General features: G+C 65.8%; 47 protein-coding genes (2 of these 47 cut by a window edge). 24 read left to right on the forward strand and 23 right to left on the reverse strand.

Annotated features, from left to right (window positions below; translation table 11 throughout):
* Positions 1-561, forward strand: partial view of a lipid A hydroxylase LpxO gene (gene lpxO / locus ACCD11_RS09975; RefSeq protein ID WP_007836098.1) — the 3' portion only. The gene continues 336 nt to the left of window position 1, outside the view; 561 of the gene's 897 nt are visible here — the last part of the coding sequence; its start codon lies beyond the left edge, outside the window; its stop codon occupies positions 559-561.
* A gap of 108 nt (positions 562-669) precedes the next feature.
* Positions 670-891, forward strand: coding sequence for an oxidoreductase-like domain-containing protein (locus ACCD11_RS09980; RefSeq protein ID WP_007836097.1), 222 nt, complete (start codon positions 670-672; stop codon positions 889-891).
* Positions 892-993: 102 nt separating this feature from the next.
* On the opposite strand, the gene ACCD11_RS09985 is transcribed toward ACCD11_RS09980, so the two are convergent.
* The 5 genes from ACCD11_RS09985 to ACCD11_RS10005 all read right to left on the reverse strand — a co-directional run bounded on the left by ACCD11_RS09985 (position 994) and on the right by ACCD11_RS10005 (position 10199).
* Complete coding sequence (locus tag ACCD11_RS09985) at positions 994-1374, reverse strand: cupin domain-containing protein (RefSeq protein ID WP_007836096.1); 381 nt, start codon at positions 1372-1374, stop codon at positions 994-996.
* A 127-nt stretch (positions 1375-1501) separates the two neighbouring features.
* Complete coding sequence (locus ACCD11_RS09990) at positions 1502-2869, reverse strand: HlyD family type I secretion periplasmic adaptor subunit (RefSeq protein ID WP_413313732.1); 1368 nt, start codon at positions 2867-2869, stop codon at positions 1502-1504.
* 44 nt (positions 2870-2913) lie between these two features.
* Positions 2914-4638, reverse strand: a complete 1725-nt coding sequence (locus ACCD11_RS09995; protein ID WP_413313733.1) for a type I secretion system permease/ATPase — start codon at positions 4636-4638, stop codon at positions 2914-2916.
* Positions 4635-6428: a type I secretion system permease/ATPase gene (locus ACCD11_RS10000; RefSeq protein WP_413313770.1), complete on the reverse strand. Its 1794-nt coding sequence runs from the start codon at positions 6426-6428 to the stop codon at positions 4635-4637. Before ACCD11_RS10000 ends, ACCD11_RS09995 begins: the two co-directional genes overlap by 4 nt.
* Positions 6429-6518: 90 nt before the next feature.
* Entirely contained in the window at positions 6519-10199 is a 3681-nt protein-coding gene (locus ACCD11_RS10005; protein ID WP_413313734.1) for a DUF5801 repeats-in-toxin domain-containing protein, read from the reverse strand.
* Between the two features lie 592 nt (positions 10200-10791).
* Here ACCD11_RS10005 and ACCD11_RS10010 point away from each other — a divergent pair.
* Positions 10792-11328 carry a response regulator transcription factor gene (locus ACCD11_RS10010; RefSeq protein ID WP_157632248.1) on the forward strand — a complete coding sequence of 179 codons (537 nt, stop codon included), beginning with the start codon at positions 10792-10794 and terminating at the stop codon, positions 11326-11328.
* A gap of 11 nt (positions 11329-11339) precedes the next feature.
* On the opposite strand, the gene ACCD11_RS10015 is transcribed toward ACCD11_RS10010, so the two are convergent.
* The 4 genes from ACCD11_RS10015 to ACCD11_RS10030 all read right to left on the reverse strand — a co-directional run bounded on the left by ACCD11_RS10015 (position 11340) and on the right by ACCD11_RS10030 (position 16478).
* The gene (locus tag ACCD11_RS10015) at positions 11340-12110 is read right to left on the reverse strand and encodes an ABC transporter permease (RefSeq protein WP_007836088.1); all 771 of its coding nucleotides are present in this window, start codon (positions 12108-12110) and stop codon (positions 11340-11342) included.
* Positions 12111-12119: 9 nt separating this feature from the next.
* Complete coding sequence (locus tag ACCD11_RS10020; RefSeq protein WP_413313735.1) at positions 12120-12962, reverse strand: ABC transporter ATP-binding protein; 843 nt, start codon at positions 12960-12962, stop codon at positions 12120-12122.
* Entirely contained in the window at positions 12962-13996 is a 1035-nt protein-coding gene (locus ACCD11_RS10025; RefSeq protein WP_007838478.1) for an ABC transporter substrate-binding protein, read from the reverse strand. The genes ACCD11_RS10020 and ACCD11_RS10025 overlap by 1 nt, the downstream gene beginning before the upstream one ends.
* A 181-nt stretch (positions 13997-14177) precedes the next feature.
* Positions 14178-16478: an NADP-dependent malic enzyme gene (locus tag ACCD11_RS10030; protein WP_413313736.1), complete on the reverse strand. Its 2301-nt coding sequence runs from the start codon at positions 16476-16478 to the stop codon at positions 14178-14180.
* A 228-nt stretch (positions 16479-16706) separates the two neighbouring features.
* On the opposite strand from ACCD11_RS10030, the gene ACCD11_RS10035 reads away from it, so the two are divergent.
* A complete protein-coding gene (locus tag ACCD11_RS10035; protein ID WP_413313737.1) occupies positions 16707-18041 on the forward strand; it encodes an NAD(P)/FAD-dependent oxidoreductase in 1335 nt (444 codons plus the stop codon).
* Between the two features lie 109 nt (positions 18042-18150).
* Here ACCD11_RS10035 and ACCD11_RS10040 read toward each other — a convergent pair whose 3' ends face one another.
* From ACCD11_RS10040 to gcl, 3 genes are read right to left on the reverse strand one after another with little or no spacing between them, the layout of a single operon-like run.
* Complete coding sequence (locus ACCD11_RS10040; protein ID WP_007839011.1) at positions 18151-19059, reverse strand: 2-hydroxy-3-oxopropionate reductase; 909 nt, start codon at positions 19057-19059, stop codon at positions 18151-18153.
* Positions 19060-19082: 23 nt separating this feature from the next.
* A complete protein-coding gene (hyi, locus tag ACCD11_RS10045; protein WP_007839013.1) occupies positions 19083-19868 on the reverse strand; it encodes a hydroxypyruvate isomerase in 786 nt (261 codons plus the stop codon).
* Positions 19869-19888: 20 nt separating this feature from the next.
* Complete coding sequence (gcl, locus tag ACCD11_RS10050; RefSeq protein ID WP_413313738.1) at positions 19889-21679, reverse strand: glyoxylate carboligase; 1791 nt, start codon at positions 21677-21679, stop codon at positions 19889-19891.
* Between the two features lie 113 nt (positions 21680-21792).
* On the opposite strand from gcl, the gene ACCD11_RS10055 reads away from it, so the two are divergent.
* Positions 21793-22698, forward strand: coding sequence for a LysR family transcriptional regulator (locus tag ACCD11_RS10055; RefSeq protein WP_413313739.1), 906 nt, complete (start codon positions 21793-21795; stop codon positions 22696-22698).
* Between the two features lie 21 nt (positions 22699-22719).
* Here ACCD11_RS10055 and ACCD11_RS10060 read toward each other — a convergent pair whose 3' ends face one another.
* The 3 genes from ACCD11_RS10060 to ACCD11_RS10070 all read right to left on the reverse strand — a co-directional run bounded on the left by ACCD11_RS10060 (position 22720) and on the right by ACCD11_RS10070 (position 25937).
* Complete coding sequence (locus tag ACCD11_RS10060; protein ID WP_413313740.1) at positions 22720-24216, reverse strand: carotenoid oxygenase family protein; 1497 nt, start codon at positions 24214-24216, stop codon at positions 22720-22722.
* Positions 24217-24229: 13 nt separating this feature from the next.
* Entirely contained in the window at positions 24230-24667 is a 438-nt protein-coding gene (locus ACCD11_RS10065) for a DUF2141 domain-containing protein (protein ID WP_413313741.1), read from the reverse strand.
* A 166-nt stretch (positions 24668-24833) separates the two neighbouring features.
* Entirely contained in the window at positions 24834-25937 is a 1104-nt protein-coding gene (locus tag ACCD11_RS10070) for an AI-2E family transporter (RefSeq protein ID WP_007839020.1), read from the reverse strand.
* A 348-nt stretch (positions 25938-26285) separates the two neighbouring features.
* Between ACCD11_RS10070 and ACCD11_RS10075 the strand changes: the two genes are divergently transcribed.
* Together ACCD11_RS10075 and ACCD11_RS10080 are read left to right on the forward strand one after the other, a co-directional pair.
* Positions 26286-31295: an RHS repeat-associated core domain-containing protein gene (locus tag ACCD11_RS10075; RefSeq protein WP_413313742.1), complete on the forward strand. Its 5010-nt coding sequence runs from the start codon at positions 26286-26288 to the stop codon at positions 31293-31295.
* 53 nt (positions 31296-31348) lie between these two features.
* On the forward strand, positions 31349-31681 hold the full coding sequence (locus tag ACCD11_RS10080) for a hypothetical protein (RefSeq protein ID WP_413313743.1): 333 nt from the start codon (positions 31349-31351) through the stop codon (positions 31679-31681).
* Positions 31682-32043: 362 nt separating this feature from the next.
* Here the strand turns inward: ACCD11_RS10080 and ACCD11_RS10085 are convergent, their stop codons facing one another.
* Positions 32044-32751 (reverse strand): GntR family transcriptional regulator, encoded by a 708-nt coding sequence (locus tag ACCD11_RS10085; RefSeq protein WP_007839027.1) that lies wholly within the window; start codon positions 32749-32751, stop codon positions 32044-32046.
* Between the two features lie 22 nt (positions 32752-32773).
* Complete coding sequence (locus ACCD11_RS10090) at positions 32774-34114, reverse strand: C4-dicarboxylate transporter DctA (RefSeq protein ID WP_007839028.1); 1341 nt, start codon at positions 34112-34114, stop codon at positions 32774-32776.
* Positions 34115-34358: 244 nt separating this feature from the next.
* Here ACCD11_RS10090 and ACCD11_RS10095 point away from each other — a divergent pair, with 244 nt between their 5' ends.
* On the forward strand, positions 34359-35402 hold the full coding sequence (locus tag ACCD11_RS10095; protein ID WP_413313744.1) for a DMT family transporter: 1044 nt from the start codon (positions 34359-34361) through the stop codon (positions 35400-35402).
* Between the two features lie 259 nt (positions 35403-35661).
* On the opposite strand, the gene ACCD11_RS10100 is transcribed toward ACCD11_RS10095, so the two are convergent.
* The 3 genes from ACCD11_RS10100 to ACCD11_RS10110 are packed head-to-tail and all read right to left on the reverse strand — an operon-like array spanning position 35662 to position 38021.
* A complete protein-coding gene (locus ACCD11_RS10100) occupies positions 35662-36876 on the reverse strand; it encodes an L-dopachrome tautomerase-related protein (RefSeq protein WP_413313745.1) in 1215 nt (404 codons plus the stop codon).
* 42 nt (positions 36877-36918) lie between these two features.
* Complete coding sequence (locus ACCD11_RS10105) at positions 36919-37212, reverse strand: putative quinol monooxygenase (RefSeq protein WP_413313746.1); 294 nt, start codon at positions 37210-37212, stop codon at positions 36919-36921.
* 14 nt (positions 37213-37226) lie between these two features.
* Complete coding sequence (locus tag ACCD11_RS10110) at positions 37227-38021, reverse strand: SDR family NAD(P)-dependent oxidoreductase (RefSeq protein WP_413313747.1); 795 nt, start codon at positions 38019-38021, stop codon at positions 37227-37229.
* A 180-nt stretch (positions 38022-38201) separates the two neighbouring features.
* On the opposite strand from ACCD11_RS10110, the gene ACCD11_RS10115 reads away from it, so the two are divergent.
* From ACCD11_RS10115 to ACCD11_RS10155, 9 genes are all read left to right on the forward strand, one after another.
* Positions 38202-39107, forward strand: a complete 906-nt coding sequence (locus ACCD11_RS10115; protein ID WP_007839034.1) for a LysR family transcriptional regulator — start codon at positions 38202-38204, stop codon at positions 39105-39107.
* Positions 39108-39409: 302 nt separating this feature from the next.
* A complete protein-coding gene (locus ACCD11_RS10120; RefSeq protein WP_413313771.1) occupies positions 39410-39856 on the forward strand; it encodes a type IV pilin protein in 447 nt (148 codons plus the stop codon).
* A complete protein-coding gene (locus ACCD11_RS10125) occupies positions 39847-40326 on the forward strand; it encodes a GspH/FimT family pseudopilin (protein ID WP_413313749.1) in 480 nt (159 codons plus the stop codon). The genes ACCD11_RS10120 and ACCD11_RS10125 overlap by 10 nt, the downstream gene beginning before the upstream one ends.
* Positions 40327-40953, forward strand: a complete 627-nt coding sequence (gene pilV / locus ACCD11_RS10130) for a type IV pilus modification protein PilV (RefSeq protein WP_413313750.1) — start codon at positions 40327-40329, stop codon at positions 40951-40953.
* Positions 40950-42020 carry a PilW family protein gene (locus ACCD11_RS10135; protein ID WP_413313751.1) on the forward strand — a complete coding sequence of 357 codons (1071 nt, stop codon included), beginning with the start codon at positions 40950-40952 and terminating at the stop codon, positions 42018-42020. Before pilV ends, ACCD11_RS10135 begins: the two co-directional genes overlap by 4 nt.
* Complete coding sequence (locus ACCD11_RS10140; protein WP_413313752.1) at positions 42017-42568, forward strand: pilus assembly protein; 552 nt, start codon at positions 42017-42019, stop codon at positions 42566-42568. Before ACCD11_RS10135 ends, ACCD11_RS10140 begins: the two co-directional genes overlap by 4 nt.
* A 17-nt stretch (positions 42569-42585) precedes the next feature.
* A complete protein-coding gene (locus ACCD11_RS10145; protein WP_413313753.1) occupies positions 42586-45900 on the forward strand; it encodes a pilus assembly protein in 3315 nt (1104 codons plus the stop codon).
* 388 nt (positions 45901-46288) lie between these two features.
* Positions 46289-46567, forward strand: a complete 279-nt coding sequence (locus tag ACCD11_RS10150; protein ID WP_007839035.1) for a phage integrase family protein — start codon at positions 46289-46291, stop codon at positions 46565-46567.
* A gap of 69 nt (positions 46568-46636) precedes the next feature.
* On the forward strand, positions 46637-47287 hold the full coding sequence (locus ACCD11_RS10155) for a hypothetical protein (protein WP_007839036.1): 651 nt from the start codon (positions 46637-46639) through the stop codon (positions 47285-47287).
* Positions 47288-47314: 27 nt separating this feature from the next.
* Here the strand turns inward: ACCD11_RS10155 and ACCD11_RS10160 are convergent, their stop codons facing one another.
* Entirely contained in the window at positions 47315-48274 is a 960-nt protein-coding gene (locus tag ACCD11_RS10160) for a Bug family tripartite tricarboxylate transporter substrate binding protein (RefSeq protein WP_413313754.1), read from the reverse strand.
* Between the two features lie 74 nt (positions 48275-48348).
* Positions 48349-49608 (reverse strand): CaiB/BaiF CoA transferase family protein, encoded by a 1260-nt coding sequence (locus ACCD11_RS10165; RefSeq protein WP_413313755.1) that lies wholly within the window; start codon positions 49606-49608, stop codon positions 48349-48351.
* A gap of 108 nt (positions 49609-49716) precedes the next feature.
* On the opposite strand from ACCD11_RS10165, the gene ACCD11_RS10170 reads away from it, so the two are divergent.
* Complete coding sequence (locus ACCD11_RS10170) at positions 49717-50598, forward strand: SMP-30/gluconolactonase/LRE family protein (RefSeq protein ID WP_413313756.1); 882 nt, start codon at positions 49717-49719, stop codon at positions 50596-50598.
* 8 nt (positions 50599-50606) lie between these two features.
* On the opposite strand, the gene ACCD11_RS10175 is transcribed toward ACCD11_RS10170, so the two are convergent.
* Positions 50607-51518: a LysR family transcriptional regulator gene (locus ACCD11_RS10175; RefSeq protein WP_413313757.1), complete on the reverse strand. Its 912-nt coding sequence runs from the start codon at positions 51516-51518 to the stop codon at positions 50607-50609.
* A 99-nt stretch (positions 51519-51617) separates the two neighbouring features.
* Here ACCD11_RS10175 and ACCD11_RS10180 point away from each other — a divergent pair, with 99 nt between their 5' ends.
* The 6 genes in view from ACCD11_RS10180 to ACCD11_RS10205 are tightly spaced (at most 56 nt apart) and all read left to right on the forward strand, a layout consistent with a single transcriptional unit that may run on beyond the window.
* Positions 51618-52709: an LLM class flavin-dependent oxidoreductase gene (locus tag ACCD11_RS10180; protein ID WP_413313759.1), complete on the forward strand. Its 1092-nt coding sequence runs from the start codon at positions 51618-51620 to the stop codon at positions 52707-52709.
* 38 nt (positions 52710-52747) lie between these two features.
* Positions 52748-53704: a flavin reductase gene (locus ACCD11_RS10185; RefSeq protein ID WP_413313760.1), complete on the forward strand. Its 957-nt coding sequence runs from the start codon at positions 52748-52750 to the stop codon at positions 53702-53704.
* Between the two features lie 56 nt (positions 53705-53760).
* The gene (locus ACCD11_RS10190) at positions 53761-54963 is read left to right on the forward strand and encodes an acyl-CoA dehydrogenase family protein (RefSeq protein ID WP_413313761.1); all 1203 of its coding nucleotides are present in this window, start codon (positions 53761-53763) and stop codon (positions 54961-54963) included.
* Between the two features lie 9 nt (positions 54964-54972).
* The gene (locus ACCD11_RS10195; RefSeq protein WP_413313762.1) at positions 54973-56103 is read left to right on the forward strand and encodes an acyl-CoA dehydrogenase family protein; all 1131 of its coding nucleotides are present in this window, start codon (positions 54973-54975) and stop codon (positions 56101-56103) included.
* Positions 56100-56861 carry an enoyl-CoA hydratase/isomerase family protein gene (locus ACCD11_RS10200; protein ID WP_007839063.1) on the forward strand — a complete coding sequence of 254 codons (762 nt, stop codon included), beginning with the start codon at positions 56100-56102 and terminating at the stop codon, positions 56859-56861. The genes ACCD11_RS10195 and ACCD11_RS10200 overlap by 4 nt, the downstream gene beginning before the upstream one ends.
* A gap of 3 nt (positions 56862-56864) precedes the next feature.
* Positions 56865-57671, forward strand: partial view of an acetate--CoA ligase family protein gene (locus tag ACCD11_RS10205; protein WP_413313763.1) — the 5' portion only. The gene runs 1326 nt beyond the window's last position; 807 of the gene's 2133 nt are visible here — the first part of the coding sequence; the start codon lies at positions 56865-56867; its stop codon lies off the right edge, out of view.

Below are 57671 nucleotides of genomic sequence, written 5' to 3' on the forward strand. Positions count from 1 at the left end.
TGGTACGACGAGGCGCATCCCTCGGCCGCCGTGCTGTGCCCGCGCACCACCGAACTGCTGAAGGGCATCGGCACCATCAAGGCCGCCATGTTCGCCGAACTGCCCCCGGGCAGCCGCCTGGTGCGCCACCGCGATCCCTTCGCCGGTTCGCTGCGCTACCACCTGGGCCTGTGGACGCCGGGCGTCGAAGGCTGCTACATCGACGTGGACGGCCAGCGCTACCATTGGCGCGACGGCGAGGCCGTGGTGTTCGACGAGACCTTCATTCACTACGCCGAGAACACCACCGACCACGACCGCGTGATCCTGTTCTGCGACATCGAGCGCCCGCTGAAGTACCGCTGGGCCAGCGCCGTGAACCGCTGGTTCGCAAAGAACCTGCTGGCCGCCGCGAGTTCGCCCAACGACGTGGGCGATAAGACCGGCGGCATCAACCGCGCGTTCAAATACATCTACCAGATCCGCGTGATCGGCAAGCGCCTGAAGGCGTGGGACAAGCGGGCGTACTACCTCGTGAAGTGGGCCATCTTCGGCGGCCTGGCGCTCTGGATCTTCTGGTAGGGCCACCAGGGCCGGCCTCTCGCGGCCTTTGCTGAACGCCAAAGGCGGTGAAGGATTGGCCTTCCCCTCGGCTCGAATCGAACCCCGACGCATGAAGATCTGCCGCCCGTGAACGCCATCGACCGGCTGCCCGAACCCACGAACCTCGCAGGCGCGCAAGCGCTCATCGCGCGCGTGCAGGCATTGCTCGATGCTGCGGGGCTTGCGATGCGTGCGCCGCCGTCCGAGCCCACCACCTGCTGCGGTCGCGGCTGCAACGGCTGTGTATGGGAGGGCTGGCTTGCCGCCGTGGCCTACTGGCGCGACGAGGCCTCGCTGATGCTCGGTTGAAGGCTCGGACGTGGCGCCCCTGGCCGCGGCAAGGGGCGCTCGCGATCGCATCCCCGTTCGATCATCCCCAAAATTTCTGCCCCTGAGGCCTCCCGCCCTGGGTCAGCTCTTGGGCTTTGCGTATTCCTCTGCGCTCATCACCTCGAGGCCGACGAACGAGTCGTTGCCTTCGACCCACGCGTCGTGACCCGGCGGGATGGTGTACGACATGCCTTCCTTGATGACAGCCTGCGAGCCGTCATTCATTTGCACGGTGATTCGACCGGAAACCGCATACCCGACGTGAGCCACCTGGCAACTGTCCGTGCCCACGACCGGCTTGATGCACTTCGACCAGCGCCACCCGGGCTCGAACTTGAAGCGTCCGAGCGTGTACCCCTCGAGACGGACCACTTCGACCCGGGTCTTTTCAGGCTCCCGAACCTCGTCCGGTTCGTCATGGGATTTCGTCTGAAGCTTGTTGACATTCATTGGACTTGCCATCGCTACTCTCCTTGCACGAAGTGAGCAACTGGTTCGCGGCAGCCTCGTGCCAAGCCGCACGTGAACGATTGAATAGTAGTCCTGGGCCACGCGTGCGGTGACCTGGAAGCAGTGTTTTCTTTACCGATCATTCTTCCTTCATGGAGGCTGCGATGCGCTTGGTGAGCGGATGCAGGAGGTAGACGAGCAGTGAGCGTTCCCCCGTCTTGAAGACCACCTCGACCGGCATGCCCGGCTGCAGCGAGCGTTTGCCCAGCTTCCTCAGGCCCTCCTGCGTCACTGCCACCCGCGCGAGGAAATAGCTCGTGTTGGTCTGGGCGTCCGTCAAGAGATCGGCGGATACCGAAACCAGCTTGCCCTGCACCACGAGCTGCGGAGAATGGGCAAACGTCGAGAAACGCACGTCCACCGGCATGCCGGCGTGGACGCGGTCGATCAGATGGGGTGGCACTCTCGTTTCAAGCAGCAAGGGCTCGTTGGCAGGCACCACATCCATCAGCTTTTGCCCCGGCGCGATCACGCCACCCACGGTCTGCGCCACCAGCGCCACCACCTGGCCCGAAGCGGGCGAACGGATCTCGGTGCGGCCCAGTTCGTCCCGCAAGGCAAGAAACTTCTCGAAGTCTCCAAGCACCTCGCGGCTGACTTCCGCCTGCTGCGTCTCCACTTCCTTGTGATATTCCTGCTGCCTGGCAATGGCGCGCTGGCGAAGCTCCGCGACCGACCGCCGGGCCCGGCCCATGTTGCCGATGAGTTCGGCAATGAAGGTGCTCGATTCCGCTGCCTGGCGTTCCATCTCCAGCTGGCGAGTGCGCGGGACATAGCCTTCGGCAACCATCTTGCGTGTCTGGGTCAGTTCCTCGTCGAGAAGCGAAAGCTGGGTTCGGCGGCTGCTCAACATGCTTGCGTAGGCTTGGGACAAAGCTTGCTGGCCCTGGATGTTCTCTTCGATCGATTGCAGGTCGGCGCGCAAGGCGGCGCGGCGCGACCTGAGCAGTTGCTCCTGGTTGAACATCTGTTGCCGGATCAGCGGGTCCGCCGCAGCCGCCTGCAAGTCCGGATGGAATTCGATGGCGTCCTGTCCCCCCTGCTCGGCCAGCAGGCGGCCTTGTATGGCGCGAAACCCCAGGTAGCGCTGCCGCACCGTTTCGAAGCTCGCCTTGGCCGCGGCGTCATCGAGCTTGAACAGCAACTGGCCTTCCTGGACTTGATCGCCTTCGCCGACCCGCACCTCCTTGAGGATGCCTCCGACCTGGTGCTGGACCGCCTTGCGCTTCGTGTCGATGGCGACCTGCCCCTGGCTCGGCACGCCCTCGTCCAGCGGAGCAAATGCGGCCCACAGCAGAAACCCGCCGAATCCTGCGACCAAGGCCCATGCGCCGATTCGCCCTGCGCGTCCCAACTCGTTTCCGAGTCCATTGGCATCCTGCGATCGATCGTCCTCGATCGGCGAGGGGATGGAACTCACGTCTCTGAGAAGGTTCGGTTTGGCCATTTGGGACTCCCTGCGAGATGAATCGAGGACAGGACGGCGCCGGATCAGGCCGACTGCACCAAGGCCGCCGGGCGCACGTCGGTCCGAGGGCGACGAAAAGACGCGAGCACGGCATCGCGCGGTCCGTCTGCCGTCAGTTCGCCATCGCCCAGAACTAGGAGACGGTCGGCCACGGCCACCGCGCCCTGGCGGTGGGTCACCAGGAACACCGTTGTCCCCTTGGCCTTCAGCTCGCGTATGGCTCGCAGCAGCGCTGCTTCCCCAGCATCGTCCAGGTTGGCATTCGGCTCGTCCAGAACGATGAGCGATGGGTCGCCATAGAGCGCCCGGGCCAGCCCGATGCGCTGCCTCTGTCCCCCGGAAAGTAGGCGCCCTGCGTCCCCGATGGGGGTGTCGTAGCCCTTGGGAAAGCGCAGGATCGTCTCGTGCAGGCCGGCGCTGGATGCCGCCTCGATGACCTTGCGCGAGTCGACCTCGCCGAGCCGCGCAATGTTCTCGGCAATGGAGCCCCCGAACAATTCGACGTCCTGCGGCAAATAGCCAAGATGCGGGCCCAGTTCGAGACGATTCCAGCCCCGGATCGGCACGCCGTCGAGCAACACCGCGCCACGGGATGCCGTCCAGATTCCGACCATCACCTTCACCAGCGTGGACTTGCCCGAGCCGGAAGGTCCCAGCACCGCGACCACGGTTCCCGCGGGGACCGCAAACGAAATGTTCTTCAGGATGGGGGTCGTGCGCCCTGCGGCCTCCGCAAAGACGCCTTGCAGGCTGATCTCGCCGGTGGGCGCGGCTCGGGAAGGGACAGGCGCCTGCTCGGGGAAGTCGGCCAGCAGTTTCTCAAGACGTTCGAGTGCGGCACGGCAGGAGACAAACCCACGCCACGCGCCGAGCAGCTGGTCGATGGGCGCGAGGGCGCGGCCCATCAGCACGTTCGCCGCAATCATCGCGCCTGCCGACAACTGTCCATCGATCACCAGCAGCGCCCCCGCCCCCAGCGCGAGCGACTGTTGGCTGTAGCGTATGAATTTGCTCCAGCCGGTGACGCGATTGACAAAGCCGTGCGCGGAAGCGCTCTTGTCCATGCAGGCCGCGTGCTGGCGATTCCAACGCTCTTGCAGGTTGGCGACCATGCCCATCGATTCGAGCACCTCGATGTTTCGAAGCTTGCTCTGCAGGTCGCTCATCGTCTCGCTCGCGGCTTTCAGGGCCGCTTCCGATGGCGCGACGGTCTTCCTCTGGCCGAACCAGGCCAGTGCGGCCTGGACCAGGGCGAAACAAAGCGCCAGGACACCGAGCCAGGGATGAAGAAAGAAGATCACCGCGATGTAGATCGGCGTCCAAGGTGCATCGAAGAGCGCAAAGATGCCCAGGCCGGTCAGGAACTGGCGGATCTGGTTCAGGTCTGCGAACGGTCTGGACGCGGTGGATGTCGACTGGCCGAGATAGGCCTGGAAGCTCCCGTTGAACACCCGGGTGCTCAGTTGCCGGTCGAAGCGCAGGCTGGCCCGCACCAGCAGGCGCGAGCGCAGCCATTCCGACAAGGCCAGCGCACAGAAAAGGAACATGGTGATCAAGGAAACCGCGAGCAGGGTGAGTTCGCTTTGACTGGCCAGCACGCGGTCGAACAGCTGCAGCATGTAGATGGTCGGCGCGAGCATGAGCAGATTGGTCAGGAAGCTCAGCATTCCGACCAGCAGGAACTCCCTGCGGAAACCCCAGAGGGCGCGCCCCAGTTCGCTGCGGTTGAAGAGCGGAGGTTTCTTCATGGCAGTGGATTCGTCTGAAGCGCGGCGCTCGCAGCGGTTGCGGCATCGCGCGGCTTCGGTACGGGACTGTTGGCCGCCTTGCGCATCCGGTCCACCGCCTGCTCACCGGCTTGCCGCAGCGCAGCCAGGACCTCGTCGCGTGCGCCGAATGCCTGCATCGCGCCGTCGCACAGCACCAGCATCTTGTCCGCCACGGCCAGCACGCTGGAGCGGTGCGTCATGACGACGAATGTCGTGCCGCGCGCCTTGAGCTTCGAAATGACAGCCGCCAATGCGGCGTCGCCAGCGTCGTCGAGGCTCGAATTCGGTTCATCGAGCACCACCAGCGCGGGCTCGCCGTAGATCGCGCGCGCCAATGCGACCCGCTGCCGCTGCCCGCCCGACAGCATGGTCCCTTCGGGGCCGATCGGGCTGTCGTAGCCCAGCGGAAGGCCCGCGATGCAGGCGTGCAGATCGACGGCCAAAGCTGCCGCCTCGACCTTCGCAGGCCGCACCTCCCCGAAGCGCGCGATGTTCTCGGCCACCGTGCCCTCGAGCAATTCCACGTCCTGGGGCAGATAGCCGATGTGCGGGCCGAGTTCGCTCTTGTCCCACGCGAAAACGTCCGCGCCGTCCAGCCGCACCTTGCCGCTCGTCGCGGGCCAGAGGCCGACGATCAGGCGTGCCAGGGTCGTCTTCCCCGCGGCAGAAGGCCCCACGACGGCGAGCACCTCGCCGGGCACCAGGCCGAAGGCCACGTTCTTCAGAATGGCCGGACCGTTGCCCGGAGCGCCGGCAACGAGGCTTTCGACTTGAAGCGCGCCTTTGGGCGGCGGCAAGGACATCGTGTCCGGTCTTTGGGCAATGACGCCCAACAGGCTGTCCAGACGCTGCCATGCATCGCAGGCATTCACCACCGCGCGCCATTGCGTCACGAGCTGCACCAGCGGCGCCAGGGCCCGGCCGCCCAGGATCGAGCCGACGACCATCATTCCGGCGCCGCCGTTGAGCTGGTTCTTCAGCAGCAGCCAGGCACCCAGGCCGAGCAACAGGGAACCCATGGCGACCTGCAGGAACTTGCTGACGGCCTGATAGGCCCCGGCACGGTCCGAAGCGATGGCCTCGCGCTGCAGGAAATCGCGTCGCTTGTCCATCCAGCGGCGATGGACGTCCGGCAGCATGCCCATCGACTCGATGACCTGCGAGTTTCTCAACGCGGCGTCCGCATACTGCTGCGCTTCGATCGCACTGCGATTGGCCGACACCAGCGGCGGCCGCGTGCTCCGGTCGTTGATCCACCCGACGAACACCTGCAGCAGCGAGCCCACGACGGCCGACAGGCCCAGCACCGGGCTGATGGTGAACATCAGCCCCACGAAGACCAGCGAGACCGGCGCTTCCATCAACGCCAGCAACGGCGGTGAATACAGGAACTCCCGCAAGGTCCGAAGGTCGTTGAGAGGCTGCACGGTCCCGCCCGGCAGCCGCTTGAGACCCGCTTCGAAGATGGCGCAGAACACGCGGTCCCGCATCTTCCGATCCAGTTTCTGTCCGGCCCGATACATCACCTCCGCGCGTGCCCAGTCGAGTATTTCCATCAGGCAGTAAGCGGCCAGGACCAGCAATGTCAGCATGGCCAGCGTGAGCGGGCTGCGGCTGTTCACCACTCGCCCATACACCTCCAGCATGTACCCGCTCGGCGCCAGCAGCAAAAGGCCGGAGCAAACACTGAACCAGGCCGCCCGCACGAAGTAGGCGCGGAGCGTTGTCACCGCCTGCCGCAACTCGCCAGACTTTTCCTGAGGCTTCATACCACCTCGCAGGTTCGACATCAGTACGCCCGAGCACAGGCGGGGTGAGAAGGGGGCCGCGTTTCTGCTGCCCCCTTGCGCCAGGATTCGTTATGCGATCGCTTCCGTTTGCTGGGTCGTGCCTATCAGGTTGGCCACGCCGTCGATCTCCAGGTGGACGTCGAAGTTGAAGCCCGCGAAGTCGGCATCGCCGTCGATCACCTGACCCACAAAGTTCAGGTCCACGTCCGAATTGATCGTCGTCGATGTGATCACATCGATCTTGATGATCTTGAACACGTCGTTGTCCGCCGTATCGGCATAGTTCGAGCCGGTCGCTGTCAGATTCACCGTGTTGTGGCTGCTCAGGCTGATGCCCGTGCCGGTGATGTCTTCGGTGCTGCTCAGGACCTGCACGCCCGTGATCTGGTAGTTGGCGCTGTCGTAGTCGTCCTCGCCGATGCTGACGACCTTCAAACCTCCTCCGGCCGATTGATAGTCCGCCGCAGAGTTGGCGATCAGGAGCCTGGTCGTGGAAGTGTTTGTCGACGCGTTGAACAACTTCAGCAGAACAGCCACATCCTCGCCGTCCGTGATCTGGTCGATCGTGATGTTGATCGCGTCGGCGTAGGCCGTGTCCGTACCGACGATGGCCGCTCCTGGGCGCTGCGGTGGACTCGTCAGATTGGGGTTGCTCACCGGATTCGACCTGTAGAAGTCGAAGTTCAGCAGCTCGCCCGATTGGACGGTATCGGAGTTCACGCCGAGGGTGTTGGTTGCGACGTTGACGAAACCGGCACTCTCGCTGGTGAAGGTTTCGCCCGCCAGAAAGGCGTGGTTGTTGCCTGCCAGCAGGTCGCCGGAGTCGCTCGGAGGCGTGGACGCCCTGGCCGAAAGCACGCCGAAGAAGTCGTTGCTGTATTGCTGGACCACGATCTCCGGCGAGTTGTTGCCTTCCGTGTCGTAATTGAAGGATGCCAGCGGCGCACTCGTGGAGAACGTCGTTTGTCCTCCGAAGACCTGGTCCAGGTCGAAGGAGAAGGTGCCGTCCGTCTTGTTGAAGACGACCGTGCCCGTTGCCGCCTGCGTCGTCGTCGACGTCGGCCCGGGGTAGTAGTTGAAGCCGAAGTTGTAGGTGACCGTCGTGGCGTCTTCGGCGAAGTGCGAGACGGTTGCATCGGTGATGGGCCGCCCGCCGCCGGTCGTTCCGGTCAGGCTGTTCAGCACGATGCCGTCGGTCGACGCGTTGTCCACGTCGTCGGCGCCAACGGAGATGTTGTAGGTCCCCGTAATGGGCTGGGCGTCGTTCGTTCCGTTGAGGTCGGAGATGGAGGTCACCGTCGGGCCGTCGTCGTCGAACTTGATGTTGGCGCCGATATTGAGCACCTTGGAATCGGTCGCGGTATCGCCATCCCCGTCGGTGAGCGTCACGGCATTGGTCAGGGTGATCAACGTGTCGACCAGCGTGGCCTGCTGGGCCGCGTAGTTCGACGAGGCACCCGGCAGCGCGTGGTCGATTTCGGCGAACTGCTGCAGTGTCACCGAACCGGTCCCGCTCACCGTGAGGTCGAAGATGGTGTTGGCCGCCGTGATGCCGGCCGCGGTGGCGGAGGTCGATCCGACGACCGTCGTGCCAACCAGGTACAGCTTGATGCTTGCGCCGTCGCTCGTGAGTCCTGAAGCTCCCCCTTGCGTTGCCACGCCGAGCGCATAGGTCGATGTGGTGCTGCCCGCCCCATCGGCGCCATAGCTGCTCGACGTCACGCCGAAGGCACTCGCGAAGTCCTGGGTGGCGGAGTCGGTGGCCGCTGCGATGGTCTGGGCGTCCTGGGTATTGAGCAGCGCCGTGTCGGTTGGCGTTGCCAGCACGATCGTCGGGCCGTCATCGTCGAACTTGATGTTCGCGCCGATGTTGAGCACCTTGGAATCGGTAGCGGTGTCGCCATCGCGATCGGTGAGCGTCACGGAATCGGTCAGTGTGACCAGATCGTCGGCCAGCGTGGCCTGCTGGGCCGCGTAGTTCGACGAAGCACCCGGCAGCGCGTGATCGATTTCGGTGAACTGCTGCAGCGTGACCGAACCGGTTGCGCCCACGGCCAGGTCGAAGACGGTATTGGCCGCTGCGACGCCGGCCTCGGTGGCGGAAGTCGAACCGACGACCTTGCCGCCCAGCAGGTACAGGTAGATGGTCGCGCCATCGCTCTTGAGTCCTGAGTCGCCACCTTGCGTTTTCACGCCGAGCGCGAAGACCGAGTTGGTGGAGCCCGCCCCATCGGTGCCATAGCTGCTCGAAGTCGTTCCGAATGCAGTCGCGAAGTTCGTGGTGGCGGAGTCGGTGGCGGCGCCGATGGTGTCGGCGTCCTGCGTGTTGAGCAGCGCGGTGTCGGTGGGCGTCGCCAGCACGATGGACGGGCCGTCGTCCTCGAAGTTCATCATGGAGCCGACCTCTGCCGTTGCGCTGGAAACCTGCAGCAGCCGGAAACCCCCGATGTCGAAGTCGGCGTGGGTGTTGCCCGAGGCATTGAGGGCGGCCCCGTTTTCGATGAGTACGCGGTTGTGGTCCGCCGAGGTCGTGTATTCGATCGAGTAGCCGGCCTTGACGCCGGTGATCGTCGCAACGCCGTTGGTGATGCTGATGACGATGGCCGAACTCAGTGCGCCCTCGGCGCCGTTCGAGAAGGTTTCCAGAGGCGCCCCGGTGACGGAATCGAGCACGCGCACGCTCGTGATCGAAACCACCTGGTCGCCCGCATAGCCGTCGATGAAGCTGTTGCCGGACTCGACCGCCGTGCTGTATGCGGTGACCTTGACCTGGGCACTCTTTCCGCTTTGCAACTGCACCACGTCGAAATCGGCGGTCCTGGCTCCGAACATGCCGGTGAAGTCGATGTTCGACTCCAGATCGGCCTCGTTCTGGTCCAGGTTCGGAATGGTGACGTCCGCCCTGGCGCCGGTCACGAACGTGAAGCGGATGCCTTCCTGCTCGGTGATCATCTGGCTGTTGGTGCCGAACGTGGTCGGCCCGCCGGCCTGGCTGGTGTTGATCGTGTCGCCGGTCGTGATGTTGATGTCGTCGGCGGTGCTGTTGGGGTTTGCGCCGGATTGATTTGCCGGGTCCTTTCCCGTCGCGATGATCGACACGTCGGAAATCCGGCCGTTGACGATCGTCGGGTTGTCCTTCGTAAACATCAGGAACAGGTTCTGGCCGGATGGCGCGCCTGCGAGGTTGAAGTCCGCATCCTGGCTGACGCTGACGAAGACCTTGTTCAGCAGGTTGACCGCATCGTCTGGATTGGTCGCATCGGGGTTCGCTATTGCTTCATACTGGACCATCCACATCTTGGCGCCGGTCACCGGGGTTCCCGTCTCCTCCAGGTAGGCGGCGAACACGACGACATTGAGGGCCGTCTTCCCGTAGACGACGTTGTTGTTGGTCGGATCGGTGTACAGGAAGATGTCTTCGCCATCGGCGGTGTTGAGACCGCTGTCGAAGCCATTGAGCGGAGCGCCGTTCGCGTCCGTGAAGGAGATATCGGTGACCGCGCCGGTTACGCTGAACGTGAATGCGTTGGTGCCGGCATTGGTCCCGTCATAGCCGCTCAAAGCGGCGTTGATGGCGGTGCCGACACTCTGGGCCGCCAAGCGGCTGCTGAAGGCCGTCGGCAGCGAGCTTGCGGAGATGTCATTGTCGTTACTGTCGCCGGCAATGGCGGGAGTAGCGGCAAGGTTCTGCAAATTGGCGGATTCGTCCAGAGTGACGGTCGAGCCGGCCGTCAGATTTAACGCAGGCATAAACACTCCTCGGTTTGGAAAAAAATGCCGACAGCATTGATGCCCCGATTTACGCGCGTTCGCTGGCAATCAGTCAGGTCCATGTATCAGCAGGGAGGAATGCTGAACCGCCAGGCGGCGCGCTGTCCATAGGATAAAAGTTGTCACCCAAGGGATGACGCGCTGTGCCGGGCGTGTGCCCCTCATGCCCATAACCTTTTGATACCTTGCGAGGGCCGCGGACCTATCTGCACGATGACGTGGTCTTTATCATTACCTTCCGGATACCTCCAAAACAAGCGCCTCGGAGGAAGCCATGGAAGAAGTCCCAATGTCGCCTGCTGGGCGGGAGCCTGCGTGGAACGCAGATCCGCGGCCGTTCACGCAAGACTTCCGTCCGCTGTCGCCGTTTGCGCTACCCGCGCTGTGGACATCGAGCTGCTTTCAGCCAGCTTGCCTGGAGATTCCATCTCCAGCCCCTTGCCCTGCGGTCGAAGTCCGTGTGCCGGTTCTCGTCGCAACCTGCCCGGGCCGCGCGTCGACGTTGTCCGGGCTGGGCCTGTTGGCCTCGAGGCACTCGGCCGAGCGGATGTACCGGATCGAGCACGCGGAAATGAACGGCATCTCCGAGCTGGAAGCGCGCTGCCTGCTGCAGGCACCCCGTCTGCTGCTGGTGGACATCGCGCTGATTGCGCCGGAAAGAGTCAACAAATTGGACGACCTGCGCCGCCGCTTTCCAGCCACCGACTGGCTCCTCGGCTGGGAGGCGCCCTCAATGCCCGGGCTGGATGCAGCGATCCGAAGTCAGGCGCGCGGCTGCGTCGAGTGGGCCGCGAGCGCAGAGCAGTTCGCGCAATCGCTGGATGCCGTGCTGGCAGGCACCTTGGGCTTCCCGGGTCCGGTGTTGCAGGCGCTTTATCTGTCTGTGCTGCGATTGAAGGCAGCCGGCGGGCGGCCGGCGTCCTGTGCGATATCGCCTGCAATGAGACTGACCGCGCGAGAGAACGAGGTGCTGTCGCTGATGTACCGTGACATGACCAACAAGCAGATCGCTGAGCGGCTCGGCATCAGCGTCAACACAGTCAAGAAGCACCTTGCCCATGTGTTCGCGAAGCAGGGGCAGCACAGCCGGCGCTGGCATCTCGCCTGATCAGGCGCGGCCTACTGGTTCTGCGATCCGCGATGCGCCCAGCCTGTCGTGTGCTTCTCGATCACGCTGAACAGTTCGTACATCAGCATCGCCATCGCGCCCACCACCATCAGGCCCGCGAAGGCCAGGCCCATCTGCATGGCCGAGCCGGCGGAGATCAGCAAGTAGCCGATGCCTTCGTTGGCGGCCGTCATCTCGCTGACGGTGGTGCCGACGAAGGCCAGCGTGATGGCGACCTTCAGAGAGCCGAAGAAGTACGGCATGGAACGCGGCAGGCCGATCTTCATGAGCACGTCCCAGCGCCTGGCGCCCAGCACGCGCAGCACGTCTTCCAGCTCGGGCTCGAGCGTGGCGAGGCCGGTCGCGATGTTCACCATGATCGGGAAGAAGCTGATCAAAAAGGCCGTGAGGATCGCCGGCCCCGCGCCGATGCCGAACCACACCACGAGGATGGGCACGAAGGCTGCCTTGGGCAGCGCGTTGAACGCCGTCATCAGCGGGTAGATGGCCGCGTACGCAATGCGCGAGCTGCCGATCACGAAGCCCAGCAGCACGCCCACCACGATCGCCAGGCCGAAGCCCGCCATCGTGACCCAGAAGGTGCGCCAGGCGTGGCCTGCGATGATTTCCTTGAATTCCCAGAACTGGTTCCAGATGCGCAGCGGGCTCGGAAAGATGAAGTCCGAAACCTCGAAGCCCGCGCAGATCACCTGCCACAGCAGGATCACCGCCACGAGCAGCAGCCATGGCGACCAGCGTTCGATTTGCTTGGTGTTCTTCACGCGCGTTCCTCAGTGCGCCGCCGCCGTGGCGCCGGCGGCATTGCCGCGGATCGCGCCGATGTGCCCGCGCAGCTCCAACACGATGTCGGTGAACTCCTTGGTGTAGGTGAGTTCGAGTTCGCGCGGACGCGGCAGCTCGATGTCGCGCTTCACCACGAAGCGCCCCGGGCTCTTGCTCATCACGTACACCGTGTCGGCCAGGAACACCGATTCGCGCAGGTCGTGCGTCACCAGGATCACGTTGAACTGCTGCTCGGTCCACAGGTCGCGCAGGATGCACCACAGCTCTTCGCGCGTGAAGGCGTCGAGCGCGCCGAAGGGCTCGTCGAGCAGCAGCATCTTGGGCTCGTGGATGAGCGCACGGCAAATGCTCGCGCGCTGCTGCATGCCGCCCGAGAGCTGCCATGGGAACTTGTCCTCATAGCCCGCGAGGCCCACCTTCTGCAGCAGCTTGCGTGCGCGCTCGACGTACTCCTTGCGCTTGGCCTTGAAGTTCGAGCGGTAGGGCTCGACGATCTCCAGCGGCAGCAGCACGTTGTCGACCGTGGTGCGCCACGGCAGCAGCGAAGGCGCCTGGAAGGCCATGCCCGAGATCTTCAGCGGCCCGGTCACGTTCTGCCCGTCGATGCGGATCTTGCCCATCGACGGCATCTTCAGCCCGGTGGTGAGCTTCATGAAGGTCGACTTGCCGCAACCCGAGGGGCCGACGATGGCGATGAATTCGCCGCGCCTGACCTTCAGGTCGATGGCCTCGACCGCGAAGTGGTTGGCGCGAAGAAGCTCCTCGTTGTAGGCGAGCCAGACGTCCTGGAAGTCGACGAAGGGGGCGGCCGCTTGCGATGCGTGCACCATCACTTCTTCGACAGGATGTTCAGTTCGGCCGACGGCGGCAGCAGCGAGGCGGTCCACACCGCGTCGGGGCTCACGCGCGTCTTGGTGCCGAACGCGTCCGACACCTGCGAGGCCATCAGCGACATGCGGCCTGCGTTGACCGTGCCGAAGCCTTCGGCGCGCGCGTCGGCGCTGTTGATGACGGTATCGATGGCCAGCTGCAGGCGGCGCGTTTCGAGCTTGCTGTCGATGATGCCGTCGCGCGCCTTCACCGATTCGATGGCCACTGCCGGGTTGGCGATGACTTCCTTCGCCCCCTTGGCAAAGGCCGAGAGGAATTTCTTCACCGCCGCCGGGTTCTCCTTGATGAGCTTGGGCGAGGCGATGATCACGTTGCCGTAGAGCTTCACGCCGTAGTCGGGGTAGGGCAGCACGACGATGTCGGCCGCCTTGGCGCCGCGCGCCTCGAGGTTGAGCAGCGAGGTGAAGGTGAAGCCGGTGATGGCGTCGATGTCGCCGCGCATCAGCATGGTCTCGCGCAGCGTCGGGTCCATGGCGGTCCAATTGACGGCACCGATGTTGTTGGCCTTCGCGAAGATCGGGAAGGCGCGCCGGCCGGCATCGAACACCGGCGCGCCGAGCTTCTTGCCGGCGAGGTCGGTGGGCTTGGTGATGCCGCTCTTCTTGAGCGCCATGACCGAGGCCGGCGTGTTGTTGTAGACCATCATCACCGCGACCGGCTTGTTCGGGCTGTCGGGGTTGTTGGCGTGGAACTCCATCAGCGCCGCGAGGTCGGCAAAGCCCATGTCGTAGGCGCCCGAGGCCACGCGCGTGACGGTGCCGCCCGAGCCGTTGCCCGCGTCGATGCTCACGTCGAGCCCGGCCGCCTTGAAGTAGCCCTTGGCGGCGGGATGCAGGAACAGCGCGGCCGGTCCCTCGAAGCGCCAGTCGAGCTGGAACTTGATCGGCGTCGGGCTCTGGGCAAGGGCCGGTGAGAGGCCGAAGCAGAGGGCCGAGGCGGCGAGGAAGGACTGGAGCAGTTGGCGCTTGTTCATGCGTTATCCGTGATGTGAATGCTTCGGCATTCAAGCAAAAACGGTGCCCGCACGCGATTGGTGCGAACCCTCCCGGTGGGTCGATACGGTGCGCCATCTGCACCCCCCAAATGCAAAAACGCGGCATTGCCGCGTTTTTGGCACCGAAGGCGGGCAGTTCGCCCGCCGGATGGCCCGGTGATTACTTGTCGACGGTCACTTTCGCCACCGCCAGCGCTGTCATGTTGATGATGCGGCGCACCGTCGACGACGGCGTGAGCACGTGCGCCGAGCTCGCGGCGCCCAGCAGCACCGGGCCGACCGTGATGCCGTTGGCACCGGTCATCTTCAGCACGTTGTAGAGGATGTGCGCCGAATCGAGGTTCGGGCACACCAGCAGGTTGGCTTCGCCGCTCAGCGTGGTCTCGGGCAGGGCGGTGCGGCGGACATCTTCCGACAGCGCCGCGTCGCCGTGCATCTCGCCGTCGCATTCGATGTCGGGTGCCATCTGCGCGAACAGGTCGCGCGCCAGCCGCATCTTGCGGGCCGAGGCGCGGCTCGAGGTGCCGTAGTTCGAGTGCGACAGGAAGGCGACCTTCGGCGGCAGGCCGAAGCGGCGCACTTCCTCGGCGGCCATCACCGCGATGCTCGCCAGCATCTCGGCGCTCGGGTCTTCGTTCACGTTGGTGTCGGTGATGAAGATCGTGCCCTTGTCGAGCGTCAGCGCGTTCAGCGTGGCGAAGCCGGGCGCGTCGCGCTTCAGGCCGATCAGGTTGCGGATGTGCTCCAGGTGCACGTCGAAGCGGCCGACCAGGCCGCAGATCATCGCGTCGGCGTCGCCCAGGTGCAGCATCAGCGCGGCGATGGTGGTGTTCGAGCGGCGCACCATGGTCTTGGCGGCCTCCGGCGTCACGCCGCGGCGGCCCATGATCTTGTGGAAGCTCTCCCAGTAGGTGCGAAAGCGCGGATCGTCCTCGGGGTTGACGATCTCGAAGTCGGTGCCCGCGCGGATGTGCAGGCCGGCCTTCTTGATGCGCGCCTCGATCACGGCGGGGCGGCCCACCAGGATCGGCTTGGCCACGCCTTCGTCCACCGCCCACTGCGCGGCGCGCAGCACGCGCTCGTCTTCGCCTTCCGCGTAGGCCACGCGCTTGGCGGTGGCAATCTTGGCGGCGCTGAACACCGGGCGCATGAACATGCCGGTCTGGTAGACGAAGCGCGTCAGGTGCTGGCGGTAGGCGTCCATGTCCTCGATCGGACGCGTCGCGACACCCGAGGCGGCAGCGGCCTTGGCCACGGCCGGCGCGATGCGCAGGATCAGGCGCGAGTCGAAGGGCTTCGGAATGATGTAGTCGGGGCCGAAGGCCAGCTCCTGGCCGGCGTAGGCGGTGGCCACCTCTTCGCTGATGTCGGCCTTGGTCAGCTCGGCGATCTCGCGCACGCAGGCCAGCTTCATCTCTTCCGTGATCTTGCTGGCGCCGCAGTCGAGCGCGCCGCGGAAGATATACGGGAAGCACAGCACGTTGTTGACCTGGTTCGGGTAGTCCGAACGGCCCGTGGCGATGATGCAGTCCGGCCGCACGGCCTTGGCCAGCTCGGGGCGGATCTCGGGCTCGGGGTTGGCCAGCGCCAGGATGATGGGCTGCGTGCCCATGGTCTTGACCATCTCGGCGCTCATGACGCCCGGGGCCGAGCAGCCCAGGAACACATCGGCGTCCCTGACCACGTCGGCCAGGGTGCGGGCGCCGGTGTCTTTCTGGGCGTAGCGTGCCTTGGATTCGTCGAAACCGCCCGCGCGGCCCATGTAGATCAGGCCCTTGGAGTCGCAGGCATGGATGTTGGCCGGCTTGGCGCCCAGGCCGACCATCACGTCGAGGCAGGCGATGGCTGCGGCGCCCGCGCCCGAGACGGCGATCTTCACGTCCTCGATCTTCTTGCCGACCAGCTCCAGCCCGTTGAGGAGGGCTGCGGCCGAGATGATGGCCGTGCCGTGCTGGTCGTCGTGGAACACCGGGATGTTCATGCGCTCGCGCAGCTTCCTCTCGATGTAGAAGCACTCGGGCGCCTTGATGTCCTCGAGGTTGATGCCGCCCAGCGTGGGCTCCAGCGCCGCGATGATCTCGACCAGCTTGTCGGGATCGCGCTCGGCCAGCTCGATGTCGAACACGTCGATGCCGGCGAATTTCTTGAACAGGCAGCCCTTGCCTTCCATCACCGGCTTGGCGGCCAGCGGGCCGATGTCGCCCAGCCCGAGCACCGCGGTACCGTTGGTGATCACGCCCACCAGGTTGCCGCGCGCGGTGTATTCGGAGGCCGTGGCGGGGTCTGCGGCGATGTCGAGACACGGGTAGGCCACGCCCGGCGAATAGGCCAGCGACAGGTCGCGCTGGTTCAGCAGGGGCTTGGTGGGGGTGATCGAGATCTTGCCCTTGACGGGTGAGCGGTGGTATTCGCGCGCTGCCTCGCGAAGTGCTTCTTCTGCGGGGGAAAGGGGTGCAGCCATGAAAGTCTCCTTGTTTCTGACGGGCAATGAGGCTACCGCAAAAGCGCAGCCTCTTTGTACAGGGGGAATGCCGAAAACGCCTGAATCCATATCTTCGGCGTGATGGAGTTGGCCGGCGGTTGGCTAAACTGCGCGATCGTTACCTGCGGGGGCTCACGGCTTGCGATTGGCCGGTGCTGGCCGGGGTAGCGCCAACAGCGATAAAACCACAACGAGGGGCAACAACGCATGACATCAGGACCTTTCACCGGCAACGACCCCGATGTCGTGGTCATTGGCGGGGGCCCTTCGGGCTCCACGGTGGCCGCCTTGCTCGCGGACAAGGGCCACGACGTGGTGCTGATCGAGAAGGCGCAGCATCCGCGCTTTCACATCGGCGAGTCGCTGCTGCCGATGAACATGCCGCTGTTCGACCGGCTGGGCGTGCGCACCGAGGTCGAGGCCATCGGCATCCGCAAGCACGGCGCCGAGTTCGTTTCGCCCTGGCACGACCACAGCAGCCACTTCAACTTCGGCGAGGCGATGGACAAGAGCTTTCCGTACGCGGTGCACGTGCGCCGCTCGGAGTTCGACGAGCTGCTGTTCCGCCATGCCGCCGCGCGCGGCGCGCGCACCTTCGAGGGCCGGCGCGTCACCGGCGTGGACATGGACGCCGACACCGGCGGCGAGAAGCGCCCGCTGGTCAAGGTCAAGGCCGACGACGGCACCGAAACCACCTGGCGCCCGCGTTTCGTGATCGACGCCAGCGGGCGCGACACCCTGCTGTCGAACCAGTTCGATGTGAAGCAGCGCAACCGCAAGCACGCCAGCGCGGCCCTGTACGGCCACTTCGCCAACGCCGAGCGCCGGCCGGGCCGCTTCGAGGGCAACATCACGCTGTTCTGGTTCGATCACGGCTGGTTCTGGTACATCCCGCTGAAGGACGGTACCGTGAGCGTTGGCGCTGTGGCTTCGCCGGCCTACTTCAAGCGCCGCAAGGGCTCGCTCGAAGAGTTCCTGATGGAAACCATCGCGCTCGCGCCCAAGCTGGCCGCGCGCCTGAAGAACGCCACGCTGATGGAAGGCGCCACCTCCACCGGCAACTACGCCTACGACTCCAAGTTCTGCCGCGGCGACCGCTTCATGATGGTGGGCGACGCCTACGCCTTCGTCGACCCGATGTTCTCCTCGGGCGTGTACCTGGCGATGAACAGCGGCTTCGAGGCCGCCACCGCGGCCGACCACTGGCTCAAGGGCGAGGCGAAGGAAGCCGAGAAGGCCTTCCGCCACTACGAGAAGGTGATGAAGCGCGGACCCAGGATGTTCTCGTGGTTCATCTACCGCATCACCTCGCCGGCCATCCGCCGCCTGTTCATGAACCCGCGCAACGTCTGGCGCATGCAGGAGGCGATGCTGTCCATCCTGGCCGGCGACCTGTTCCGAGACACGCCCATCGGGCCGCGCTTCTGGGGCTTCAAGGTGACCTACTACGCGTCGTGCCTCGGCATCCTGCCGCAGGCCGTGAAGACCTGGGCATGGCGCCGGCGCAACCTGAAGGAGTCGCTGGAAGCCGCAAAGACCTGATTCTTTCCAGGAACACCGCGGAACCGGCTTTGCCGGGCCGCAGGTGTTGCCCCCGGCGAGGGGGTTGGCGAAGCGACACGAAGTGCGCGAAGCCTGGGGGAGAGCCTGGTCAGTCCGGGGTCACCGTGTGCTGCGCCAGCGCCTCCAGCGCGCGCACCAGCGCCGAGTGGTCGAGCTGGCCGTAGCCCAGTGCAGCGCAGGCGTTCATGAGCTGCGCCGCGCCGGCCGTCTGCGGCAGCGCCACGCCCAGCGAGCGCGCGCTCTGCATCGCGAGGTTCAGGTCCTTCTGGTGCAGCGCGATGCGAAAGCCCGGCGCGAAGGTGCGCTTGATCATCCGCTCGCCGTGCACTTCGAGGATGCGCGAGCTCGCGAAGCCGCCCATCAGCGCCTGGCGCACCTTGGCCGGGTCGGCGCCCGCCTTCGAGGCGAACACCAGCGCCTCGCCCACGGCAGCGATGTTCAGCGCCACGATGATCTGGTTGGCCACCTTGCAGACCTGGCCGTCGCCGGCGCCGCCCACGAGCGTGACGTTCTTGCCCATCTTGTCGAGCAGCGGCTTCACGCGGCCGAAGGTGCCTTCGTCGCCGCCGCACATGATCGTGAGGCTGGCGGCCTTGGCGCCCACCTCGCCGCCGGAGACCGGCGCGTCGATGTAGCCGGCGCCGAGCGCGACGATGCGCCTGGCGAAGTCCTTGGTGGCGATCGGGTCGATGGAGCTGCAGTCCACCACGATCTTGCCGCTGGAGCCCTTCAGGCCGTCGGCCACGCCTTCGGTACCGGGCGCGCCGAACAGCACCTTCTCCACGTCGGGCGTGTCCGGCACCATGATGAAGACCACGTCGGCCTGGCGCGTCACTTCGGCCGCCGAGGCGCAGATGGTGGCCTTCGAGATGAAGGGCTCGGGCGTGTTGCCATGCGTGTTCACGAAGAGCTGGTGGCCCGCGTCGAGCAGGTGCCCCGCCATGGGCGCGCCCATGATGCCGAGGCCGATGAATCCGATTTTTTGCTGGGTTGTCATGTCTCTGTTTCCTTGTCCGATGCTTATTGCTGTTGGGTGAGTGCCTGGCGCCATCCGAGGCCTTCGACGGTAGTGGCGCGGGGCTTGTATTCGCACCCGATCCAGCCGTCGTAGCCGAGCGAATCGATGTGCCGGAAGAGCCACGGGTAGTTGATCTCGCCCGTGCCCGGCTCGCCGCGGCCTGGGTTGTCGGCCAGCTGGATATGGCCGATGCGCGGCAAATTCTTCGTGAGCGTGTTGCCCAGTTCGCCTTCCATGCGCTGCGCGTGGTAGATGTCGTACTGCACGCGCAGGTTGGGCGAACCGACTTCGTCGATCAGCGCCAGCGCCTGGTCGGTGCGCGTGAGGAAGAAGCCCGGAATGTCGAAGGTGTTGATGGGCTCGATCAGCAGGCGCAGGCCGGCCGCTTCGAGTTCGCGTGCGGCGAGGCGCAGGTTCGCGACCACCGTCTTGTGCGCGGCCTCGGTGGTCACGCCCGCGGGCACCTTGCCGACGAGGCAGTTGACCTGCGGGCAGCCGAGCGCGGTCGCGTAGTCGATCGCCATGGCGATGCCCTCGGCGAACTCGCCGGTGCGGTCGGGGTGGCAGGCGATGCCGCGCTCGCCCTTGTCCCAGTCGCCGGCCGGCAGGTTGTGCAGCACCTGCTGCAGGCCGTTGTCGCGCAGGGCGGCAGCGAGTTCCTTCTTCTCGAAGGGGTAGGGGAAGAGGTACTCCACGCCTTCGAAACCCGCCTTGGCGGCGGCCTCGAAGCGTTGCATGAAAGGCAGCTCGGTGAAGAGCATCGTGAGGTTGGCTGCGAACTTGGGCATGTCTTTTCTCTTCCTTCTTTTCAGTCGAGCAGGGCCGCGACGGCGGTCGGTGCATCGGCCAGCGTCTCGGCCAGCGGCTCGAACTCGGTGATGTTGTCGATCTCGGTGCCCATCGCGATGTTGGTCACGCGCTCCAGCATCACCTCGATCACCACCGGCACGCTGAACTCCGCCATCAGCGCTTCGGCGCGGCGGATGGCCGGTGCGATCTCTTCCTGCCGGTTCACGCGGATCGCCTTGCAGCCCAGGCCTTCGACCACTTTGAGGTGGTCCACGCCGTAGCTGCTCTCGATGCCGGCGTCAGGGCCGGCGTTGATGTTGTCGAACGCGAGCTGCACGCAGTAGTCCATCTCGAAGCCGCGCTGCGCCTGGCGGATCAGGCCGAGGTAGGAGTTGTTGACCACGATGTGGATGTACGGCAGCTTGAACTGCGCGCCCACGGCCAGCTCCTCGATCATGAACTGGAAGTCGTAGTCGCCCGACAGCGCGACGATCTTGCGCGCGGGGTCGGCGGCGCGCACGCCCAGCGCGGCCGGAATGGTCCAGCCCAGCGGGCCGGCCTGGCCGCAGTTGATCCAGTGGCGCGGGTTGTACACGTGCAGGAACTGCGCGGCGGCGATCTGCGAGAGCCCGATGGTGCTCACGTAGCAGGTGTCGTTGCTGAAGTTGTTGTTCATGCACTGGTACACGCGCTGCGGCTTCATCGGCACTTCGTCGAAGTTGGTCTTGCGCAGCATGGTCTTCTTGCGCTCGATGCATTGCCTGGCCCAGTCGCGGCGGTCGGGCAGGCGGCCGGCGGCCTTCATTTCCTCGGCCACTTCGACAAAGAGCTGCAGCGCGGCCTTGGCGTCGGAGACGATGCCGAAGTCGGGCGTGAACACGCGGCCGATCTGCGTGGGCTCGATGTCCACGTGCACGAACTTGCGCCCCTTGGTGTAGACATCGACCGACCCGGTGTGGCGGTTGGCCCAGCGGTTGCCGATGCCGAGCACGAAGTCGCTCGCGAGCATCGTCGCGTTGCCGTAGCGGTGGCTAGTCTGCAGGCCGCACATGCCGGCCATCAGTGGATGGTCGTCGGGAATCGCCCCCCAGGCCATCAGCGTGGGAATCACCGGCACGCCGGTGGCTTCGGCAAAGCGCACCAGCAGGTCGGACGCGTCGGCGTTGATGACGCCGCCGCCGGCCACGATCAGCGGGCGCTCCGCCGCATTGAGCATCGTGATGGCCTTCTCGATCTGCGCGCGCGTGGCGGCCGGCTTGTAGGGCTTGAGCGGCTCGTAGCTGTCGATGTCGAACTCGATCTGCGCCATCTGCACGTCGAAGGGCAGGTCGATCAGCACCGGGCCCGGGCGGCCCGAGCGCATCAGGTGGAAGGCCTGCTGGAACACCTGCGGCACCTGGCCCGGCTCGCGCACCGTGACCGACCACTTGGTGACGGGCTTGGAGATCGACTCGATGTCGACCGCCTGGAAGTCTTCCTTGTAGAGCCGTGCGCGCGGCGCCTGGCCGGTGATGCAGAGGATGGGAATCGAATCGGCCCAGGCCGAGTACAGGCCCGTGATCATGTCCGTGCCCGCCGGGCCCGAGGTGCCGATGCACACGCCGATGTTGCCGGCCACCGCGCGGGTGTAGCCCTCGGCCATGTGCGAGGCGCCTTCGACGTGGCGCGCCAGGATGTGCGCGATGCTGCCGCGCTGGCGCAGCGCCGAATACATCGGGTTGATCGCCGCACCCGGCACGCCGAAGGCCTGCGTCACGCCTTCCTTCTCCATCACCAGAACCGCGGCCTGGACCGCTGTCATCTTTGCCATTGTGAAGTCTCCTTTGGGATGGGCTCACTGTAGGAATCCGGGCGGATTCCAAGAAGACGGCTGCGGACCATAAAACCTATTCCAGGCTGGAATAAGTGACTACCATCCGGCCCATGGACAGATTGCTTGCAATGGAAATGTTCGTGCGCGTTGTCGAGATGGGCAGCTTCTCGAAGGCCGCGCGCGAGTTCAACACCACGCAGCCCACGGTGACCAAGCAGATCGCGGCCACCGAGGAGCGGCTGAAGGTGCGCCTGCTCAACCGCAACACGCGCGGCGTGAGCCTCACCGAGCCGGGCGCGCTCTACTACGAGAAGTGCAAGACCATCGTGCGCGAGGCCGAGGAGGCCGACAGCATCGTGCAGCTGCGGCAGAACCAGGCGCAGGGGCTGCTGCGCGTGGGCACCTCGGTGGCGTTCGGGCGGCGCGTGGTGGTGCCGCTGGCGCTCGAGTACATGCGCCGGCATCCGCAGGTGCAGCTCGACCTGAGCTTCGAGGACCGCTACGTCGACCTCATCGCGCAGGGCATCGACGTGGCCATCCGCATGGGCAAGCTGGCCGACTCGTCATTGGGCGCGCGCTACCTGGGCGCCAATCCGTGGGTGATGGTCGCCTCGCCCGCCTACCTGAAGAAGCACGGCACGCCGAAGCGCGCGCAGGACCTCAGCGCGCACGTGGCTCTCATCTACAGCAGCGTGGTGGGCGACGAGTTCTGGCGCATGCACACGCCCAGGGGCGAGCCGGTCACGGTGCCGGTATCGGGCCGCTTCCGCTCGAACAACCTCTCGGCCGTGCTGGCGGCGGCGCGCGACGGCCTGGGCATCGCGCTGATGCCGCGCTACGTGGCCAGCGACTCGCTGGCCGCCGGCAAGGTGCGCGAGGTGCTCGGCGACCATGCGCTGCCCGAGCAGGAGATACACGCCGTCTTCCCGTCGCCCAAGCTGGTGCCGGGCAAGGTGTCGGGCTTCGTGGCCTTCCTGCAGGGGCGCTTCGACGAAGGCTGGTGGGCGGCGGCCTGAGCACCAGGCCCACCGGCAGCTTCACGCCGCCACGAAGGCACCGTGCAGGCCCAGCGGCAGGGCGTAGGGCAGCGTGGCCTGCGCCACCGGTCCCGCCGCGAGGTTGTCGGCCGCGAAGCACGACAGCACCGTCTTCTGCCTGCCGAAGTCGAGCACCGTGCCCAGCACCCAACCCGGCTTCGAGCCGTCGGGTACGAAGACGTGTTCTTCCACCATGGCCTGCGCGCCGTAGCTGTAGCGCTGGCTGCGGCCGGTCTCGACGTCGGTGCGCGCGATCGAGCCGAAGCCGGGCAGGTCGCGCCGGATCTGCGTGGCGTGCACCACCTGGCGATGGCGCAGGCCGACGCGGCGCGGGTCGATGCGCGGGAACTCGGCTTCCTGCGCCAGCGTCTCCTGCGTGGCGCGCTCCGTGGACAGGTTCAGCGTGGCCACGGTCAGGTGCGGCTCGGTGGTCTTCACGCGGCGAGCGCGCATGAGTTCGCGGCTGGTGACGAACACCGAGCCGGCATTGTCCGAGCGCACGTAGTCGATGTGGATCTGCGTGCCGCGCGGCGTGTCTTCCTCCCAGGCGTTGCCGACGTGGAACAGGAAGCCGGTCGGCAGCGCGAGCACCTGGCGGCGCTCCCAGTTCCGCTTGTCGATGACCAGCGCGCGCATGCCGAGCTCCGGCCGCCAGACGTGCGCGTCGAGAAAGCTCGCGCCGGCGGCCTTGCGCTTGCTGTCGTAGACCAGCGGCGGCAGCAGGAACACCAGGTGCCGCTCGGTGACGGCGAAGTCGTGGACCATCGGCATGTCGGCCACCGGCACCACGGCCGCGCGCCGCAGCGCGCCTTCGGGTGCGATCTCGTACAGCGCCAGCAGGCCCTGGCCCGAACTCACGCCGAAATTCCACACCGTGCCGTCCGGATCGACCTTGGGGTGGGCCGAGAACGGCATGCCCGCGAGGTCGGCGCGCCAGGTCTTCACGCCCAGCGTGTCGAGCGTGAGCGCGTCGATGCGCGTGGCCGAACCGCCTTCCCATAGCGCCAGCACCTCGCCGCGCATCGGCAGCACGCTGGTGTTGGCGACGTTGATGCTGTCGGCAGAGGTCGGCGGCTCCACGCCCGGCGGCATGGTGCCGAAGGCCTCGAACAGGCGGCGGCCGGCCTTCACTTCGGCCACGCGCTTGGGCGTGGCGACATAGCGGCCCTGGTGCCGCACGTCGGCACCCTCGATCACGAAGCGGTGCACCATGCCGTCGCCGTCGAACCAGTGGTGGTAGCGCTCGCCGCCCAGGTCGTGGCCGGCCGGGCCGATGCGGAACAGTGTGCCCGCCACGGCATCGGGGAAGCGTCCGCGCACCGTGGCGCGGGTGAGCGGGAAGTCGTCGGCAGGCGTGGCGAAGCCGGTCTTCCAGGGGGCGCCGGCAGCTTCGAACTGAGTCTGCCAATCGTCCGTGCCGGCTGCGCGCGCCAGCGGTGCCAGCAGGGGCAGGGCGCCGGCCGAAACCAGCAGGCGCAGGAGTTCGCGTCGTTCCATGGCGTCCTGCTCCTCAGCGCAGGTGGATGACGGTCTGCAGGTCGGCGTCGACGGCGATCGCGGCGGCCTCGAAGTCGGGCGCGGCGCGGTTGCCCTTGGCGTCGTTCGAGAAGCCGTAGCGCTCGATCGGCATGCCCATGAGATTGGTGTCGAGCTTGCCGTTGCCGTTCTCGTCGGCGAATGCGCGCAGCGCGTAGCGTCCGGGCGCCAGCCCTGCGAACACGAGGCGGGCCTTGCCGTCCTGCATCGGCGCGGTCTGCGAAGCCACGGCCTTGCTGTCGGCGTAGCTGGCGGCGTCGCTGTACAGCGCGACGTAGAGCGTGGCATTGGCGGTGGGGCCGTCGGCGACGCTCAGGCTCAGGTCGGCGGCGAAGGCGCCGGCGGGCAGGAGGATCGCGGCGGCGCACAGGGCGTGCACGGCCGGGCGGGACATGAATGCGGGAAGTTGCATGGCGGGCCTCGTTGGAAGTTGGAGGTCCGACGATCTCGCAGGCCGGGCACGGTGCCCAGCGCCATGTGACGAAACGCAGGATTGCGCGCGCGAAATGCGCGCGGTGGGGATGAAACGGGAGCGGAACGGGGCCGAACGGAGGAGCGGGCGGGTGCCCGCGCCTGCCTCAGCCCTTCTTCTTGCCGCTGTTCTCGGCGCCTTCGGCCGCCTCGTGGCCGTTGCCCACGTGCCCCGAATCGGCGAACAGGCTCCACGCCGCCATGAACAGCGCCGCGATCACCGGCCCGATCACGAAGCCGTTGATACCGAAGATCGCCATGCCGCCGATGGTCGACATCAGCACGATGTAGTCGGGCATCTGCGTGTCCTTGCCCACCAGCACGGGGCGCAGGATGTTGTCGACCAGGCCGATTACGAACACGCCCACGAAGATCAGCACGCCGCCCTGCCAGAAATGGCCCGTGGCCAGGAAGTAGATGGCCACCGGCCCCCAGATCAGCGCCGCGCCCACGGCGGGCAGCAGCGACAGGAAGGCCATCAGCACCGCCCACAGCAGTGCACCCTGCACGCCGAGGAACCAGAACGCCAGCCCGCCGAGCGCGCCCTGCGCGACGGCCACCGCCACGTTGCCCTTCACGGTGGCGCGGATCACGGTGGTGAACTTGTTGAGCAGGTAGTGCGTGTGCGGCTTGGCCAGCGGCACCGCGTCGCGCATCGTCTTCGACAGCGTTGCGCCGTCGCGCACCAGGAAGTACAGCAGGTACAGCATCACGAAGAAGCTGACGATGAAGTCGAAGGTGTTCTGGCCGATGGCGAGCGCCTGGCTCGCGATGATCTGGCTGGCCTGCCCGGCGGCGGCCGAGATGCGCGCCTGCCAGGCCGCCATGTCGCCGAGGTCGAAGCGTTCGACCAGGTTCAGCAGCCACTGCGGCGAGGCGTCCAGGATCTGCTGGAAGTAGGCCGCGAAGTTGAGCTGCCCGGAACGGATGCTCTGCGTGACCAGCGCGATCTCCTGCACCAGCGAAACGCCCACCATGGCCAGCGGCAGGATCACGATGAACAGGCAGATGGCCAGCGTCGACAGCGCCGCGAAATTGGGTTTGCCGCGCATCTTCTTCAGCAGCCATTTGTAGAGCGGCGTGAACAGGATCGCCAGCGCCACGCCCCACAGCACCGCGCCGAAGAACGGCATCAGCACCCAGAGGAAGGCGACGGTCACGGCGGCGAGCAGGGCGAGGAACACGCCGCGCTGGAGTTGGGGTGAGTTCATAAGTGTCTCGGACTGTAGCCGAGCGTAGCGGCGGCAGAAGCCGTCCGCCAGCTGCGGCTCGCTCGATCCATCGAGGATCTGCTTTCCTGCGTTGGGAATATCGAGATAAATCGCACCAAAGCTCGCTCGTTTATTTCAGATGGCCGCATTCGCGTCAGCTTGCGTTCTAGGATTGCCTGCAAGAAATAAAAGAGGGAGGTGAGCGTGAGCTCAATTTGCTATTCGTGCAGAACGAATTGCCCCCGGATTCTTGTCGTATCTGCATGCATTGATTCGGCAATGGTCCTGCACGTCCGGATTCCGATCCCGTCGGCAGAGGCGCCGTAACTCCGCAAGCCGGCAGCCCGATTGCACAGCCGGTTCCGCGCGCAGGCGCGGCCGAGCCTCTTTTCTTTCCCAATTGATTTTCACGACATAAACAGACGCAGTCAGGGAGACTGGACAATGGGACCAGGCACGCCGCAGCGGCCACCATCGGGCACACATCAAGGCCAGCCCGCACCGACATCGATTGCCGAGCGCGAGCCTCAGACGGCCGTCGCCCCGCTGAACACCATCGCCAAGGAAGATATCGCCGCCGCGAGCAAGGTGGTGGATGAATGGCTACGGTCCTTCACCGGCGGCTACGTCACGCTCGATCGGCTGACCACGGTGCTGGGCAGCATCCCCATCGTGGGCAACATCATGGCGCTGGTGGATGTGTTTCTCGACATCGTCACCATCCTCGAGAAGAAGTCGACCGATGCCGTCACCAGGTTCCTGAACTGGGCCAGCCTGGGCATCAATCTCATCGGCCTGATTCCTGCACCGCCCACCATGGCCGCAGCGCGCATGAGCCTGCGGCCCACGCTGCACCTGGTGAAGCAGGAACTCATGCATGGGGCCAGGAATCTTGGCGAGACCATCGTCACCACGCTCGTGGGACACCTGAATGCGTCCATCGTCGGTGAGCTGGAGACCTTCATCGACGGGGCCATCGCCAGGCTCTCGGGCATTCTGGAAGATTGCGCGAGGCTATCCGACAGCATCCTGGACAACCTGATCGGCATCCTGCAGCGCGTGCTCGGCGGGCAAAACCTCTTCGCCGTCGCCAGGCCGGGTGCCGCGGAAGCCAACGACTACGACCCCAAGACCCAAAGCACGTGGAGCGGCATGTGGCGCCGGGCGCTGAAGTACTCCGAGGGCACTGCCAAACGGGCCGCCAACTACGCCGCCAGGAAGGCAGCCGGCTACCTGCCTGAAAGCGTCAAGGCAAAGGTCAACGAGGTGATCGCGAGTCTGAGCACCTTGAAGGCGGATTTCCGCAAGCAACTGACGGATCTCGCCAACCAGGAACTGCAGGGCAGCATCATGTGGCTGCTGCGCAAGCTGCTGTCGGCGATGACGCAGAAGAAGAGCCCGCGCGCGGCAATCGTGTCGCCAGGTGCCGGTGCCGAAGCAACAAAAAGCAGGCCAGACACGCGGGTCGAGCACCTCCGTGTGCAGGCTCCGGTCAACGGCGACCCCGGATGCAAGAACTGTCCGATTTCCGGCGCACCGGTCCCCTCGACAAGCAAGTTCGCCATCAGTCTTGCCACCGGCTGCGAAAGCTTCACTCACATCGATTTCACGCTGGTCGCACCATTGCCCATCACCTGGGCGCGCACCTACCGCAGCAATCTTGGCGCGTTCGATCAGGGCAGCCTCGGTGCGAGATGGCTCACGCCCTACAGCACGCGTGTGGACGTCGCCACGCCGGCCCAGGGGCCGCGGACCGGCCAGCTCAGCCTGATCTATCACGGCGCGGACGGCCGCAGCCATGCCTACCCGCCGCTGGCCGTGGGCCAGAGCTACCGCGATGCCATCGAAGAAGCGACGCTCACACGGCTGAGCGAGACGCTGTTGACCGTGGATTTCGGCAAGGCCGTGTCGGCCGGCGAGGCCAGCGACTGGCGCGAGGTCTACGAACTCGTGGATACCGCGGCTCGCAAGGTCTCTACGCAGGGCAGGCAGCACTTTCGTCTCGTTGCGTTGCATGCCGGCAAGGAAGCCAGCATCGGCCTGCGTTACGACCATGTGATCGCAACGACGGGCGAACAGGTCTTGAGCGACATCATCAGCAAGCAAGGCGATCTCACGATTGCCCATGTGGGCACCCGCCCCGATGCGCAAAGCGGATTGATCACCAGCCTGTGGGAGATCAAGGGCGGACAGGTCGTCCGCCAGCTCGCCGCCTATGTCCACGATGCCGAAGGCGACCTGGTCTCGGCCCAGGACGAGAACGGCGAGAGCTGGAACTACAGGTACAGCCACCACCTCGTGACCCGATACACCGACCGCACGGGCCGCAGCATGAACCTTGAATACGACGGCACCGGTGTCGATGCCAGGGCCTGGCGTGAGTGGAGCGACGACGGAAGCTTTGCCCTCAGGCTGGAGTGGGACAGGAACATCCGTTTGACCCATGTGACCGACGCGCTCGGCGGAGAGACCTGGTACTACTACGACATCCTCGGCTACACCTACCGGATCATCCATCCCGACAAGCGCCAGGAGTGGTTCTTTCGTGATGAAGCAAAGAACATCACCCGCCATGTTCATACCGACGGCAGCACGGACGACTTCAGCTACGACGCCGACGGCAACCTGCGGACCCACACGCGGGCCGATGGCACTCAGGTGCACTTCGCGCACGACAAGCGCGGACGCATGACGGGCCTGCGCGACGCCGAGGGCGGTGTCTGGAAGCGCGACTACGACGCCGACGGCAACCTCGTCGAAGAGATCGACCCCCTGGGGCACAAGACCGAATACGCCTACGACAAGGCCGGCCGGCCCGTGCGCATCACCGATGCGAAGGGCGGCATCAAGTTGCTGACTTACACGCACGCTGGTCAACTTGCCAGCCACACCGATTGCTCGGGCAAGACCACGCGGTGGGAATACGACGAGCAGGGACGCCTGGTCAAGGCGACCGATGCCATGGGCCAGAGCACGCGGTATCGCTACACGACGGCGGACGAACCGGGGAAGGCCACCGCCGCAGCGAACGCCAACCGTCCGGGCCAACTCGAGGAAATCACCCTGCCAGACAACAGCAGCGAGCATTTCGTGCACGACGCCGAGGGACGCCTGCTTGCGCACACCGATGCGCTGGGGCGCAGGACGAGCTATGACTACACGCGCTCCGGTCTCGTGTCCAGGCGCACCGATGCGGCCGGGCACACGCTCAAATACCGCTGGGACCTGCTGGGACGCTTGAGCGAACTGCATAACGAGAACGGCAGCAGTTACGACTTCCGCTACGACCCCGTGGGCCGGTTGCTGGAAGAAACCGGCTTCGACCGCAAGACCACACGGTACCGCTATGACGAATCCACGGGCGTGCTGTCGGAAGTGGTCGAGAGCGAACACACCATGCTGCTGCAATTCGACCCTGTCGGCCGCCTGACCGAGCGCAGCGCCGGCGGCGTTGCCGAGAGCTTTGCCTACGACCGGAACGGCCGATTGGTCGAGGCCGGCAACAGCGACGCCAAGCTGCAATGGTTCTACGACCCCGCGGGCAACCTGACGCGCGAGCATCAGCACTACCTGGAGGGCGCTCGCACCGCGGTCTGGCAGCACGGCTACGACGAACTCAACCAGCGCATCGCGACCATCCGCCCAGACGGTCACGTCACTCGATGGCTCACCTATGGCTCCGGCCACGTGCACGGATTGCTCGTCGACGGGCAAGACATCCTGGACTTCGAGCGCGACGACCTGCATCGCGAGATTGCGCGCGAGCAGGGAAACGGGCTCCTGCAGAAACAGAACTACGACCCGGCCGGCCGATTGCTGGAGCAGCAGATATCCCAGACCGGGCGCGGCGCCCTCGGAGCCACCGGCATTCGCCGCAGCTACCAATACGACAAGGCTGGCCAGTTGATTGCCATCGGCGACAGCCGGCGCGGCAACCTCAGCTACCGCTATGACCCGGTCGGGCGACTGCTCGAAGCGAACAGCCGCTTGGGACGGGAGACGTTCGCGTTCGATCCAGCGGGGAACATCGGCAACCCCTCTCCAGACGCGGAAGGCGCCGCTCAACCGGCGGGCCGCATCGCCAATCGTGTTGCCGTTCGCCCGGGCAGTGACGGCCGCAGCATGGCGGGCAAGCTGATGGACAACCTGCTGAAGGACTACGCCGGCACCCGCTACAAGTGGGATGAGCGCGGCAACCTGATCGAGCGCAGCCGCAACGGCGAAAAGACTGTGTTCACCTGGGACGGCTACAACCGCATGCGCAGCGCCGAGACCTTCGGCGAAACCACGAGCTTCAGCTACGACCCGCTGGGCCGGCGCATCGCCAAGCGCACGAGGCACGCCTGCACCTTGTTCGGCTGGGACGGGGACACGCTGGCCTTCGAGAGCACGCAAAGCACAGAGGGTTGGCGGGAGCACGCGTGGCGTGGTGACAGCGTTCACTACATCCATGAACCCGGGTCGTTCGTGCCGCTGGTACAGATCCGGCAAGCACAGGCAGTCGTGTTGAGCCAGACGACGGATGTGAAGGCGCTGATGGCCGACAACGGCGGGCGCTACGACATCGAACTCGACCCGCTATGGAATGGCGAACAAAGTCGAACGCCTGCGCCGTTTGCCAGGGAGGAGATCGGCTTCTACCAATGCGACCATCTGGGCACGCCGCAGGAGCTGACGGATCATGAGGGGCGTGTGGCGTGGTCGGCGAGCTACAGGGCTTGGGGAGAGGCTAGGCAGGCGATCAGTGAGGCGGGGAGGAAAGCGGGGTTTCGGAATCCGATTCGGTTTCAGGGGCAGTATTGGGATGAAGAGACTGGATTGCACTACAACCGGTATCGGTATTACGACCCGGCGAGCGGGCGATTCATCTCTACGGATCCGATTGGCTTAGAAGGTGGCATCAACGTCCATCAGTACGCATCGAATCCCCTTGAGTGGATTGATCCACTAGGCTTGGCCGGCAACCGGGCTAACCGGCGCGCAGAGAAAATCCTACAGGGCATAGATGCTAGAGGAGGGGGGCATGCGAACTCTCGGCATGGGGCCCAAACCACGATGCAGCAACAGGAGCATCGGGCGAGGACTGGTATCCCCCCGGATAACCCGTGCCCGAGGCGACCTCGCCCAGTTGACTCGACTCGCTTTTTAAGTCACGTTGATCAGCTCGACGCCATTCAGCGTGCGATTCAGAAAATGAACCAAACTGGAGAAAACGAGGCGACGGTCGATATGGGACGTGTGATAGGTGAGGGATACAGGGCAGGAGGCGGTTGTCCCGAGACCACTACGCAAGCGACCGTCTATCGAGGTAGGAACGGAGAAATTCGAACGGCATTTCCGCAACTTCCAACACCTTAAACATGCAAATTTTCCCTGACTACATTTCCAAGTTGAATTACTTCTTGCACATCATGAGCGATGACGAGCTGGATGATTTCTATATCAACGATGGAGGCTGCCGCGCCAAGCTGTTTGATGCGATGAAGGCTGACTTCGACCGTTTCGGACCGGAGAGCCAACAACGAGTGCTGGATGCGATCGAGTTCATCCTGTCATCGGGCAATATCGAAAAGTACTGGCGCTCGGTGGTGCCTCATGAGGTGCCGCTAGACGAAGTGGAAGACAAGCCGGGCTACTTGCACTCGCTTTATGAAAAGCTGACGGGGCATGCACCGTCGTCAAGAGGATTTGGGTCTGACGTGGAACTAGTTTATGGACGTCACAGCATTGACGTCCGCCTTTGATCGCGACATATGCCAGCGGTTCTTGTGTGTCTGAGAGGGCTCCAACCACTTGTATCGTGAAGCCCACGGAACTGCCAAAGCGACGCTGAGCGTTTCCCCTCTCTTGTCTTGGCGAGTTTCCGGCCGCACGACTTGCCGGCCGCAACGCCGCACCCTGGAGAGGTTGGAAGACTAGGCGAGCCGCCGCAACAAGTGGAATGAACGGCAACCTGATCGAGTGCAGTCGATGGTGATAAGGCGGTTTTCACTAGGATGTTGGCTGGCGCTTTGAGCGAATGGATCGATAGCCTGAAATAGGCAAAGCCATTTAACTGGCGTTGCTTACGGCCGTACCAGCGTTGCGGGGCGCAAACCCCCGCGACTCACCGCCGCGCCCGCGGCAACGCCACCGGCGCCAGCGTAACCCTCAGCCTGCTGGTCGCATCCGGCTCCGCCGCAGCATCCACCTCGAGCGCCCGCTCGACATTGCCGATGTGCTCCAGCATCAGCCGCCGCGCCCCGGCCGTATCCCCGGCCTCGAGCGCTGCGACGATTGCCCCGTGCTCCGCACAGGACTGCCCGGCCTCATGCTTCGACTGGTAGAGCGTGGCCGCCAGGGTGGTGCGCGCCGTAAGGTCGCGCAGCACGTCGACCAGCAGCTGGTGCCCCATCTGCTCGGCGAGGCAGACGTGGAAATCGGCCAGCAGGAAGGCGCGGGTGGCCGCGTCGGCGCCCTCGATGGCGCGCTGTTCGTCGGCGATGTGGTCGCGCAGCTTGCGGATCACCTTCGCGAGCGGCCGGCCCTCGCTGGCCTCAAGGATGCCGGCCTCGACGATGCGTCGTGCCGAGAATGCGTCGCGCGCTTCCTCGGCCGAAGGCTCCACCACGTACCAGCCGCGGCGCGACTGCACTTCGACAAAACCGCGAGCCTGCAGCTGCATCAGCGCCTCGCGCACCATGGTGCGGCTCACCGAGAAGTTCTCTGCCAGCGCCTGCTCGCCCAGCCGTTCGCCCGGCGCGAGCTTCTGCGCGAGGATGGCCTCGACGACGCGTTCGGCGATGACGGTGGGGCTGACGTCCGGGGCGGGCATGTCTGTCGGGGTTCTTTCTTTTTCAGCGGGCGCCGGAAGAGGCGGTGCTGGGGTTTACCACGGGCGCGGCATCGGCTTCAGCCAGCGGCTCGTCATCGGGCGAATAGCTGCCGTTGAGCACCGCATGGGCGCGTTCGCGGTCGATGTCGCCTTCCCAGGCGGCGATGGCCACGGTCGCCACGCAGTTGCCGATCAGGTTGCCCAGCGCGCGGGCGATGCCCATGAACCAGTCGACCGACAGCACCAGCACGAGACCGATGGCGGGAATCGCCGGAATCGCGTGCAGCGTAGCCGCCAGCACCACGATGGCCGAACCCGGCACGCCGTGCGCGCCCTTGGAGGTGACCAGCGCGATCGCCAAAATGGTCAGCAGGTCGGCCATCGAGATCGGCGTGTTGGTGGCCTGCGCGATGAACACGGCCGCCAGCGTGATGTAGATCGAGAAAGCGTCGAGGTTGAACGAGTAGCCGGTCGGGATCACGAGGCCGACGGTCGAATCGCGGATGCCCATGCGGCGCAGCTTGGCCATGATCTGCGGCAGCACGCTGTCCGACGAGGTGGTGGCGAAGACGATGGTGAGCTCCTCGCGCAGGTAGCGCAGCAGCTTGATCAGGCTGAAGCCCGACATGCGCATCACGAGCCCGAGCACCACGAACACGAAGATCAGCACCGCGCCGTAGAAGAGCGCGACCAGCATGCCCAGTTGCTTGAGCGAGCCGATGCCGTACTGCCCCACGGTGAACGCGATGGCGCCCAGCACGCCCAGCGGCGCCAGCTTGATGATGATCCCCATGATCTTGAACAGCACCAGTGAAAGCGCATCGACCACCACCGCCACCGGCTTGCCGCGATCGCCCAGCAGCGTGAGCGCGCAGCCGAACAGCACCGCGAACAGCAGCACTTGCAGCACGTCGCCGGTGGCGAAGGCATTGACCACCGTGGTCGGAATGAGCTTCATCAGGAAGTCGACCGTGCCGCCGCTCGTGAGCTTGTCGGCGTTCGACGCATAGGCGCTCATCGCGGTCGCATCGAGCTTGGAGGGATCGACGTTCATGCCCGCGCCGGGCTGGAACACGAAGGCCAGCACCAGGCCCATCGCCAGCGCGATGGTGGTCAGCACCTCGAAGTAGATGAGCGACTTCACGCCCACCCGGCCCACGCGCTTGAGGTCTCCCGCGCCGGCGATGCCATGCACCACCACGCAGAAAACCAGCACCGGGATGATCATCTTGATCAGCTTGATGAAACCGTCACCGAGCGGCTTGAGCTTCACGGCGTACTCGGGCGCCAGGAGCCCCGCGAGCACGCCGAGCACCAGCGCGATGACCACCTGACCGAAAAGCGATTTGGCGAAGCGGGGCATGGAAGTCTCCTGTCTGTCTTGTCAAGTTTTGCATGCAAGCAATGCCTTTTCTTGCATACAAGAAATGTAGGCAAGAAGACTTCGGGGGGACAGAGGGTATTCCCGGGCACAAGCCTTCTGCCCACGGGGAATTAAGTCGTGGACCGGGATGCATCTGCGCCTTGGGCGCCACCGTCTGGCACCGTGCTGGGCTACAGCAATCTCTGGATGGCCACGAGGCCCCTCAATCCGCTACAAACGCAGCATGAGCATCCTGTTTCACCGCGGCGTCAGTGCCGCCCTTGGCGCGGCAGCGCTCTTTGGCGCCGGTACACCCTTCGCGAAGCTGTTGCTAGCGCATGCCAGCCCTTGGCTGCTCGCCGGGGTGCTCTATCTGGGCTCGGGTATCGGTCTATTGATCTGGCGGCTTGCGTCGCGTGCCCCGGCCGTGCGGCTCCAGCGTGCCGAAGCGGGCTGGCTTGCCGGCGCCATGATTGCAGGCGGCATGCTGGGGCCGCTGCTGCTCATGACCGGCCTGGCAGGCATGGCGGCCGCCGATGCATCCCTGCTGCTCAACGCCGAAGGGGTGTTGACCGCGCTGATCGCCTGGTTTGCTTTCAAGGAGAACTTCGATCGCCGTATTGCCTGGGGCATGGTCGCCATCGTCGCTGGGGCCATGGTCCTCAGTTGGCCGAGCGAAGCCCGTGCGGGCGCCCTCTGGCCATCGCTGGCGGTGCTCGGCGCCTGCCTTGCCTGGGCCTTGGACAACAACCTGACGCGCAAGGTGTCGGTGACCGACGCCTCGTTCATCGCCATGACCAAAGGACTGGTGGCGGGGGCTACGAACCTCGCGCTCGCAGTGGCCACCGGGGCCAGTTGGCCCTCTGCAGTTGTTCTCGCAAGCGCCGGCGTCCTGGGCCTGCTGAGCTACGGCACGAGTCTGGTCCTGTTCGTGATCGCACTGCGACACCTTGGAACCGCGCGGACCGGCGCGTACTTCTCGGTGGCACCTTTCTTCGGCGCCGTTGTGGCGATCGGGCTGCTGGGCGAACCGTTCACCCTTCAGCTCGCGCTGGCCGGCGTACTGATGGCAATCGGTGTCTGGCTGCATCTGACCGAAAGCCATGGCCACCTCCACATGCATGAGCCACTGGAGCACTCTCACGAGCACGAGCACGATGAGCACCACCAGCACGCCCATGCCGACGGCACACCGGTTGCGGCGAAGCACGCGCACTGGCACCGGCATGAGCCGGTGGTGCACGCTCATACGCACTACCCCGATGTTCATCATCGACACACGCACTGAGACGAGAAACAGGCGCAGGCGGTTCTGTCCCTGCGCAATGCGGTGGCTTGTTACGCGCGCTTGGGCATCACCGTGAAGCGCCTGCCGACGGACTTGACGCTCCACACCTGGAGGGGCAAGTCCACGACCTTGTTTTTTGCCTGCTCTTTGCAGCACTGCGTGATCAACGACTTACGCGTCTTCTGGTCCAGTAGTTCGTTCCTCATGGGCAGCCTTCACGCAGGCGCCTCGCATCCGGCACCTCCAAGCCGCCGTACTTTCAGTTGGCCTTGGTCTTCCGGCCGTTGAGCGGCAGACGCCACAACTCATAGCGCTCCTCGCCGCTCTTGACCGAACCGGCGAAGTGATTGTTCAGTGCGCTCGAAGTGAAGACCAGGTCTCCATCCGGAAGGATCGCGGGCGTATCCGGCCACTGAACGCCGTCGTCGGATGCGATCAGCGACATCGTGCGGCTGCGTGGGTCGTACTTCACGATGCCGTTGCGGGTGACGTCCGTGATGTAGAGCTTGCCCTTGGTGTCGGTCACGATCCCGTCGGTGTTGCCGCCTACTGCGCCGAGATCGCGGATGGCTGAGGCGATCTGTTCATCGCTCGACGCCGCATCGCGCAAGACCGATGTCGGGACCGAGCGCGCGCGCGTTCCCGTCGTCACTGTCCAGTACAGCGTGCGCGCATCGGGCGACAGCGTGATGCCATTGATGCCGAGCAGCAGCGGGTTGCCCGGCCAGACTTCCGCGCCGTGGGAGACGACCTTGACGCCGGGTTCGATCTGCAGGCTCGGGTGCCTGTCGAGCACGCGTCGGGCCTCGCCCGAGGCGAAGTCCACGACGATCAGGCCCACCATGTTGGCGGGTGCGCTGCGCATGCCGCTGTCGGAGATGTAGGCGATGCGGCGGCGCTCGTCCACGGCGATGTCGTTGAGGAAGCTGCCCTTGCGGTCGGCCACGCCGTCCAGCGCGATGCGCTTCACGGTGCGCCCCGACTTCAGGTCAAGCACCAGCACTTTCTGGGCACCTGCGGGAGCCTCGGCCTCACCGGCGACGAAACCCATGTCGAGCGCCCACAGCCAGCCGTTCCTGCGGTCGACATGGAAACCGAGCACGTTGCGCAGGCTGTCCTGCGGCGCAGCAGCCACGGCATTGCCCGAAATCGAAGGAAATGCGGTCAGCCGTGCGGGACCGGTCTCCGCCCGGGTGTCGAGCCTGCTGAGTGTTGCAGGCGCAGACGCCGACACGAGGCGTGGCGTGCTCACGTAGGCGGTGCCTCTTGCATCGAAGTGCAGGCCGGCGATGGGCGCGCTGACCGAGGTGGCGAACGGGGCCGGGTCCTTGCCATCCTTCGAGGGCTCCCAGCTCACGCCGGCGTAGCTGCGCCAGCGCGCGAGCGGAAGGCCGTCCGCCGCGTGGGCGGCTTGCTGGTGATGGAGTAGGGCGGCCAGCGCGAGGGCCGCGAATCGAAATGAATGATGGCGCATGATGAAACCTGATGTGAAAAGAAATGGCCGGGCAAGCCGCTGTCAAGCCACCTGGCGCAGCTGCAGAAGTTCAAAGGCCCCGATCAAAGGACCCGCATTGGCGCGAAACGCGTCCATGTGGCCCCCGCGCATATGGCGCTCCCAGGATGTCCGGTCGAGCCACCGTTCGAAGAACACGACCCTTCCAGGTTGATCGATGGCCTCATGGAGTTCGTAGCTGATGCAGCCCGGCTGCTCGCGTACGACCTGAACCAACTTCGCCTGGGCCTGGACGAGCGCTCTTTCGTGACCTGGCTTGGCTTGAACGAGTGCGACGATGACGAGATCGTTGGGCATGCTGGATTTCCTGTTCAAAGGATCGAGCGGAAGGTTCCGCCTTCGACGCGCACGGCGGCGCCGTTCGACGCCGCGCCCAAGGGGCTCGCAAGCAGTGTCACCATGGCCGCGATCTCGTCGGCTTCGATCATTCGTGCGATCAGGGAACTGGGCCGGTAGGTCTGGAAGAAGTGGGCCTCGATCTCGGCGTCGGTCATGCCGGCCCGCGGCGCCGTCTGCCGCAGGTAATCCACGATGCCTTCCGAGCGGGTGGCGGAAGGCAGCACGCTGTTGACGGTGACGCCGGTGCCCTTTGTCAGTTCGGCCATGCCGCGCGACACCGCGAGCTGTGCCGACTTGCTGACGCCGTAGTGCACCATGTCCGGCGGCGTGAAAGCGCCGACCTCGCTCGACATGAAGATCACCCGGCCCCAGTTCTTCTGGAGCATGCGCGGGAAATAGTGGCGCGACAGGCGCACGCCCGACATCACGTTGACGTCGAGCATCCGGAGCCAGTCTTCGTCGGTGATATCGGCAAAGGGCTTGGCCTCGTAGTAGCCGAGGTTGTTCACGAGGATGTCCGTGTCCGGCTGTGCGCCGATCAATGCAGCCACCCCTTCGGTGGTGCTCTGGTCGGCGACGACGGTCTTCACCTCGCTGCCTGGCGCGGCGCCAATGATTTCGGCGGCTGCCGCATCGAGCTTGTCGCGGCTGCGTCCGGTGATCGTGACCGACACGCCTTCGCGCGCCAGGGAGCGGGCGATGGCCAGTCCGATGCCGGCCGTCGCGCCGGTGACGATGGCGGTCTTGCCCTTGAGTTGCATGTCCATGGTGGGGTTCCTGTTGGCTATTACTTGAGGCGCTTGGGCATTTCGTTGGCCACGCCAACCGCCGAGGCAGGGTTCTGGCCCGTGGCGAGCTCGCGGTCGCAGCGATGACTTGAATGTATTGATTGCATTCGCGGGGATAAACTGGCCTTCGAGGAAAATATTTATTCTTGAAAGGACCAAATGAGTCGCAGATTCGATCACCTCGGTGATGTGGAGGCCTTCGTCACGGTGGTCGAGAAGGGATCGATGACGACGGCCGCGGTTGCGCTGGCCACGACGCCATCAGTGCTCAGCCGGGCGATCACGCGCCTCGAGGCGCGCTTGGGCGTGCAATTGCTGCGGCGAACCACCCGGCGCCTGAGCCTGACCGAGCAGGGGCGGCTGTACCTGGAGCACTCGCGCGCGGCCTTCGCGCTGATCGACGAGGCCGAGCGCACGGTGCAGGGACAGGGCGATGAGTTGAAGGGCAGCGTACGGTTGAGCGCCCCCACCACCTATGCCCATCATCGATTGCCTGCGTTGCTGCAGCACTTCTCGGCACAGCATCCACAGGTGCGCATCGAGTTGAACATCACCAACCGCAACGTAGACCTCGTGGCAGAGGGCTACGACCTGGCCATCCGGATGGGCAGCCTGCCGGACAGCGGACTGGTCGCGCGCAAGCTCGAGGACGCAGCCATGTGCCTGATCGCCGCACCGAGCTATATCGCCCGCGCCGGGGCGCCGGCAGGCATCGGCGACTTGGCGCGGCATAGCTGCCTGGCTTTCGTGATGCCCAGCACCGGGCGGGTGTCGCCGTGGATCCTGCGGGCGGATGGACGCGACGTCGATTGGGTGCCGCAAGGCGGCTTGCAGGTATCAGACGATGTGCTGGGCGTGGTCACGCTCGCTCAAAGCGGCCTTGGCATATGCCAGACCTATGACTTCATCGCGCAGGATCTCATTGCGCAGGGACGAGCCGTCGAGGTCCTGGCACCGGCGCGTGGTCGCTCGCGGCCGTTTTCGGTAATCTATGCACCGCATCGGCGGCTGTCGTCCGCATCGAGGGCGCTGATCGATTCGCTTGTCGCGACCACATGCGAATAGTCACGGTGCCTGGAAGTCCGCGAGTCCGACTCGTCTCGACGCCGAGGCTCTCGCAACGCCAGCTTCCGCAGGCTTGGCTGATCAACGGTTTGCATGTCTTTGGGTCGACCGGTTTGTTCCACGGGCAGTTGGGGGCGTCGCGCTTGCGGAAACCAATGTGAATTTATGTGACTTTTTCACACTATTCACATATAGTCACATTCAAATGACTCCCGAGCCTGATTCCAAAGCCAGTTAGAGATCGGCTGGCGAATGAATGCAGTCTTATGTATCAGTTTTTAAGAAAATCGACGATGGTATCGATGCGTTCCAGTGTGTCCGAGCCTCAGTACGGGGCGGCGAGGGTGCGCGGCTTCACGTTGATCGAACTGATGATCACGGTGGCGATCGTTGCCATCCTTGCGGCCATCGCCTATCCCTCGTACACCAACTACATCGTCCGCTCCAACCGGTCGGCGGCCCAGGGTTACATGCTTGAACTCAGCAGCCTGCAACAGCGCTATCTGCTGGACGCACGGACTTATGCCGCCAATCTCGCAACGCTGAATTCGAGCGTCCCCTCCCACGTGTCGTCCAACTACACGGTCACGACGCCCCTCAAGACCGGAACGACGCTGCCGGGCTTCACGATCACGGCCACGCCGATCGGCAGCCAGCTTGCGCGGGACACCGCCTGCGGGACGCTGACCATCGACGAGGCGGGCACGAAAACCGCGTCGGGCTCCGGCGGAGTGGCGGGATGCTGGTAGGCCGCCGTCCAAAGTTCCCCGCGCGGGGTTTCACGCTGATCGAACTGGTCACCACCATCACGGTCATGGCGATCCTGGCCGGCATTGCGTTGCCTTCCTTCAGCGCATTCATTGCCACCCAGCGCGTACGCAACGTCTCCTTCGACCTGATGGCTGCCATCACACTCGCCCGGAGCCAGGCCGTGTCCCGCAATGCAAACGTGTCCCTGCAGAAGATCGGGACCGCCTGGGACGGCGGCTGGACGGTAAGTGACGGCACCCTGACGTTCCACAACCAGGAGGCCTACAAGAACCTCTCGATCACCGATTCTGCGGGCCTGGGCGCCGTCACCTACGGCAAGGATGGCCGTACCGTGACGACGAGCACGAAATTCACCATCGCACCGTCGCCTGCGTTGAACGGCGTGAGTTCCCGCTGTGTCTCCATCGGCCTGAGCGGTGTGCCGAGCAGCAGCACGGGAGCATGCTAGATGTCGCACCGTACCCACCGTACCATTTCCTGTCGCCTGCTTCAGGTGGCCGCCCCCCAGCAAGGGATCGCGCTGATCGAAGTGCTGGTCTCGCTCGTCATCCTGTTGTTCGGGTTGCTCGGCCTGGTGGGGGTAAGCAGTCGGTCGAGCATGGCGGAAATGGAGTCCTACCAGCGGATCCAGGCCTTGCAGCTCGTGCAGGACATGTCGGATCGCCTCAATGCGAACCGGAAGGTTGCGGCGTGCTATTCGAATGGGGCGACCGGCGTGCAACTGGGCACCGGCACCGGGAACACCGGGGTCGCGAGCTGCGCTGCAGGCAACGCGCAGCAGCAGGCGCGGGCTCGGGCCGATCTCACCGCCTGGGACAACATGCTCAAGGGGCAGTCCGAGATCCAGGCGGGCTCCAAGCTCGGTGCGATGGTCGGTGCGATCGGCTGCGTGACCCTCGACGACCCTGCCAGCAACATCTACATGATCGCCGTGTCATGGCAAGGGCTCGTCAAGACGGCCGCACCGACTCTGGCAGATGGCACCACCGCATTTCCCTGCGGCAGCGGCGCCTACAGCGACGAAAAACTGCACCGGGTCGTCACTACCAAGGTCCGGATCGGAGCATTGTCGTGAGCACGCGAACCATGTCCCGTTGCCGGCAGACCGGCCGCGGCTTCACGCTGGTCGAGTTGATGGTGGCCATCACCCTCGGCCTGTTCCTCCTGATTGGGCTCAGCAGCCTGCTGGTGTCCACCGTGAGTTCGCGCTCCGAGCTCGACAAGTCGTCGCGCCAGATCGACAACGGGCGCTATGCATTGCAGATACTGACTGAAGACCTGCAACTCGCCGGCTTTGTCGGTGCGTCTTCGAGCACGGCTTTCTCCACCGCCACGCCCGCGGCCTGCCCCGCGAGCATTGCCGATCTCGGCTATGCGTCAACGACGAGTCCGGGCACCTCGAGCGTTCCCTTGCCGGTCTACGCGCCGGGCAGCGTGCCGAGTTGCCTGGACCACGTCATGTCCGGCACCGCCATGCTGGTCGTCACGCGCGTCAGTACGAGCGCGGTGAACGTAGCCTCGGCGGCCAGCGGCGAGCGCTATCTGCAGATTTCCACTTGCGCGAACGACTTGCTGCCCTTCGTGGCAGCGGCCGGCTCTTCGGCGGCGAGCTTCACGCTGATGGGCAAGGACTGCCTTGCGACCAAGCTCGCGCCGCTGCGCAAGATCGTGCAGCACGTGTACTTCGTGAGCACCTGCAACGTGTGCGGCACCGATACCACGCCCACGCTGAAGATGGCCGAATACCTCAACGGCGCGATGACCATCACACCGCTGGTGGAAGGCATCGAGAACTTGCAGTTCGACTATGGCGTCGACATGGATGCCAATGGTTCGCCCGACTGCTACATCAGCGACCCGAACAGTCCCCCCGCAGCGGAAGTCGCCGTGGCCGTATGCCCGCAAACGACGCCTGCCTACGACTGGACCGCGGCCACGGCGAACTGGGCCAACGTGATGGCAATCCGCATTCACGTGCTGGCGCGCAACACCGAAGCCAGCGGCGGCTGGACCGACGCCAGAACCTACGACATGGGCCTGGCGACACCGACGGCTGGCCCGTTCAACGACCACATCAAGCGGCACGTGTACAGCACGGTTGCCCGCCTCTACAACAGCTCGGGCCAGAGAGAAGTGCCATGAATCGTTCGAAGAATGCCTGCCCTCGCCAGGGCCAATCGGGGGCAACCTTGCTGGTCTCCATGATCTTCCTGGTGGTGCTGACGCTCATGGTCGTCTCGGCCGTCAAGGTCACCAACGTCAACACGAAGCTGGTCGGCAATATGCAGACCGAGAAGGAGGCCAATGCGGCCGCGATGCAGGAGATTGAAAAAACGATCAGCACTGATTTCACCGCGATGCCGGTGGACAGCACCACCACGGTGGACATCAACAAAAGCGGCCAGACCGGCTCCTCCTACACCGTTGCCGTGGCCGCGCCCGTTTGTACCGGCATCAAGCCCATCAAGCTCAGCGAACTGGATGCCAGCCAGGCCAGCGACCAGCCCTGCTATGTAAGCGGTGCCTCGCAGAACACCGGCATTGCGGGCGGCAGCGGCGGCGGCAATTCGCTGTGCTCGAACTCGAACTGGGACGTCAATGCGACCGCCACGCCGGGGGCCGGCGGCGTGCCGAGCGCCCCGACCCACCAGGGTATTGCGGTGCGCGTCACCGTGGGTGCGGCATGCTGATCAAACGGGAGTCGGACATGAAGAAGCCCTCGAATTTCTGGCAGTTGGGCGCCCTGGCGCTGCTTGCACTGGCAAGCGCGGGAGCACGGGCCGACGACATCGACATCTACCAGGGCACGACCACCGGCGCTGCCCCCAACATGCTGATCATCCTCGACAACTCGGCTGCGGCGAGTGCGAGTTCGAGCTTCACCTGTTCCGAGTTGGCCGTGAACGATCCAGCGAAGAACCTGGGGTTCGAGCAGTGCGGGCTGTACAGCGCCGTCAAGTCCGTCGCCACGGACGCTGCCCTGAACGGCAACATCAGCCTGGGCCTGATGTACTTTCCTACCGGCGGAACCAATGGCGGCACATTCGTCCTGCCCGCGGCATCGCCGGCGCCGAGCTCGCTGCTGTTGATGGACGGCAACGGTACCGACGGCAAGGGTGTCGACCAGATGCTCACGCGGGTCAAGTCACTGAGCCTCAACAGCGACAAGAGCAACAACAACCAGATTGCCCAGACCATGCAGGAAGCCTGGGCCTTCTACCAGGGCAAGAAGGGCCTGTCCGGCGCGGCCTACCGAGGACTGACGAACCAGGCTTGCGCCACGAATTTCGTTCTCTACATCACGCTCGCCACCAACAATCAGAAGCCGCAGGACAGCGGCACCGCGGGTGGATCGGCCTTGCAGACGGCTGCAGCCCTGACTGCGCTTCCCGCCCAGGCGGCGCTGCCGAACTGGAAGTCGCCGATCGCGCCCTACGCCACGGCCACGGGCAAGTACCAGAGCGATTACGCCGACGAGTGGGCGAATTTCATGTACACGGGGACTTCTCCCAACCTGACGACGCCGTATCCGGCCATCACCACCTACACCATCATCCTGAGCGACGGCACCAACCCGGACTACGAGCAGCTCATGGTCAGCATGGCCAACCAGGGTGGCGGCAAGTATTTCCTGGTGAAACTTGGCGACGTCGCAGCACTGGCCGCCGCCATCGGGCAGGTCTTCACCGAAGTGCAGGCCGTCAACAGCGTGTTCGCGGCGCCGGTGCTGCCGGTGAGCGCCAACACGCAGGGCACCTACGTCAACCAGATCTACATGGGCATGTTCCGCCCCGACGGCAGCGACAGTCCTCGCTGGATGGGCAATCTCAAGCAGTACCAGTTCGGCGTGGACACCACAGATCCGACCGCGCCGCAGCTGTTTCTCGCCGATGCTTCGTGGGGCACCTATTCCGCCGGCACCAATGCCAACCGGGCGCTGAGCGCGGCGGGCACCGGGTTCATCTCGCCAACTGCGGTCAGCTTCTGGACCTCCAAGGACATCGGTTCCTTGCCCGACTCCAAGGGTGGCTTCTGGCTCAACGCCTTCAAGGCGCAAGGTGCCAAGGACGGCTACGACTGGGGGGACGGGCAGGTCGTCGAAAAGGGCGGGGTCGGGCAGCAGATCCGGCTCAAGTACCTGAAGGACAGCTACCCGTCGAGCACGGCCGCAACCGCGACCGCGACGACGGCACGCAATGTGTACACCTGCGTCGGCACCGGCTGTACAACCAATACGGCTTTGAGCACGATGCCCTTCAAGGCCAGCAACCAGGATCTGACGTCTACAGCGCTGGGGATCCCGGCTTCCAGTTCGGTGACAGCGGTCAACCTGATCAACTGGGCACGTGGCGACGACACCTACGCGGCGGGTGACACCGTCGCAGGCCGGGAAGCCAGCAGCCCGCCGGACGCCAGCATCACGATCCGTGGCTCGGTTCATGGCGACGTGCTGCACTCGCGGCCAGCAGTGATCAACTACGGTGGAACGACCGGCGTGGTGGTGTTCTACGGCGCCAACGACGGCCTGTTCCGTGCCGTCAATGGCAACCAGCCGAACAATCCCACCGACTCCAGCAAGCCCAAGGGCAGCTGCACGGTGTCGTCGACGTGCGCAATCACCGTGAAGGACGCCACCGGCGCCACGACGAGCGTGCCCCCGGGGGGCGAGCTGTGGAGTTTCGTGCCCTCGGAGTTCTACTCCGGCCTCCAGCGGCTCTACCAGAACAGCCCGGCGCTGAAGCTGGGCAACTCCTCCACCGGCACCCCGAAGACCTATTTCTTCGATGGCGCGCCGGGCGTCTACCAGAACAGCGTCACGGGCAAGGCCTACCTCTTCCTGTCGGCACGCCGTGGGGGGCGGCTGCTTTATGCGCTGGACGTGAGCGATCCGACCAACCCGAAGTTCATGTGGAAGCGCACCAACGCCGACTCGGGCTTCGGAGAACTCGGACAGACCTGGTCGCAGCCGAAGGTGGCGATGATCAAGGGCCGCACGAACCCGGTGCTTATTTTCGGCGCTGGCTACGACCCGAATGAAGACGCGGAACCGCCTGCGCCCGACACCATGGGCCGCGGTATCTTCATCGTCGACGCGGTCACCGGCACCCTGCTCTGGCAGGCCGGGCCGGGCGGCAGCGGCACGACGTGCACCGGCAATCCCTGCAAGCTGGCGGGCATGACTTACGCGATTCCGGCCGACATCACGCTGGTGGACCGCGACTTCGACGGCTACATCGATCGGCTCTATGCCGCCGACACCGGGGGCAACATCTGGCGCGTGGATCTCCAGCCGACCGGCAGCGGCGACCTGAGCACATGGCAGGCTACGCAGTTTGCCGCGCTCGGTGGAACCGGTACGACCAAGCGGAAGTTCTTCTTCCCGCCCGACGTGGTGCTGACGAAGAACTACGACGTGGTGCTGGACATCACCGGCGACCGGGAGCACCCGTTGCTGACCCAGAAGGCCACCAGCATCGTGAACCGCTTCTACATGATCAAGGACTCCAACGTGGGGGGGAATGCGTCCAGCTGGACGCCCGTGCGCGACGACACCAGCAGCACAGCGGACGCGGCGCCCACTGCGTTGTTCCACGCCACCGCTTCCGCTCCTTACGACGGCACGTTGAGCGGGTTCTACGTGACCTTGAGCGGCGCGGGCGAGAAGGGCGTGAATGCGCCGACGACCGTTGGCGGCACCGTTTATTTCGGCACCAACCAGCCCATCGTCCCGAGCACCACCAGTTGCCAAGCCAACCTGGGCTCTGCGCGCAGCTACGGTGTCAATTTTCTGACGGGCAGCACGACTGCCAGACTGCTCGACGGCGGCGGGCTGGCGCCTTCACCGGTATTCGGCATCGTCACGGTCAACGTCGGCGGCACGAATCGGCAGTTGCCGTTCCTGATCGGCGGCGGTGGTGGTTCCGGGGCGGATGGGAAATCGGGTCTCGGAGCGCAAAAACCGGTCATTCCCCTCAAGGCCACGAGAAAAAGAACCTACTGGTTCCGTGAGGTCGATCGTTGAGAGAGAGCGAGCCCCATCCGGCCTGGGGCGACGCTGAGAAAGATCCACGAGGCGGCGCAGCGCGCATCTCGCGCTGCTCGGTTTTGCCGGAATTCTTGTAGAACGCATGCGCGCCGGGCCCGCTGTTCCTCCGCCGCGGGCTCATGCCCGTAAACCCTGATCGTCTATCAGGCACGTGTCCAAGAAATGGACACGCAATTTGTCTGAATGACTTGCATCAGCCAGCCGGCCATTCAGAATTCCCTTGCGGATCAAGGCCTGGGCAGCTGGCACGCCCCGTGCAAAGTACAGCCCATTCCAATCCACCCCGGCCAGTGCGCCCGCCGCGATGCGCGGGCTCGCAAGCGCGCAGGGGAGGGCGGTACACGTTGCGCAGGAAGAAGACCCCATGGACACACCGCAAGCGCGCCGAAATGCGCCGCAAGCCCACGACAGCGTTGCAGCCTGGTTCGAACCGCTGCTGTCCGAAAGACTTTCACAGGCGGGCTTCGGCACGCTGAGGCAGCTGGTGCGGCGCATCAACGACGCGGGCATGACCTGGTGGTATCCGGTGCGAGGCATCGGCGTCAGGCGCGCCGAACGCGTCGTGCAGTGGCTGCATGAACAGCAGGAAAGCACAGGCATGGAAGTGAGCCTGCCGGCGCACGGGCGCCGCCATGCGCCTTGACTGACGGCTCGCTCGGCGCCCCCGACCCATCCGGATAATGGCGCCCTTCGTATCAGCAGCAAGGCAAGGATGAGCGCCGCGGATTTCCTTTTCTCCCCCGAAGTGCAGAAACTCCTCACGGTGCTGTACGCGGCCCCCGATCAACAGTTCCCGACGAGCGAGCTTGCACGTCGCTCGAAACTGGCCGAGGCCGAAACGGCCCTCACCGTGGACCATCTCGTTCGCAGCGGCATCGCGAAGCGGCAGGCGGCGAAGGCAGACCAGGCCGAGACGGTCCAGGTCGATCGCTCCTTCGTCTTCCACGACGAACTCCGGAGCATCGCGCTGAGATCGTTCGCCGCGGCAGAGCCGATCCGCTCCATGCTGCGGTCCAGGTTCAAGGACTCGGTCGTGCGCGCGTTCGTGCTGGGAGAAGACGCACAGGGCACCGTGGAACTGCTCGTCGTGCACGGCCAACTGGTCCCGGACGAAGCCGCGATGGCAGCGGCTTGCCAGAAGCTGTCGAAAACAATGGGCCGGCACCTCAAGGTGCACGTCATCCCGCTCGGGAGGTTCAACGACATGTCACCGCGCGATCCGTTGTCTTCCAGGATCTCGGCAGCCACCGTGCATGAGATCGTCGCGCTGGGGGACACCAAGGCAGCGCTGCCCGTCGAACGAGGCGGCCTCTTGCAGGCGGCCAGAAAGAAGTTGGCGACGCTGGCCAGGCCGTCTGCCTGACGACCCACGGCGCGCGCCGCGCTCCGCTCAGTGCGACTGCTTCGGCAGGTTCAGGCTCTTGAGCATCGGCACCCAGCGCTCGAACTCGGTCTGCACGAACTTCGCCAGCTCTTCAGGCGTGCCGCCGCGCGGCTCCATGCCCATGGCGCGCGCGCGGGTGACGAAGTCGGGCTGTGCGATCACCTCGTTCACGGCCTTGTTCAGGCGGCGGATCGAGTCACCCGGCGTGCCGGACGGCACCGAGAGCGAATACCACAGCACGGCCTCGAAGTCGTAGCCCTGCTCCTTGAAGGTCTGGGCGTCGGGCACCTGCGGCAGGCGCTGGCTGTCCATCACGCCCAGCACACGCAGCTTGCCGGCCTGGATCAGCGACAGCGAACCGGTGAGCGAGGTGCCGTGGATGTCGATGGTGTTGCTCAGCAGCGCCTGCACGGCCGGTGCGTCGCCGTTGAAGGGCACATGCGTCGTGCTGAAGCCGTTGTTGCGCTCGAAGCTCAGCGGCGCAAGGTTGGTCAGGATGGCCTCGCCCGGCGAGCCGCGGTTGATCTTGCCGGGGTGGGCCTTGGCGTAGGCGACCATCTCCTTGATGTTCTTGTAGGGCAGGTCGATGCGGCCGACGATGATCGCGGGCTGGTAGCCGATCTGCGAAACCGGTGCGAAGTCTTTCTTCGGGTCGTAGGGCAGCTTGTCGTACAGCACGGTGTTGTTGGCCAGCGTGCCGAGCGACGAGACCAGCACCGTGAGCCCGTCGGGGCGCGAGCGGGCCACGTAGTCGGCGGCGATGATGCCGCTGGCGCCGGGCTTGTTCTCCACGATGACCTGCGTGCCCTTCTTCGTGAGCTCGGAAGCCAGCAGGCGCACGTACTGGTCGGTGCCGCCGCCGGCCGCGAAGGGCACGACCAAGCGGATGGGTTGCTGCGCCTGCGCCGCGCCTGAAACCACGGCCAGCCCGAGCAACAGCGGGGCGATGAGTTTTCGATGAATCACGTTGTCTCCGATCTCTTTTAAGGGGTAAGTGGCTGCTGCCAGTCCCGTCGAGGCAGTCTATCGACGGGGCCGGGTCAAGGTGCTGCAGGGTGTGAAAAGCTGCTTTGTAGGTTGCGCACCGGCACGGGCGGGTTCGCCCCCTTGACGACGCCGGCTTCGCGCAGTGCCTCGATCTCGGCGGCGCCATAGCCCGCCTCGCGCAGCAGTTCCTCGGTGTGCGCACCGTGTGCCGGCGCGGCCTGGGTCTGGCGGCGCGGCGTGTCGCACAGCTCGTAGGGCAGGCCGAAGCTGGCGTAGCCCGGCTCGCCGCCGTTGGGCGCGGCCTCGATGACCATGCGGCTGGCGCGGAAGTCCGCTCCCGCGAGCGCATCGGCATAGCTGCGCACCACGCCCACCACGATGTTGTTGCGCGTGAGCAGTTCGACGCACTCGCCGGTACCGTAGTGCGCGAGCCGCTCGCTCACGGCCGCCTTCATGGCTGGCCGGTTGGCCACGCGCAACTCGTTGGTGAGAAAGCGCGCCTCCGTCGCCAGCTCGGGGCAGCCGATGGTCTCGCACAGCCGCACCCAGTGCGCCTGCACGTAGGCCGAGATCACCACCATGCCGTCGCGCGTGCGGAAGATGTCGGCCGCCGGCGCGCTCAGCGGCTGGCCGTCGCCGCTGCGCATGGGCTCCACGCCGCGCACCATGTAGTCGCTCCAGTTGGCCAGCTGCAGGTTCAGCGCGACCTCCAGCAGCGACACGCGGATGGTCTCGCCGCGGCCGGTGCGCTCGCGGCGGAACAGCGCGGCCAGGATGGCCTGCGTCGCCACCTGCACGCTGGCCGTGTCGATGATGGTGGCGCCCACCTTCTGCGGCAGGCCCTGCGGCTCGCCGGTCACGGACATGAGGCCGCTTTCGGCCTGCGCCGCGATGTCGTAGCCCGGCCGGTCGCGCGAAGGCGCATCGGCCGGGAAGCCGCTGATCGAGACGTGCACAAGGCCCGGGTGCGCCGCGCGCAGTGCCTCGGCGCCCAGGCCCAGCGCGTCGGCGGCTCCGGGGCGCAGGTTCTGCACCACCACGTCGGCACCGGCGATCAGGCGGTGCGCCACCTCCAGCCCGCGGGGCTGGCGCAGGTCGAGCGCAATCGACTTCTTGCTGCGGTTGTAGGCGCGCAGCATCGCGTGGCCGAAGTGCCCGGTGTGGCGCGCCATGTCGCCTTCCATCGATTCGATCTTCAGCATCTCGGCGCCGAGGTCGCCCAGCGACATCGCCGTGCCGGGGCCCGCGATGTAGTTGCCGAGCTCGACGACGCGAATGCCCTGCAGGGGCGGTGGAGCGGTGGGTTCGTTCATCGGCCGCACTCTAGGAGCGTGCGGGCGCCATGGGAGAGCATGGCGCGCAAAGCAGCTTTGCACGATGCGCCGCCGGCCCTGCGCCCTGCATTGCCACACTGCGGTCCCATGGATGCATGCACTGTTCGGGAACTCGGCACGACCCGGGACCTGCTGGGCGAAAGCCCCTGCTGGGATGCGCGCTCGGGCGCCGTCTGCTGGATCGATTCGCTCGCGGGCACGCTGCACCGCCACTGGCCCGGCAGCGGGAAATCGGAGCGGCACAGCCTCCCCGCGCCCGTCGGCTCGATTGCGTTGTGCGAAAGCGGCGCGGTGCTCGTGGCGCTGAAGCACGGCTTTGCGCACTACGACCTGAGCACGCGCACGCTGGAGACCATCGCACAGATCGGCACCGACCACCCGGACGTGCGCCTCAACGACGGCAAGTGCGACCCGTGGGGCAACTTCGTGGCGGGCACGCTGCACGTGCATCGCCAGCCCGGCGAGCCCATCGGCGGTGGACTGTACCGGCTGCGGCCCGGTGGCGACGTCGAGTTGCTCGCGGACGGGTTCGCGCTGACCAATGGCCCCTGCTTCAGCCCGGACGGCCGAACCTTCTACGTGGCCGACAGCCCGCTGCGCACGATCTGGGCCTACGACTATTCACCGCACGGGCCGCTCGCCAACAAGCGCGCCTTCGCGCAGACCGACAGCTTCGGCTCCGGTCCCGACGGCGCGACCGTGGACGCCGAAGGCTTCGTGTGGAGCCTGCTGCCACGCGCCGGCAGGATGGCGCGCTTTGCGTCCGATGGCCGCGTGGAGCGCGTCGTCGAACTGCCTGCGACGCACCCGACCAGCCTGTGCTTCGGAGGGGCCGGGTTCGAAAGGGCCTTCATCACCTCGATCTCGAAGAGCACCAACCTCTCGGGCGACCGCCCGCAGGACGGGGCGCTGTTCGAAGTGAGCGGGTTACCCGCCCCCGGCCTGCCGCCGCACCGCTTCGGCGGCTGAAGCCTCCTTCAGGCGCCGTCGTTCTCGCGCAGCGCCTCGGCCATGAAGTCGACGAAGGCGCGCACCTTCAGCGGCAGCGTGCGGCTCTGGCGGAACACCGCGTAGACGCCGTTCGAGAACGCGCGCACCGCGAAGCGGTACTCGGGCAGCAGGCGCACCAGTGTGCCGTCCTGGATGCAGCCGCGCACCGTGGGCTCCGACAGCAGCGCGATGCCCATGCCGCCCATGGCGGCCAGCCGCAGCAGCTCGCCGTTGTTCGAGTTCAGTACGCCCTGGATCGCCAGCTCCTGTTGCACGCCCTGTTCGTCGATGTACTTCCAGGTGACCGCCTCGTGCTCGCGCTTGTAGGTGAGGCAGCGCACCTGCAGCAGGTCATTCGGGTGGTGGATGCGCTTGTGCACCTTCATGAAGGCGGGGCTCGCCACCAGCACCTCGTCGCTGCTGAGCAGCCGCTTGATGACGAAGTTGGAGTCGTTCGACTCGCCGGTGCGGATGTCGATGTCGAAGTCCTGCTCCACCAGGTTCACCGGGTGCTCCGACAGCTCCAGTTCGAGCCGGATGTCGGGGTGGCGCTGCGCGAAGCCCGGCAGCAGCGGCCCGATGACGCGCAGGCCGATCTGCGTGCGCGAGTGGATGCGCAGGCGCCCCTCGGGCAGCAGCTTCGAATTGCGCGCCGCTTCCTCGGCCCGCGCCATGGCCTCCAGCACCACTTCCGCATGCTCCAGGAAGGCCTGGCCCGCCTCGGTCACCTTGAGGTTGCGGCTGGTGCGGTCCACCAGCTGCACGCCCAGTTCCTCCTCCAGTGCGCTGATGCGCCGAGAGATGGTCGCGGGCGACAGGCTCAGGCTGCGGCCGGCCGCCGAGAGGCTGCCCTTCCTCTGGACGATGACGAAGATCCGCAGCGAATCGAGGGCCTTCATTTCAATAAGCGCAAAGAAGCTGTGCGAAGCATGGTGAGCCGGGCGGGGACCCCACTCCTACGATCAAGGCACGTAACCAAGCCCACAAGGAGACCAGCAATGGATTTCGGAATCTTCATATTGATGCAGCAGCGAAACAAGCACAAGACGTCGCACCAGATCCTGCGCGACGCGGTGGAACAGACGCGCCTGGCCGACGAGTTGGGCTTCGGCGCCGCGTGGTATGCCGAGCATCACTTCAGCAACTACGGCCTGTGCTCGTCGCCGCTGACCATGATCGCGCACTGCGCCGCCGTGACCCGCAACATCCGGCTGGGAACCGGCATTGTCGTCGCACCGCTGTACCAGCCTGCGCGCCTGATCGCCGACGTGGCCATGGTCGACCAGCTGTCCAACGGCCGTCTCAACCTGGGCATCGGTTCGGGCTACCAGCATTTCGAATTCGAGCGCTTCGGTGTCTCGCTCGACACCGCCAAGGCGCGCACGCTGGAGATGCTCGACATGCTCGAGCTGGGCCTGAAGCAGCCCAAGTTCAGCTATGACGGCGAGTTCTACCAGCAGCCCATGAGCGCCATCAGCCAGCGTGCGGTGCAGCAGCCGATGCCGCCGATGTGGATCACCAGCGTCGACCCGACCTTCGTGACACGCGCAGTGCGCGGCGGTCACCATGTGTTCGTCTCGGGCGGCGACGGCGGCGTGGAGAAGCTGCGCCAGACCCGCAACCTGATCGACAAGGTCGCGCTCGCCGAAGGCAAGGACCCGGCCCGGGTGCAGGTCGGCGTGCTGCGCGCGGCCTATGCCAGCGACAACAAGGCGGAGGTCGAGCGCTACCTCGACTGCGCACGCTTCCAGCGCCGCATTGCCGTGAGCCTGAAGCGCCGTACCGCCCAGGTGGCCGACGACTACCAGGTCGAGGAAGGCATCGTCGAAGGCGAGGCCACGCTCGAGGAAATGCGCGCCAACCTGCCGGTGGGCTCGGTGGACCAGGTGATCGAGCGCGTGGTGAAGGAGATCCGCACGCTCAAGCCCTGCCACTACGCGTTCCAGACGCAGATGGGCGACTTCGACCACCCGACCATGCTGCGCCAGCTGGAGCTGTGGGCCAAGGTGATCATGCCCGCGGTGCAGCGCGAGATTGCCAACGACCCGCCGCACGTCGCGCAGGTCGTGCCCGAACTCGCAGCCGCCTGAGGCGGCGCGGGCCCAGCGACTCACCCGAGGGGAAAGCCATGACCCATGCCGTGTCCGACGTGACTCAGGCCGCGCCGATCGAGCCGATACTCTTCCGCCAGCTGCTCGGCTGCTTCCCGACCGGCGTGGCCGTCATCACGACGCGCGAAGCGAACGGGCGGCCGGTCGGCCTGACCTGCAACTCGTTCAGTTCGGTGTCGCTGGAGCCGCCGCTGGTGCTGTTCAGCCTGCGCAAGGCCAGCAGCCTGGTGGGCGCGTTCAGCGAGGCCGAGGGCTTTGCCATCAACATCCTCTCGCAGAGCCAGGACGCGCTGTCGGGCCGCTTCGCTTCCAGCAAGATCGCCGACAAGTTCGAAGGCGTCGCCTGGCGCGCCGGTCCGCTGGGCATGCCGGTGATCGACGACTGCCTGGCCAGCTTCGAGTGCAGCGTGCACGCCTGCCACGAGGCGGGCGACCACCACATCTTCATCGGCGAGGTGAAGCACATGGGCGGCGGCGGCGCCGACCACGCGCTGGTGTTCTACAAGGGCGCCTACATGATGCTGGCGGAGTCGCTGCGCACGCTGGTGATCCAGGGGCGGCTGGGCTCGGCCGATCTCGACGAGGCCTACCGCACGCTGTACGGCACGCTGCTGCGCCTGGCCTGCGAACGCGCCAGCGAAGCCGAACTCGACGCGGTCGAGAAGGCCGTCGACGCCATCGAGCGCCACCAGCCCTGCGACACGCTCGCGCAGCGCATCGAATCGGCCAGCCGCTTCTTCTGCGCCATCGCGGACGCGGGGCACAACGAGGCGCTCATGCTGATGGCGCAGACCATGACCGCCATCCTGCGCGAACGCATGACGCATGTCGTTCCCGTGCTGCCGCGGCCCGACCTGTTCCCGCTGCGGCGCGAAGTGGCGCGGTGCCTGCGCCGGCGCGACGCCGTCGGCGCCGTGGCCGCGCTCGACGAACTGATCACCAGGCTGCGCAAGGACGCCCCCGCGGCCGCCTAGCACCGATTGGCGCGGCAAAGCGCCGCGCATGGACCACAGGACAGGAGACAACGCACATGTCGAACACCGACACCCCCGCCGCCACCGCTGCCAGCGGCGAGGCGCACGCCTACGCGGACTTCCGCCGCGAGCTCGAAGACTTTGCGCGCAGTGCGTGCCCCCCGGAGATCCGCGCCGTCGTGGCCGCGGGCCAGAAGATCACCAAGCGCGAATACCTCGGCTGGCAGAAGATCCTCACCGCCAGGGGCTGGGGCGCGCCCAGCTGGCCGCGCGAGCACGGCGGCACCGGCTGGGACATCATGCAGCGGCTGATCTTCGAGGAGGTGATGGCCGAGGCCGACTGCCCGCCGCTGTACCACCATGGCCTGGGCCACATCGGCCCCGTCATCATCCGCTTCGGCACGCCCGAGCAGAAGGCGCGCTTCCTGCCGCGCATCCTCGACGGCAGCGACTGGTGGTGCCAGGGCTACTCCGAGCCGGGCTCGGGCTCCGACCTGGCCTCGCTCAGCACCAGCGCGCGGCTGGACGGCGACGAGTACGTCATCAACGGCCAGAAGATCTGGACCTCGCACGCCCACGAAGCCAGCATGATCTACATGCTCGTGCGCACCTCGAAGGAGGCGAAGAAGCAGGACGGCATCTCGCTGGTCCTGGTGCCCATGGACACGCCCGGCATCACCGTGCGGCCGATCCACACCATCGACGGCTGGCACCACCTGAACGAAGTGTTCTTCGACGACGTGCGCGTGCGCGCCGACAACCTGATCGGCGAACCCGGCAAGGGCTGGACCTGCGCCAAGTTCCTGCTCGAGCGCGAGCGCCTGCCCCCGGCCAACGTGGCGCGGCTGGAGCTGGTGCGCCGGCAGGTCACGCAGCTGGTCGAACAGGCCGCCAGGGCCGCGGCAGGACGCCGCGATTTCGGCAGCCTGCGCTACCGCCTGCTGCTGGCCGAGGCCGACGTGAAGGGCGCGCGCGTGATGATGGCCCAGGCCACCGACGACCTGATCCACCAGCGCCCGCTGGGCGTGCAGCCCTCGGCCATCAAGATGACCTGCGCCGACGTGGCCCAGCGCCTGACCACGATCGCGCTCGACGCGGTCGGCCCCGACGCCGCGCACCGCTTCCTGGTGGCGCAGGGCGAGGGCGAGCCCGGTGCCGCCTGGGTGCAGAACTACCTGTTCACCCGCGCCCGCACGATTGCCGGCGGTACCTCGGAAGTGCAGCGCAACGTCGTTGCCAATGAATTGCTGGGAGCCTGAAAAGTGTCGATGTCATTCACCCCTTTGTTCCCCGGCATGCTGCTGGACGCCGCGGCGCGCTTCGCGCAGGACAACGAGACCACCAGGGACTTCGCCGGCACCGACCCCGTGCGCGAGATGGGCTGGACCTGCACGCTGGTGCCGGAGGAAGCCGGCGGCGTCGGCGGCACGCTGTCCGACCTGGCCTCCATCGTCGTCGGGCTCGCCACGCACGGCGTGCACCTGCCCGTGATCGAAACCTGCGCGGTCGCGCCGCTGCTGCTGCAAGCGGCCAACGCAGACACATCCGCGCGCTGGCTCGAAGCGGTGTGCGAAGGCAGCGCGAAGATCGCGCCGCTGACCTCGCTTTCGGCCTCGCTCGACGAGGTCGCCCTGACGGCGAAGCAGCTGGACATCGGCTACGCGTTGACCGGCGAGGTGAAGGGCGTGGACGTGTCGCTGGCGGCCACGCACCACCTGGTGCCCGCGCTGCTGCAGGGCAGCGGCGAAACGGCCCTCTTCCTGGTCGACCACGAACACATGCCCGCGCCCAGCGCCACCTACCGCACCATGGAAGGCCGGCGCAGCGCCGACTTCAGGCTCGACGGCCTGACGGTGCCGGCGGTGGCGTGCATCGCACGCGGCGCCGCGCTGGACTCGGCCATCGGGCAAGCCGACAACGCAGCGCTGCTGCTCACCGCGGCGGATACCGTCGCCGCGCTCGCCACGCTGATCGAGCAGACCGTGAAGCATCTGCAGGAGCGCCGCCAGTTCGGCGTGGCGCTGGCGTCGTTCCAGGTGCTGCGGCACCGCACGGCGGACATGTATGTGCGCTATCTCTGCGCCAAGGGCCTGCTGATGCACGCCTTCCAGGAACACGAGCGCGGCGCCGCCGACCTGCGCCGCACGCTGCGCCTGATGAAAGTCGCGCTGGCCGAGACGGCACGGCTGTGCGCCGAAGGCGCGATCCAGATGCATGGCGGCATGGGCGTCAGCGAAGAGGTGCTGGCCACCCGCATGGCGCAGCGCCTGCTCGCCTCCGAGTTCCGCTACGGCGACCGCATGGCGCATGCGTCGCGGTTGCTGCATTCCCCGACCGAAGCCGCCGTTGCCGATGCGGCGGCCTGCGGCATGTCCCACGTTGCCAGGAGTTCGTCATGAGCGTCAGTCTTGAAGTTTCCGAGTTCGTCGCCGTCGTGCGGCTGGACAAGCCGCCCGTCAATGCGCTGAGCCGCGACACCCGCCATCGCCTGATCCAGGTGTTCGACGAGATCTCCGAGCGCGACGACATCCGCGTGGCCATCCTCACCGGCACCGGCAAGTTCTTCTGCTCCGGTGCCGACCTGAAGGACCGCCCCTCGGCCGACAAGCCCGGCGACTTCCTCGACCACAACCGCTGGACCCGTGAGACCGGCAACGCCATTCGCGAATGCGCCAAGCCCGTCATCGCGGCCGTCAACGGCCCGGCACTGGGCGCGGGCTTCGGCCTGATGGCCGCGTGCGACATCTTCCTGGCCTCCGACGATGCGAGCTTCGCGATGCCCGAGATCAACGTGGGCCTCGCCGGCGGAGTCTCGATGCTGCGGACCATGTTCGGGCGCTCGTTCACGCGCCACATGTTCTTCACCGGCATGCGCGTGCCGGCCGCCGAGCTGTACCGCCGCGGCGTGCTCGACGAGGTGGTTCCGGCGGAAGAGCTCATGCCCGCCGCCATGCGCCTCGCACAGGAGATGGCCTCCAAGAGCCCGATCGCACTGGCCTATGCCAAGCAGGCCGCCAACATGATGGACGTGATGCCGCAGCGCGACGGCTACCGCTTCGAGCAGAACATCACCATGGCGCTGTCGCGCACCGAGGATGCCAAGGAAGCGCGCCAGGCCTTCCTGGAAAAGCGTCCGCCTGTGTTCAAGGGGCGCTGAGCGATGGCGACAGTCGAAGTCGAAGTGGGCAAGGGGCTGGAGGCACTCTTCAAGCCGCGCTCGATCGCGATCTTCGGAGCGTCGGACGACGTGACCAAGATCGGCGGGCGGCCGCTGCAGTTCCTGCAGAAGTACGGCTACCGCGGTGCGATCTATCCGGTCAACCGCAAAGGCGGCACGGTGCAGTCGCTGCCCGCCTATGCGAACGTTGCCGAGCTGCCGTCGGTGCCCGACCTGGCCGTGATGGCGGTGCCGCCCGATGCGGTGCTCGAAGCGGTGAAAGACTGCGCCGCGCGCGGCGTGCGCGCGGCCGTCATCCTGTCTTCGGGCTTCTCGGAGATGGGCGAAGAGGGCAGCCGCCTGCAGGCGGCCATCGGCGAAGTCGCCAGGGCATCGGGCATGCGCGTGGTGGGGCCGAACTGCCTGGGCTCCATCGGCGTGGCGGACAGGAGCATCGCCACCTTTTCGGTGGCGCTGGAGTCGTCGTTCCCGACGGTAGGTCCGGTGGGCATCGTGTCGCAGAGCGGCAACCTCGGCAGCTACACGATGCGCCTGGCCGTCGAGCGTGGCATCGGCATCAGCCGCCTGCTGACCACGGGCAACGAATGCGACGTCGATATTGCCGACGGCATCGCCTCGCTGGCGACCGACCCGGCCACCTCGGTCATCCTGTGCTGCATGGAAACCTGCCGCAATGCGGCCAAGCTGGTGCGCGCACTGGCCATGGCGCGCGAGGCAGGCAAGCCGGTCGTGGTGCTGAAGGTGGGCGTGTCGTCGGCCGGCAGCGAAGCGGCGGCCTCGCACACCGGT

This window comes from Variovorax sp. Varisp36 (assembly GCF_047304235.1).
Taxonomy (GTDB): domain Bacteria; phylum Pseudomonadota; class Gammaproteobacteria; order Burkholderiales; family Burkholderiaceae_C; genus Variovorax.

Coding starts and splice junctions, on each gene's coding strand:
- ACCD11_RS09985 (WP_007836096.1), bottom strand. CDS start 1,374: ATGGCAAGTCCAATGAATGTCAACAAGCTTCAGACGAAATCCCATGAC.
- ACCD11_RS09990 (WP_413313732.1), bottom strand. CDS start 2,869: ATGGCCAAACCGAACCTTCTCAGAGACGTGAGTTCCATCCCCTCGCCG.
- ACCD11_RS09995 (WP_413313733.1), bottom strand. CDS start 4,638: ATGAAGAAACCTCCGCTCTTCAACCGCAGCGAACTGGGGCGCGCCCTC.
- ACCD11_RS10000 (WP_413313770.1), bottom strand. CDS start 6,428: ATGAAGCCTCAGGAAAAGTCTGGCGAGTTGCGGCAGGCGGTGACAACG.
- ACCD11_RS10005 (WP_413313734.1), bottom strand. CDS start 10,199: ATGCCTGCGTTAAATCTGACGGCCGGCTCGACCGTCACTCTGGACGAA.
- ACCD11_RS10010 (WP_157632248.1), top strand. CDS start 10,792: ATGAACGGCATCTCCGAGCTGGAAGCGCGCTGCCTGCTGCAGGCACCC.
- ACCD11_RS10020 (WP_413313735.1), bottom strand. CDS start 12,962: ATGGTGCACGCATCGCAAGCGGCCGCCCCCTTCGTCGACTTCCAGGAC.
- ACCD11_RS10025 (WP_007838478.1), bottom strand. CDS start 13,996: ATGAACAAGCGCCAACTGCTCCAGTCCTTCCTCGCCGCCTCGGCCCTC.
- ACCD11_RS10030 (WP_413313736.1), bottom strand. CDS start 16,478: ATGGCTGCACCCCTTTCCCCCGCAGAAGAAGCACTTCGCGAGGCAGCG.
- ACCD11_RS10035 (WP_413313737.1), top strand. CDS start 16,707: ATGACATCAGGACCTTTCACCGGCAACGACCCCGATGTCGTGGTCATT.
- ACCD11_RS10040 (WP_007839011.1), bottom strand. CDS start 19,059: ATGACAACCCAGCAAAAAATCGGATTCATCGGCCTCGGCATCATGGGC.
- hyi (WP_007839013.1), bottom strand. CDS start 19,868: ATGCCCAAGTTCGCAGCCAACCTCACGATGCTCTTCACCGAGCTGCCT.
- gcl (WP_413313738.1), bottom strand. CDS start 21,679: ATGGCAAAGATGACAGCGGTCCAGGCCGCGGTTCTGGTGATGGAGAAG.
- ACCD11_RS10055 (WP_413313739.1), top strand. CDS start 21,793: ATGGACAGATTGCTTGCAATGGAAATGTTCGTGCGCGTTGTCGAGATG.
- ACCD11_RS10060 (WP_413313740.1), bottom strand. CDS start 24,216: ATGGAACGACGCGAACTCCTGCGCCTGCTGGTTTCGGCCGGCGCCCTG.
- ACCD11_RS10065 (WP_413313741.1), bottom strand. CDS start 24,667: ATGCAACTTCCCGCATTCATGTCCCGCCCGGCCGTGCACGCCCTGTGC.
- ACCD11_RS10070 (WP_007839020.1), bottom strand. CDS start 25,937: ATGAACTCACCCCAACTCCAGCGCGGCGTGTTCCTCGCCCTGCTCGCC.
- ACCD11_RS10080 (WP_413313743.1), top strand. CDS start 31,349: ATGAGCGATGACGAGCTGGATGATTTCTATATCAACGATGGAGGCTGC.
- ACCD11_RS10085 (WP_007839027.1), bottom strand. CDS start 32,751: ATGCCCGCCCCGGACGTCAGCCCCACCGTCATCGCCGAACGCGTCGTC.
- ACCD11_RS10090 (WP_007839028.1), bottom strand. CDS start 34,114: ATGCCCCGCTTCGCCAAATCGCTTTTCGGTCAGGTGGTCATCGCGCTG.
- ACCD11_RS10095 (WP_413313744.1), top strand. CDS start 34,359: ATGAGCATCCTGTTTCACCGCGGCGTCAGTGCCGCCCTTGGCGCGGCA.
- ACCD11_RS10100 (WP_413313745.1), bottom strand. CDS start 36,876: ATGCGCCATCATTCATTTCGATTCGCGGCCCTCGCGCTGGCCGCCCTA.
- ACCD11_RS10105 (WP_413313746.1), bottom strand. CDS start 37,212: ATGCCCAACGATCTCGTCATCGTCGCACTCGTTCAAGCCAAGCCAGGT.
- ACCD11_RS10110 (WP_413313747.1), bottom strand. CDS start 38,021: ATGGACATGCAACTCAAGGGCAAGACCGCCATCGTCACCGGCGCGACG.
- ACCD11_RS10115 (WP_007839034.1), top strand. CDS start 38,202: ATGAGTCGCAGATTCGATCACCTCGGTGATGTGGAGGCCTTCGTCACG.
- ACCD11_RS10120 (WP_413313771.1), top strand. CDS start 39,410: ATGCGTTCCAGTGTGTCCGAGCCTCAGTACGGGGCGGCGAGGGTGCGC.
- ACCD11_RS10125 (WP_413313749.1), top strand. CDS start 39,847: ATGCTGGTAGGCCGCCGTCCAAAGTTCCCCGCGCGGGGTTTCACGCTG.
- pilV (WP_413313750.1), top strand. CDS start 40,327: ATGTCGCACCGTACCCACCGTACCATTTCCTGTCGCCTGCTTCAGGTG.
- ACCD11_RS10140 (WP_413313752.1), top strand. CDS start 42,017: ATGAATCGTTCGAAGAATGCCTGCCCTCGCCAGGGCCAATCGGGGGCA.
- ACCD11_RS10145 (WP_413313753.1), top strand. CDS start 42,586: ATGAAGAAGCCCTCGAATTTCTGGCAGTTGGGCGCCCTGGCGCTGCTT.
- ACCD11_RS10150 (WP_007839035.1), top strand. CDS start 46,289: ATGGACACACCGCAAGCGCGCCGAAATGCGCCGCAAGCCCACGACAGC.
- ACCD11_RS10155 (WP_007839036.1), top strand. CDS start 46,637: ATGAGCGCCGCGGATTTCCTTTTCTCCCCCGAAGTGCAGAAACTCCTC.
- ACCD11_RS10165 (WP_413313755.1), bottom strand. CDS start 49,608: ATGAACGAACCCACCGCTCCACCGCCCCTGCAGGGCATTCGCGTCGTC.
- ACCD11_RS10170 (WP_413313756.1), top strand. CDS start 49,717: ATGGATGCATGCACTGTTCGGGAACTCGGCACGACCCGGGACCTGCTG.
- ACCD11_RS10175 (WP_413313757.1), bottom strand. CDS start 51,518: ATGAAGGCCCTCGATTCGCTGCGGATCTTCGTCATCGTCCAGAGGAAG.
- ACCD11_RS10180 (WP_413313759.1), top strand. CDS start 51,618: ATGGATTTCGGAATCTTCATATTGATGCAGCAGCGAAACAAGCACAAG.
- ACCD11_RS10185 (WP_413313760.1), top strand. CDS start 52,748: ATGACCCATGCCGTGTCCGACGTGACTCAGGCCGCGCCGATCGAGCCG.
- ACCD11_RS10190 (WP_413313761.1), top strand. CDS start 53,761: ATGTCGAACACCGACACCCCCGCCGCCACCGCTGCCAGCGGCGAGGCG.
- ACCD11_RS10195 (WP_413313762.1), top strand. CDS start 54,973: ATGTCATTCACCCCTTTGTTCCCCGGCATGCTGCTGGACGCCGCGGCG.
- ACCD11_RS10200 (WP_007839063.1), top strand. CDS start 56,100: ATGAGCGTCAGTCTTGAAGTTTCCGAGTTCGTCGCCGTCGTGCGGCTG.